At 65.8% G+C, this 57,671-nt stretch carries 41 protein-coding genes (2 of these 41 only partly in view); 29 read left to right on the top strand and 12 right to left on the bottom strand.

Going from position 1 to position 57,671, the window contains the following annotated elements; all coding sequences use genetic code 11:
• Positions 1-3,249: the 5' portion of a DNA polymerase III subunit alpha gene (gene dnaE, locus OU994_RS27920; RefSeq protein ID WP_281608555.1), read on the bottom strand. It extends 336 nt beyond the left edge of the window; 3,249 of the gene's 3,585 nt are visible here — the first part of the coding sequence; it begins with the start codon at positions 3,247-3,249; the stop codon falls past the left edge of the window.
• Positions 3,250-3,497: 248 nt separating this feature from the next.
• On the opposite strand from dnaE, the gene OU994_RS27925 reads away from it, so the two are divergent.
• The 10 genes from OU994_RS27925 (at position 3,498) to OU994_RS27970 (ending at position 12,850) form a co-directional block, all read left to right on the top strand.
• Complete coding sequence (locus tag OU994_RS27925; protein ID WP_281608556.1) at positions 3,498-4,070, top strand: PEP-CTERM sorting domain-containing protein; 573 nt, start codon at positions 3,498-3,500, stop codon at positions 4,068-4,070.
• A 389-nt stretch (positions 4,071-4,459) separates the two neighbouring features.
• Positions 4,460-5,077, top strand: a complete 618-nt coding sequence (locus tag OU994_RS27930) for a hypothetical protein (RefSeq protein ID WP_281608557.1) — start codon at positions 4,460-4,462, stop codon at positions 5,075-5,077.
• 132 nt (positions 5,078-5,209) lie between these two features.
• Positions 5,210-6,124 carry a sulfurtransferase gene (locus tag OU994_RS27935; protein WP_281608558.1) on the top strand — a complete coding sequence of 305 codons (915 nt, stop codon included), beginning with the start codon at positions 5,210-5,212 and terminating at the stop codon, positions 6,122-6,124.
• A 337-nt stretch (positions 6,125-6,461) separates the two neighbouring features.
• Entirely contained in the window at positions 6,462-8,072 is a 1,611-nt protein-coding gene (locus OU994_RS27940; RefSeq protein ID WP_281608559.1) for a hypothetical protein, read from the top strand.
• Between the two features lie 13 nt (positions 8,073-8,085).
• On the top strand, positions 8,086-8,502 hold the full coding sequence (locus OU994_RS27945; protein WP_281608560.1) for a GtrA family protein: 417 nt from the start codon (positions 8,086-8,088) through the stop codon (positions 8,500-8,502).
• Between the two features lies 1 nt (position 8,503).
• The gene (locus OU994_RS27950; protein ID WP_281608561.1) at positions 8,504-9,355 is read left to right on the top strand and encodes a glycosyltransferase family 2 protein; all 852 of its coding nucleotides are present in this window, start codon (positions 8,504-8,506) and stop codon (positions 9,353-9,355) included.
• Positions 9,352-10,242, top strand: coding sequence for a lysylphosphatidylglycerol synthase domain-containing protein (locus OU994_RS27955; protein WP_131144091.1), 891 nt, complete (start codon positions 9,352-9,354; stop codon positions 10,240-10,242). The genes OU994_RS27950 and OU994_RS27955 overlap by 4 nt, the downstream gene beginning before the upstream one ends.
• Position 10,243: 1 nt before the next feature.
• Positions 10,244-11,710, top strand: a complete 1,467-nt coding sequence (locus OU994_RS27960; RefSeq protein WP_281608562.1) for a hypothetical protein — start codon at positions 10,244-10,246, stop codon at positions 11,708-11,710.
• Entirely contained in the window at positions 11,700-12,098 is a 399-nt protein-coding gene (locus tag OU994_RS27965; RefSeq protein WP_281608563.1) for a capsular biosynthesis protein, read from the top strand. Before OU994_RS27960 ends, OU994_RS27965 begins: the two co-directional genes overlap by 11 nt.
• Before the next feature lie 11 nt (positions 12,099-12,109).
• Entirely contained in the window at positions 12,110-12,850 is a 741-nt protein-coding gene (locus tag OU994_RS27970) for a glycosyltransferase family 2 protein (protein WP_281608564.1), read from the top strand.
• A 94-nt stretch (positions 12,851-12,944) separates the two neighbouring features.
• On the opposite strand, the gene OU994_RS27975 is transcribed toward OU994_RS27970, so the two are convergent.
• The 6 genes from OU994_RS27975 to OU994_RS28000 form a co-directional block, all read right to left on the bottom strand.
• Entirely contained in the window at positions 12,945-14,306 is a 1,362-nt protein-coding gene (locus tag OU994_RS27975) for a TolC family outer membrane protein (protein ID WP_281608565.1), read from the bottom strand.
• Positions 14,307-14,311: 5 nt separating this feature from the next.
• On the bottom strand, positions 14,312-15,664 hold the full coding sequence (locus OU994_RS27980) for an HlyD family type I secretion periplasmic adaptor subunit (protein WP_131144088.1): 1,353 nt from the start codon (positions 15,662-15,664) through the stop codon (positions 14,312-14,314).
• 5 nt (positions 15,665-15,669) lie between these two features.
• Positions 15,670-17,421, bottom strand: coding sequence for a type I secretion system permease/ATPase (locus OU994_RS27985; RefSeq protein ID WP_281608566.1), 1,752 nt, complete (start codon positions 17,419-17,421; stop codon positions 15,670-15,672).
• Positions 17,422-17,776: 355 nt separating this feature from the next.
• Positions 17,777-18,574, bottom strand: coding sequence for a SapC family protein (locus OU994_RS27990; RefSeq protein WP_281608567.1), 798 nt, complete (start codon positions 18,572-18,574; stop codon positions 17,777-17,779).
• A gap of 99 nt (positions 18,575-18,673) precedes the next feature.
• Positions 18,674-22,576, bottom strand: a complete 3,903-nt coding sequence (locus OU994_RS27995; RefSeq protein ID WP_281608568.1) for a DUF4214 domain-containing protein — start codon at positions 22,574-22,576, stop codon at positions 18,674-18,676.
• Positions 22,577-23,015: 439 nt separating this feature from the next.
• Positions 23,016-24,392: a FecR family protein gene (locus OU994_RS28000; RefSeq protein ID WP_281608569.1), complete on the bottom strand. Its 1,377-nt coding sequence runs from the start codon at positions 24,390-24,392 to the stop codon at positions 23,016-23,018.
• A 225-nt stretch (positions 24,393-24,617) separates the two neighbouring features.
• Here OU994_RS28000 and OU994_RS28005 point away from each other — a divergent pair, with 225 nt between their 5' ends.
• The 12 genes from OU994_RS28005 to OU994_RS28060 all read left to right on the top strand — a co-directional run bounded on the left by OU994_RS28005 (position 24,618) and on the right by OU994_RS28060 (position 39,763).
• The gene (locus OU994_RS28005) at positions 24,618-26,444 is read left to right on the top strand and encodes a CHASE2 domain-containing protein (RefSeq protein ID WP_281608570.1); all 1,827 of its coding nucleotides are present in this window, start codon (positions 24,618-24,620) and stop codon (positions 26,442-26,444) included.
• Between the two features lie 26 nt (positions 26,445-26,470).
• Positions 26,471-27,727 carry a tetratricopeptide repeat protein gene (locus tag OU994_RS28010; RefSeq protein ID WP_281608571.1) on the top strand — a complete coding sequence of 419 codons (1,257 nt, stop codon included), beginning with the start codon at positions 26,471-26,473 and terminating at the stop codon, positions 27,725-27,727.
• A gap of 35 nt (positions 27,728-27,762) precedes the next feature.
• A complete protein-coding gene (locus tag OU994_RS28015) occupies positions 27,763-28,056 on the top strand; it encodes a VanZ family protein (protein ID WP_131144081.1) in 294 nt (97 codons plus the stop codon).
• A 23-nt stretch (positions 28,057-28,079) separates the two neighbouring features.
• Positions 28,080-28,844, top strand: a complete 765-nt coding sequence (locus OU994_RS28020) for a Crp/Fnr family transcriptional regulator (RefSeq protein WP_281608572.1) — start codon at positions 28,080-28,082, stop codon at positions 28,842-28,844.
• Between the two features lie 465 nt (positions 28,845-29,309).
• Positions 29,310-30,110, top strand: coding sequence for an ABC transporter permease (locus OU994_RS28025; protein WP_281608573.1), 801 nt, complete (start codon positions 29,310-29,312; stop codon positions 30,108-30,110).
• On the top strand, positions 30,110-31,330 hold the full coding sequence (locus OU994_RS28030) for an ABC transporter ATP-binding protein (RefSeq protein WP_281608574.1): 1,221 nt from the start codon (positions 30,110-30,112) through the stop codon (positions 31,328-31,330). The genes OU994_RS28025 and OU994_RS28030 overlap by 1 nt, the downstream gene beginning before the upstream one ends.
• Positions 31,327-32,808, top strand: coding sequence for a class I SAM-dependent methyltransferase (locus OU994_RS28035; RefSeq protein ID WP_281608575.1), 1,482 nt, complete (start codon positions 31,327-31,329; stop codon positions 32,806-32,808). Before OU994_RS28030 ends, OU994_RS28035 begins: the two co-directional genes overlap by 4 nt.
• Positions 32,809-34,557 carry a glycosyltransferase family 1 protein gene (locus OU994_RS28040; protein ID WP_281608576.1) on the top strand — a complete coding sequence of 583 codons (1,749 nt, stop codon included), beginning with the start codon at positions 32,809-32,811 and terminating at the stop codon, positions 34,555-34,557.
• A complete protein-coding gene (locus OU994_RS28045) occupies positions 34,494-36,602 on the top strand; it encodes a glycosyltransferase (protein WP_281608577.1) in 2,109 nt (702 codons plus the stop codon). The genes OU994_RS28040 and OU994_RS28045 overlap by 64 nt, the downstream gene beginning before the upstream one ends.
• A gap of 62 nt (positions 36,603-36,664) precedes the next feature.
• Entirely contained in the window at positions 36,665-38,389 is a 1,725-nt protein-coding gene (locus tag OU994_RS28050) for a DUF6311 domain-containing protein (RefSeq protein ID WP_281608578.1), read from the top strand.
• The gene (locus OU994_RS28055) at positions 38,386-39,360 is read left to right on the top strand and encodes a glycosyltransferase family 2 protein (protein WP_281608579.1); all 975 of its coding nucleotides are present in this window, start codon (positions 38,386-38,388) and stop codon (positions 39,358-39,360) included. The genes OU994_RS28050 and OU994_RS28055 overlap by 4 nt, the downstream gene beginning before the upstream one ends.
• Entirely contained in the window at positions 39,347-39,763 is a 417-nt protein-coding gene (locus OU994_RS28060) for a GtrA family protein (protein WP_165497565.1), read from the top strand. Before OU994_RS28055 ends, OU994_RS28060 begins: the two co-directional genes overlap by 14 nt.
• A 3-nt stretch (positions 39,764-39,766) precedes the next feature.
• Here OU994_RS28060 and OU994_RS28065 read toward each other — a convergent pair whose 3' ends face one another.
• The 3 genes from OU994_RS28065 to OU994_RS28075 form a co-directional block, all read right to left on the bottom strand.
• Positions 39,767-41,380 (bottom strand): glycosyltransferase 87 family protein, encoded by a 1,614-nt coding sequence (locus tag OU994_RS28065; RefSeq protein ID WP_281608580.1) that lies wholly within the window; start codon positions 41,378-41,380, stop codon positions 39,767-39,769.
• Positions 41,377-42,312 carry a glycosyltransferase family 2 protein gene (locus OU994_RS28070; protein WP_281608581.1) on the bottom strand — a complete coding sequence of 312 codons (936 nt, stop codon included), beginning with the start codon at positions 42,310-42,312 and terminating at the stop codon, positions 41,377-41,379. Before OU994_RS28070 ends, OU994_RS28065 begins: the two co-directional genes overlap by 4 nt.
• 101 nt (positions 42,313-42,413) lie before the next feature.
• Positions 42,414-43,913, bottom strand: a complete 1,500-nt coding sequence (locus tag OU994_RS28075) for a DEAD/DEAH box helicase (protein ID WP_281608582.1) — start codon at positions 43,911-43,913, stop codon at positions 42,414-42,416.
• Positions 43,914-44,169: 256 nt separating this feature from the next.
• Between OU994_RS28075 and OU994_RS28080 the strand changes: the two genes are divergently transcribed.
• Together OU994_RS28080 and OU994_RS28085 are read left to right on the top strand one after the other, a co-directional pair.
• Entirely contained in the window at positions 44,170-47,340 is a 3,171-nt protein-coding gene (locus OU994_RS28080; protein WP_281608583.1) for a ligand-binding sensor domain-containing diguanylate cyclase, read from the top strand.
• A 184-nt stretch (positions 47,341-47,524) separates the two neighbouring features.
• Positions 47,525-48,769: a glycosyl hydrolase gene (locus tag OU994_RS28085; protein ID WP_281608584.1), complete on the top strand. Its 1,245-nt coding sequence runs from the start codon at positions 47,525-47,527 to the stop codon at positions 48,767-48,769.
• 57 nt (positions 48,770-48,826) lie between these two features.
• On the opposite strand, the gene OU994_RS28090 is transcribed toward OU994_RS28085, so the two are convergent.
• On the bottom strand, positions 48,827-50,485 hold the full coding sequence (locus OU994_RS28090) for a methyl-accepting chemotaxis protein (RefSeq protein ID WP_281608585.1): 1,659 nt from the start codon (positions 50,483-50,485) through the stop codon (positions 48,827-48,829).
• A gap of 265 nt (positions 50,486-50,750) precedes the next feature.
• Between OU994_RS28090 and OU994_RS28095 the strand changes: the two genes are divergently transcribed.
• From OU994_RS28095 to OU994_RS28110, 4 genes are all read left to right on the top strand, one after another.
• Entirely contained in the window at positions 50,751-51,407 is a 657-nt protein-coding gene (locus OU994_RS28095; protein WP_281608586.1) for a PEP-CTERM sorting domain-containing protein, read from the top strand.
• Between the two features lie 289 nt (positions 51,408-51,696).
• Positions 51,697-52,224 carry a (2Fe-2S)-binding protein gene (locus OU994_RS28100; protein ID WP_281608587.1) on the top strand — a complete coding sequence of 176 codons (528 nt, stop codon included), beginning with the start codon at positions 51,697-51,699 and terminating at the stop codon, positions 52,222-52,224.
• Positions 52,221-53,279: a xanthine dehydrogenase family protein subunit M gene (locus tag OU994_RS28105; protein WP_281608588.1), complete on the top strand. Its 1,059-nt coding sequence runs from the start codon at positions 52,221-52,223 to the stop codon at positions 53,277-53,279. The genes OU994_RS28100 and OU994_RS28105 overlap by 4 nt, the downstream gene beginning before the upstream one ends.
• Positions 53,276-55,564: a xanthine dehydrogenase family protein molybdopterin-binding subunit gene (locus tag OU994_RS28110; RefSeq protein WP_281608589.1), complete on the top strand. Its 2,289-nt coding sequence runs from the start codon at positions 53,276-53,278 to the stop codon at positions 55,562-55,564. The genes OU994_RS28105 and OU994_RS28110 overlap by 4 nt, the downstream gene beginning before the upstream one ends.
• A gap of 239 nt (positions 55,565-55,803) precedes the next feature.
• Here OU994_RS28110 and lpxO read toward each other — a convergent pair whose 3' ends face one another.
• Positions 55,804-56,703 carry a lipid A hydroxylase LpxO gene (lpxO, locus tag OU994_RS28115; protein ID WP_131144063.1) on the bottom strand — a complete coding sequence of 300 codons (900 nt, stop codon included), beginning with the start codon at positions 56,701-56,703 and terminating at the stop codon, positions 55,804-55,806.
• A 236-nt stretch (positions 56,704-56,939) separates the two neighbouring features.
• On the opposite strand from lpxO, the gene OU994_RS28120 reads away from it, so the two are divergent.
• A protein-coding gene (locus OU994_RS28120; protein WP_281608590.1) for a PLP-dependent cysteine synthase family protein crosses the window boundary here: on the top strand, positions 56,940-57,671 show its 5' portion. The gene runs 198 nt beyond the window's last position; 732 of the gene's 930 nt are visible here — the first part of the coding sequence; its start codon is at positions 56,940-56,942; the stop codon falls past the right edge of the window.

Raw genomic sequence — 57,671 nt, forward strand, 5'->3', positions numbered from 1 at the left:
GTCTTCCTTGAAGGCCTTCTTGTTGGCCTCGAAGATCTCGTTGTACACGGTCACTTCCACCACGGCGCTCTTGTCGTCCAGGCTGACGATGAGGATCTTGCCGCGCTGCGTCATCTGCGTGCGGATGCCGGTGATCACGCCGCACATCATGCGCGGCTCGCGCGACGGCTCCAGTTCCGACAGCTTGGTGCGGGCGAAGCGCCGCGCTTCCTGCGCATACGAATCGAACATGTGGCCGGACAGGTAGAAGCCCAGCGCGATCTTTTCCTCGGCCAGCTTCTGGCGGTCGGTCCACGCGGTAGCCTGCACGTATTCGGGCGGAGCGACCAGGTCGCTGTCGTCGCCGCCGAACAGGCTCACCTGGTTGGCCGCCTTCAGTTCCTGCTCGGCGCATTCCATGGCGAAGCCCACCGACGCGAACAGCACCGAGCGATCGACGCCGAAGCAGTCGAACGCGCCCGAGCGGATCAGCGCCTCGATGGTACGGCGGTTGATCTGGCGCTTGTCGACCCGCTTGCAGAAGTCGAACAGGCTCTTGAACGGACCGTCGGCTTCGCGCGCGGCGATGATCGCCTCGATCGCGTTCTGGCCGGCGCCCTTCACGCCGCCCAGGCCATAGCGGATCGCCGTGACCTTCTTGCCGGTCACGGAACGCGGCTGGCCGTCCGGGCGGAAGCGGTACGCCGACAGGTTGATGTCCGGCGGCAGGATCGTCAGGCCGCACACCTCGATCGAATCCTCGACGAGGATCTTGACCTTTTCCGTGTCGTCCATCGTCAGCGACATGTTGGCCGCCATGAACGCGGCCGTGTGGTGCTGCTTCAGGTACGCGGTGTGATACGACAGCAGCGCATAGGCGGCGGCGTGCGACTTGTTGAAACCGTAGCCGGCGAACTTCTCCATCAGGTCGAAGATCTCGTCGGCCTTCTCGGTGGTCAGCCCGCGCTCGCCGGCCCCCTTGCGGAAGATCTCGCGGTGCTCGGCCATTTCCTCGGCCTTCTTCTTGCCCATCGCGCGGCGCAGCATGTCGGCGCCGCCCAGCGAGTAGCCGCCGATGATCTGCGCCATCTGCATCACCTGCTCCTGGTAGACCATGATGCCGTAGGTCTCGGACAGGATGCCCTCGGTGCGCGGGTCCGGGTAGTCGAACTTTTCGCCGTGCTTGCGCTTGCAGAAGTCGGGAATCAGGTCCATCGGGCCCGGACGGTACAGCGCCACCAGCGCGATGATGTCCTCGAAGCGGTCGGGGCGCGCATCCTTCAGCATGCCCTGCATGCCGCGCGACTCCAGCTGGAACACGGCCACCGTCTTCGCCTTGGTCAGCAGGTCGTAGGAACCGCGGTCGTCCAGCGGCAGCGATTCCAGGTTGAAATCCTTGTCGGCCGGGTCCAGTTCGCGGATGTAGTTCACCGCGCGGTCGAGGATCGTCAGCGTGGTCAGGCCCAGGAAGTCGAACTTCACCAGGCCCACGGCCTCCACGTCGTCCTTGTCGTACTGCGAGACCACGCCCGAGTCGCCGGATTGCGTGTACAGCGGGCAGAAATCGGTCAGCTTGCCGGGTGCGATCAGCACGCCGCCGGCGTGCATGCCGATGCCGCGGGTGATGCCTTCGACCTGCTGCGCCAGATCCAGCAGCTGCTTCACTTCTTCCTCGTTCTCGAGGCGTTCCTTGAGCAGCGGTTCTTCCTCGATGGCCTCGGCGATCGACACCGGCTTGCCCGGCTTGAACGGGATCAGCTTCGAGATGCCGTCGCAGAAGTTGTAGCCGAAGTCGAGCACGCGGCCGACGTCGCGGATCGCGCCTTTCGCCGCCATGGTGCCGAAGGTGGCGATCTGCGACACCGCGTCGCGGCCATACAGGTCCTTCACGTGCTGGATCACCAGCTCGCGCTTTTCCTGGCAAAAGTCGATGTCGAAGTCGGGCATCGATACCCGTTCCGGGTTCAGGAAACGTTCGAACAGCAGGTTGTACTTGAGCGGATCGAGGTCGGTGATCTTCAGCGCATAGGCCACCAGCGAGCCCGCGCCCGAGCCGCGGCCCGGGCCGATCGGCACGCCGTTGTTCTTGCCCCACTGGATGAACTCCGCAACGATCAGGAAGTAGCCCGGGAACTTCATGTTGATGATCGTGTTGTTCTCGAACGCCAGCCGCTCCTCGTAGCGGGGACGCATCTTCTCGCGGTATACGGGGTCGGGGAACAGCTGCACCAGGCGCTCTTCCAGGCCCTTCTTCGTTTCGGCGACCAGGAATTCATCGATCGTCATGCCCGGCGTGGGGAAGTTCGGCAGTTGCGGCTTGCCCAGCGTGAGCGTGACATTGCAGCGCTTGGCGATTTCCACCGAATTCTGCAAGGCGCCCGGCAGGTCCTCGAACAGGATCGCCATTTCTTCCTGCGTCATGAAGCGCATCTGCTCGTTGAACCGTTTCGGCCGCTTCGCGTTGGCGATCATCTCGCCTTCGGCGATACAGATACGGGCTTCGTGGGCGATGAACTCATGCTCGGACATGAACTGCACCGGGTGCGTGGCCACCACCGGCAGGCGCAGCCTGGCGGCCAGCGCCACCGACTGGCGCACCTGCGCTTCCTGGTTGGGCTGCCCGGCGCGCTGGATCTCGATATAGAAATGCCCCGGGAAGATGGCCGACCATTTCTCGGCGTGCCGTTCGGCCAGCTCCAGGTTGCCGTTGTCGATCGCGCAGCCGATGTCGCCGAACTGCGCGCCGGACAGTGCGATCAGGCCATCGGCGCCGCTTTCGCCGGGCATCACGTCATATGTCTGGTCTTTCAGCGCCGCCAGCCATTCGGTGCGCAGTTCGGCGCGGCCCTTGTACTGGTTGGTCAGCCACGCCATCGACAGCAGCTCGCACAGCTGCAGGTAGCCCACGCGGTTCTTCGCCAGCAGCAGCAGGCGGCATGGCTTGTCGCGGTTGTCGTCGTTGGTGATCCAGACATCGCAGCCGATCACCGGCTTGACGCCCTTGCCGCGCGCGGCCTTGTAGAACTTGACCATGCCGAACAGGTTCGACAGGTCGGTGACGGCCAGCGCCCCCTGCCTGTCCTTCGCCGCGGCCTTCACCAGGTCGTCGATGCGGACCAGGCCATCGACGATCGAGTATTCCGAGTGCACCCGCAGGTGGACGAAATCCGGGCCGGGTGGCGGTGCGGGCTCATCGGGCTGGATGACAGGTTGAATAACGGGCTGAAGAACGGGCTCGATGACGGACAGGTCTGGGACTTCGGTACTCATGGGATCGATTGGGCGGTGAGGCTTCGTGCGGCGAAGGCGCTATTTTACCGCCGTTGAGGTACTCGCGGCCAACGCGCCTGCTCAGCCAGCGCTGTCGGGAAACTTTACATTTTCCGGCCAGGTATTTGAGCCAGCTCAACGACAGCGTTGATTTTTCTCAAAATTATCGATCTGGCATCAACCTTGCTTAAGCTTGGTGACACTACGCAACTCAAGCCGCTATCCATTATTTACCTTCAGGAGCCATTGTGCGAACCTTCGTAAAAAACATCCTGCTGCAAGGCGCCCTGCTCCTGGGCGCGCAGGCCGCTGCCCACGCAGCACCGATCCTGCTGGTGTCGAACGGCGTGCTGATGGGCGCTCAAGCCGTCGAAGTAAACGGGGAACAGTATGACGTGCTGTTCTCGGACACCCGCCCGCAAGCCAGCAACCTGCTGTTCGACTCGTTCTCGGAAAGCTATGCCGCCTCCGACGCCCTCGACCGGCTGGTGTTCCAGGGCGTGTACGACATGTCGCCCGCCCTGACCAACGGCTGCGGCAACCCGCTCACCTGCTCGATCGTGACGGCGTTCGATGTCGGCCGCATCCTGCTCAGCGGTACGGCGTTCACCAACACGGCGACCCGCTACCTGGACGTGAGCGCCATCTACGCCGCGACGGGCAATAGCGCCAGCTCGTCGAAGATCACTTACGCGAACTGGTCGGTGCACCGGTTGCCGGACCAGCAACAGGCCATCCCCGAGCCGTCCACGCTGCTGCTGGCCGGCGCTGGCCTGGCGGCACTGGCCTGGCGGCGCAAGGCACGCCGCGCCATGGTTTAAGCACGGCGGTCACGGCACCGCCAGGGCTCGCCGCTACGCCCGTTCCCGCGCCGGCCCCGACATCACCGGAAATCAGGCACACCCACGTGCCTGATCTCGGGCATTTCCTCCGGGCGCGTATGCGGAAAAGGGAGGGAGCACCATGTTCTTCCGCCAGTCTCCACGCGCGCACCTGCCGTCACGTTCGACGGCACGCACCGCCACGCCCCCGATCGATCTCGCCGCCTGCGAATCCATGGCACCGCAGGGCCAGGAAATCGCAATTTGCAACAAGTAGCAATTTGCAACGCCACCGCATGGACGAGCGATGGCGTGCAACCATACAATCCTGGCGAGGCGTTCGACATTCCCCACCCATCACGTCTTTCACCCTCCAGGGCAAGCCTTTCATGCGCGTTTCCAGCAAGTTTTTCCTGTCTTCCCTTCTGGTCTCCTGCCTCGCCGCTTGTGGCGGCAGTGACAGCAGCGGGGGCCCCTCGCCCGTGCTCTCGGCAAAAGTCACGCCATATCTCGGCGAGTGGAGTGCCGCCTGCGAAGGACGCACGGTCGAAAGAATTTCAGTCACGCAGGATCCGGCTGGCGGCGACAGGGCGCTGATGTCGACCAGGACCGATTACTACGCGAACCCGGGCTGCACGGGCGCCATCATTGCCACCAAAAGTGTGAATGTGCCCGGCATGCAGGTGGAGATCACCGGCTCCACCAATGGCGGGGTGGTGTTCAGCGAGGGCGCCGCGGCGGTGCCGAGCGCTTATGATGCCGTGTCCGCCACCATGCCCGCCCACCGTATTACGGTCACAGGAACGGCCGTGACGTACGCGCTGGTGCATAACCAGTGGATGTGGCACATCGATTTCGGCGGCGATTCGGGAACCCTCGTTGTCGATCAGTACATTATTCCAGCCCAGCCACCCGAGAGCAGGGCGTTCATGATCAACGGCGGCAAGCTCTACATCATGTCGCCGGCGGGCAGCGTGCATACGGTGGATCGGGTCTATACCCGATAGCCGCCCGGTCCCGGGCAAGGCAGGCGGAATTTCGCGGAAATGCGCCGGTTTCCTCCGCATCGGGGAAGCGTGGAAATGCACGCCGATGGGCTTATAATGTCGGCTGTTCCGCTATTCCCACTCTGACTCCCTATGCAAGCTAGCACTCTCGGCGCCCCCGTCCAGGCCGGCGCCGTACCGTCACATGCGGCAGTAACTGCCGCCGCATCCTTCGTCAACATCGCCGCCTACAAGTTCATCACGCTGGAGAATCTCGAGGAGCTTCGGCCGCAATACCAGGAAATCACGCAGCGCCTCGGCCTGAAGGGCACGATCCTGCTGACGCCGGAAGGCATCAACATGTTCCTGTCCGGCACCCGGGAAAACATCGACGGCTACCTGGCCTGGGTGCGCGCCGATCCGCGCCTGGCCGACCTGGAAGTGAAGGAAAGCCTGTCGGCCGAGCAGTCGCACAAGCGCATGCTGGTGAAGATCAAGGCCGAGATCATCACGATGCGCATGCCGCTGATCAAGCCGGAAGAAGGCCGCGCGCCGTTCGTGGACGCGAAAACCCTGAAGCGCTGGCTGGACCAGGGCCATGACGACCAGGGCAAGCCGGTGGTGATGGTCGACACCCGCAACGATTTCGAGGTGGACGTGGGCACGTTCGACAATACCGTCGACTACCGCATCCGCAAATTCACCGAATTCCCGCAAGTGATCGAGGAACACAAGGCCGACTTCGACGGCAAGACCGTGGTCACGTTCTGCACCGGCGGCATCCGCTGCGAAAAGGCGGCGATCCACATGCAGAATATCGGCTACGACAATGTGTACCAGCTCGAAGGCGGCATCCTGAAGTATTTCGAGGAAGTGGGCGGCGCCCATTACACGGGCGACTGCTTCGTGTTCGACTACCGTACCGCGCTCAATCCCAGGCTGGAGCCCACGGAAACCGTGCAATGCTTCGCCTGCCGCGCCATCGTCACCCCGCGCCAGCAACTGGCGCCGGAATATGTGTACGGCGTTTCTTGCCCACATTGCCACGGCAAGGCGCAGGACCAGTGAATGTATCAGTGAAGCGTGCCGCTCAAGCGTGCCAGTGAAGCACGCCGGGCGCTGCGCCTGATTATGGCGTAGCGCCTGCGGCAATATCCTTGAACGGGAAACAGCGCGGCTCTCGATAATAGTCATGGCATATTTGCCACCTTATCCCGTTCTAATATATTCCCCTCGACAATACCGCTGATGTCGGCCCGTGGAATTACCGTTCAGTGGAATTACCATTTAGTGTGTGGCCTTGATGAAATAACAGTTACCAGGCTTGGCATGTCGCGGAGAAATTGTTAATTTCAAAATACTGCCGTAGAGTTTATACTTGCAGTTTTCCCAAGCTGCAAAACCGATGAAACTGGATAAACTCTGGCTTGTTGCCGCCGTGGTGCTGCTGGGCCTGGCGGCAAGCCTGCTGCGGTTCAAGACCATCCTGAGCGGCGATTCGCTCTTCATGGAACAGCTGGTGGTCGACCTGGTGCAGGATGGCGGCCGCTGGATCGACTGGAAATTCCCGGTCGCCCCCGCCTTCGTGCCGGACATGCTGCTGTATTTCGCCATGTATCCGGCCCTGCCCGATGCGGCAACGCGCATCTTCGCCGTTTCCGTTGCCCAGGCTGCGATCCTCACCGGTACCGTGCTGTGGTTCGCCCGGCAGATCTACCCGGCGCTGAGCCGGCGTGCGGCTGCCGTGATGGTGCTGGGCATGGCATTCCTCACGCTGACAGCGGCCCGCTCGTCGATGTGGCTGTACTTCTACAGTACCAACAACCACCTGCCGGCCGTGCTGTTCGGCCTGGCTGGGCTGGCCATGGCGATGCGCTATGTCGGCGATGGATCGCGGCGGGTCGCGCTCGCGATCGTGGCGATCACCATTGCCGGCTGCATTTCCACCAGCCTGTTCTACCTCACCGTGGTCATGCCCGCCTTGCTGCTGCTGGCCTGCTCGTGGCTGATGCTGCGCGGGGCTGCCATGGCCCGGGCACGCCGCCGGGTGCTGCTGCTGGCCGGCTGCATCGCCATCGGGCTGATCGCCGCCGACCTGCTGCTGAAAGTGCTGGTGCACTACAAGCCGCTGGGCGGCATCGACAATATCGCCCCCGGCCCGGCGGGCCGCGCGATGACGCTGTTCGTCGCCGCCACGCTCGCCGCCTTCGATCTGGCCAACCCGTACACGTTCAGCCTCGCCGTGCTGCTGGCGGCGGCACTGCTGTTCTTGCTGTTCCACTTCGCACGCAGCGTCACGGCCGATGCCACCGGGCTGCGCGCCGGTTTCCAGGACAGCCCGCGCATCGCCGTCACGGGCGCGATGCTGGGCGCTTCCCTGCTGCTCACCTTGCTGGGCGCCCTGCTGGCCGGCCGCTTCGGCGACGAGTACGCCTACCGCTATTTCACCTTCCCGCTGCTGCTGGCGGCGGTGCTGGCGATCGTGCTGCTCGACCGGGGCGTGCCGCGCTTCGTCTGGGATGCGGTGCTGCTGGCGGGTGGCGCGCTGGTCCTGGCCGGCTGCCTGAACACCGCGCGCACCGCCGCGCCCATCGCCACCACCAACCCGATCGCCGATTGCCTGATGGATGTGGAACGGCAGAACTTCACGCTGCGCGGCGGCATCTCGGACTACTGGACCGGCCCGCAGGTGCGGCAGTTCATGCCGAAGAAGCTGCACATCCTCGACACCTACAACGACCTGGTACCGCACTTCTGGGTGACCACGATCGGTCCCCTGCTGCGGCCCGAGCGTTATCCGCAGATCAAGTACAATTTCGCGTTGCTGCGGCCCCGTGGCGATACCTCGGGCTTCAACTACACGGCCGAGACGACCGGCAAGAACCTGCCACAGCCGAGCCGCGTGCATGTCTGCCAGACCGGCAATGAAGTGTGGCTCTACGATGGCAACGAGCTCGACGACGCGGTGCGCAAGGTCGCGGCACGCTACATGCAGGAAAAGGGAATACACCGATGAGCCGACACGCGCGATGAACCAGTTCCTGCGTTTCCTGGTGCTGTCCGGCCTCGGCTGGCTGTGCGACTTCGCCACTTTTGCCCTGCTGTCGCAGGGTTTCGGGATGTCGCCGTTCGCGGCCAATGTCGTGTCGTCGTACGTGGGCGTCACGTTCGTCTGGTTCACCTCGCTGAAGACGGTGTTCTACCGCAGCGGGTCGCGCCAGGCCCTGGCCATGTACTGGACCTACCAGCTGGTGTCGATCATGGCTTACTCGCAATTGCTCCAGGCGGTGGCGGGCGCGCTGGCCGGCGTGCTGGCAACGACCGACCTGCCCGTGGCGCTGCGCAGCGCCGGCGGCCTCGCCGCCAAGATCCTGGTCACCCCCCTGAACCTGATAAGCAACTTCCTTTTCATGAAATTCCTGACGCGCTCGATGCGCCCGCGATGATATGGCCGACCAGCGAATCCTCGTTTTCATTCCCGCCTACCGCTGCGCCAGCCAGGTCACGCGCGTACTGGACCAGTTCGACGACAGCGTACGGCGCTGGGTCGATACCGTGATCGTCGTCGACAACCGTTCGCCGGACAATACCCTCGACGCGGCCATCGGGCACGCCCGCGCGCGGCTGCCGTCGCTGCGCTTCATCGGCTGGCGCAACGACGACAACTACGGCCTGGGCGGTTCGCACAAGGCCGCCTTCCGCTACGCCATCGAGCAGGGCTTCGATTACCTGGTGGTGCTGCATGGCGACGACCAGGCCGATATCCGCGACCTGGTGCCCGAGCTGGAACGGGGCAGCCACCGCGAAGTCGATTGCCTGATGGGCGCGCGCTTCATGCCGGGCAGCCGGCTGATCGGCTATTCCTTCGTGCGCACGCTGGGCAACCGCGTCTACAACCTGCTGTTCTCGGCGGTGGCCGGGCGCCGCATCTACGACCTGGGTTCGGGGCTGAACATGTACCGGCTCGCGGCCTTCCAGGATTTCTATTACAAGACCTACCCGGACGACCTCACCTTCAACTACGTGATGCTGCTGGGCAGTTACCATGCGGGCCAGCGGGTGCGCTTCTTCCCGATCAGCTGGCGCGAGGAAGACCAGGTATCGAACGTGCGGCTGTTCCGCCAGGCGTTCAAGGTCCTGTCGCTGCTGGGCGGCTTCATGGTGCGCCGCGGCGCGTTCCTGCGTGAACCGCTGCGGGCCAGGCCGTTCGAGCGCTACAGCGGCCAGATCGTGTACCAGCAAGAGGCTCGGCAAGAAGCAACGCACGATCCGGCGCAGCAGGATTCAGCGCGGCAATGACACGCGCGGTGCGCATCTACCTGGCGCTGCTGGCCACGCTGGTGGCCGGCTGGCTCCTGCTGCGCGCCGATGCGCTGTCGGAAGCCGTGGCCCGCACCGAGCTGGCGGTGCTGACGGCGGTGACCGCGCTGTACATGGCTTCGCACCTGTTCCGCATGCTGCGGCTGGCCCTGCTGTCGCTGGAAGAACGCGACCAGGCCTTCGAGCTGGCGGCGGCGCACGCGCTGACGGCCTTCCCCAGCAGCTTCCTGCCGTTCAAGGCGGGCGAGCTGCTGCGCCTGGCCGCGCTGGCCTTCGTATACCGCCGCAAGCGCAAGGCGCTGGCGCTGTGGGCGGCCGAACGCTTCGGCGACATCGCCGTGCTCAGCACCGTCATCCTCGGCATGTACCTGTTCGATGTGAACGTGCCCGACACCATGCGCACGGTCTTCGTGCTGTTCCTGGTGGTCGGACTGGCCGCGCTGTTCGTGCTGTTCGCGGTGGCCAAGACCTTCGTCTACCTGAACCGCCACCTGGTGCTGGTCAGCCACAGCCGCCACGGCTTGCAGCTGCTGCGCATCAGCCACGCGGTACGGCAGATGGAAATGGATATCTACCGCTGCCTGGATGGCCGCATCACCGCCTTCCTGCTGCTGTCCGCGCTGATCTGGCTGCTGGAGATCGGTGCCCTGGCCCTGTTCATCCGCGTCATCGATGGGATGAACAATGGTGTCGCCTCGGGCGACGAAGCGTTCGGTGCCATCTTCGCCTCCGGCCTGCTGGCTTCCCTGCCGGGCAAGGACTTGAGCGAATTCGGCCTGTACCAGTCGCTGGCGCTGGTGTTGCTGACCGTGATCTTCGCGGGTGCCGTGATCCTCGCCAGCCGCCTGAAATCGATGAAAGGCTGACATGCCCTCCCCTTCCCCGAACTTGCTGTTGATCCTCGACGACCGCGAACTGACCGATGGCGAACTGCTTTCGCTGGTCGGGTGCCGCCACTACGGCGACATCATCGTGCGCCGCCAGCCGCTGGCGGATCACTTCCGTGCAGCCCTGCCCGCGTGGGCGCGCCACGCGCTGGTGCACCTGCGCGACGACGGCGACCTGCCCGCCCTGCGCGCCCGGCTGGAAGCCAGCGACGACGAATGCGCCGTGTGCGTGATCGCCGGCCGGGCCGGCTTTCCCGACCCGGACCGCCTGGCCATGCTGGTCGAACGGCTGCCCTATGCGGAAGAGGATTTCACCGACCGGCCCTACAAGCCGCTGCTGCTGTTCCTGCGCCACGCGCACCAGCTGCTGGAATACTGGCCGGCGTTCGCGGCCGGCCCGGTGCATGGCTGGGAACAGGGCTGGCGCGACGCGCAACGCGTGCAATCGCTGCAGCCGCTGGACATCTCGACCATGCGCGGCTTCCTGTCGCTGACCACCGGCGCAACGGCCGCGCGCCACTTCAACCAGGTCGATATCGACACGTATTTCTATACCAAGAGCTCGACCGACCAGGCCAAGATGAAGGCCGAGTACCTGTTCCATTCGCTGGTGCCGGAAGAGATGCGGCCCTGGCTGATCCAGCCCTTCGGCTACGAGGAAGGCAACGGCCGCGCCTCGTACCGGATGATGCGCTACTACCTGGCCGACGTGGCCCTGCAATGGGTACACGATGCCTTTGACGCGGAAAGCTTCCAGGCCTTCGTGGAACGTCTGCTGTTCTTCATCGCCAGCCGGCCGCGCCAGCCCTGTTCCGCCGCCGAGTCGGCGCAGGCCGCGCGCAGCCTGTTCGTCGACAAGGTGGAACAGCGCGCCAGGCAATTCCTCGCCATGCCGGAAGGCCGCCGCATCGATGCGCTGGCCGCCGCGGGCACGCCGGAGCTGGCGCTGGAACGCCAGCTGGAACGCTACCTGCGGCTGTATCGCAAACACGAGCGCCAGTTCCAGTGCGACCACATGGCCATCGGCCACGGCGACCCGTGCTTCTCCAACGTGCTGTACGACCAGCAGCGCTACCTGATGAAGCTGATCGACCCGAAGGGCGCGCTCAGCGCCGGCGAATTATGGACCCACCCGATGTATGACCTGTGCAAGATCTCGCACAGCGTGCTGGGCGACTATGATTTCATCAACAACAGCCAGTACCGGGTCGGCTTCACGGACGACAACGCGCTGCGCCTTCACCTCAACCTGGGCGGCCAGGCCGCGCTGAAGCCGCTCTTCACCCGCCACCTGCGCACGCAGGGCTACGACCCGCGCATCGTGCGGCTGGGCGAGGCGTCGCTGTTCCTGTCCATGCTGCCGCTGCATATCGATGTACCGAATAAAGTGCTGGCCTTCCTGCTGAAGGCGCACGCGATCCTGAACGAGGTGGAACATGACGACTGAAATTTCCCACGATGACGCGATGCTGGTGGTCGACATCGACGGCACCCTTTGCGACATCAAGACGGCCGATCAATCCTATGCGGACCTGGTGCCGCGGGCCGACATGCTGGCCAAGCTGCGCGAATACCAGCAACGGGGCTACCGCATCATGCTGTACACGTCGCGCAACATGAAGACGCACAACCACAATCTGGGCCTGATCAACAAGCACACCGCCCCCGTGCTGCTCGACTGGCTGGCCCGCTGGGACGTGCCGTACGACGAAATCCTGTTCGGCAAGCCCTGGCCGCGCAGCAAGGGCTTCTACATCGACGACCGGGCCGTCCGTCCCGATGAATTCCTGCGCCTGTCCGAGCAGGAAATCCACCAGTTGCTGGGACACGAGTGAGGCCGGTACCGATGCAGAACATTGTCATCACGATGGCGGGCCGCGGCTCGCGCTTCTACGACGCCGGCTACACGGTGCCGAAATACGAGATCATGGCGCACGGGCGCAGCCTGTTCGACTGGTCGATGCTGTCGCTCCAGCAGTTCCTGGAACAGCCGGCGCGGCTGATCTTCGTCTGCCTGAAGGAGAACGATTCGGGCGCCTACGTGCGCGAACGCTGCGCGGCCCTGGGCCTGGCGGACGTGCATGTGCTGGAACTCGACGCGGTGACGGATGGCCAGGCCACCAGCGCCTGGCTGTCGCGCGACCTGTGGCAGGCCGACGCGCCGCTGCTGATCTACAACATCGACACCTATGTGGAACCGCGCGCGCTGGCGCCGGCCGATATCCGCCCGGGATCGGATGGCTGGGTACCCTGCTTCCAGGTGCCGGGCGATCACTGGAGTTTCGTGCGGCTCGGCGAGGATGGCTGGGCAACCGACCTGGCCGAGAAGGAGCGCATCGCGGACTTCGCCTCGATCGGCCTGTACTGGTTCGCCCGCGCGGCCGACTATGCCAGCGCCTACGAGCGCTTCTTCGCCGATCCCGCCAACCTGGTGCGGGGCGAACGCTATGTCGCGCCCCTCTACAAGCAGTTGCTGCGCGACGGCGGGCGCATTTCGATCGCCGACCTCGATCCGGCAACGGTGCATGTGCTGGGCACGCCGGCGGAGTTGCAGGCGTTCCTGGAGTGGGCGCCGGAAGGGCTGTAAGCGGGCAATTCGAGGCGGGTACTGTCCGCCTTTCGAAAAAAAATGCCGGCATTGCGCCGGCATTTTATTTTCAGATCGGGTATTCCCGGCGAGCTTACTGCTGCCGCCGGAAGAACCCCGCCACCTGCTCGATATCGGACCGGCTCAGCACGCCCGCGGCATTGCGCAGGCGCAGCGTGGCCAGCAGGTAGGTGTAGCGCGCCTGGGCCAGGTCGCGCTGGGTGGTGGTCAGCTGCTGCTGCGCGGTCAGCAGGTCGAGGTTGATGCGTTCGCCGCCCTTGATGCTTTGCGTGGTGGCGTTGAGCAGCGCCTGGCTCGAGCTGACGGCATTGTTCAGCGCTTCGATGCGCGTAACGCTGCTGACGACCTGGCTGTGCGCCTTGCGCAGCTCCACCAGCACCTTGTCGGTGCGCACTTCGAGGTCGGCCTTGGCCCGTTCGAAGCCCGCCACCGCCTGGCGGCCCTGCGCGGACACGGCGCCGCCGGAATACAGCGGCACGGTCAGCTGCACGCCGACCGCCTTGTTGTTGGTGTCCTGGTTCAGCGTGTTGATGGTTTCCGAATCGGCCTTGCTGTAGGAAGCCACCAGGTCGAGGCGCGGCAGGTGGCCGGCGCGCGCCTTGTTGATTTCCTGGCGCGACACCTCGGTGGCCAGCTTGCCGGCCTTGACGTCGGCATTGTTCTGCAAGGCGATCGCCTTCCAGTCCTCGTAGGTGGCGGGGCTCAGCGGCAGGAAGCGGAAGTCCGCGTTCAGCTCATCGAGGTTGCCCACCTCCGTGCCGACGATCTCTTCCAGCGTATTGCGCATGATCGTGACCTGGTCTTCGGCCTCCAGCACGGCGGCCTGCGCCACGTCCAGGCGCGCCTGGGTTTCCAGCATGTCGGTGCGGGTACCCTGGCCGGCCTGGAACATGCGGCGGTTGACGGTGCTCTGTTCGGCATACATGTCGCGCTGGGCCTTGGCCAGGCGCAGCTGGTCGCGCGCCAGCAGCGCATCGAAATACGCGCCGGCCACGCGGATCGCTACCTCGCCGGTGCGCACGTCGAAGATCGCCTCGCTCATCTCCGACTGTGCCCTGCCCTGCTTGTAGCGGGCCAGGCCATCCATGTTGATCAGCGGCTGGCGCAGCGAGATCGAATGGGACTTGCTGAGGTAGCGCGGGTTGTCGGTGGTTTCGCGCCCGTTCGGCTGGCGGGTCGTGCGGTCCAGCAGGTTGCGGTTCACCGACGAGTTGGCGGACACCGACGGCAGCAGGGCCGAACGGCCCAGCACGCGGTTTTCCTTGCCGGACTCGTTCTCGTAGAAGGCCACCCGGTAAGTGGGATCGTTGCGCAGCGCGGCATCGTAGGCATCCTGGAACGACAGCGCCTGGGCGCCGCCGGCACAGGCCAGCAGCGCGGCGCCGGCCAGCAGTTTCAGGTTCAGTTTCAGCTTCAAATCAAGGATTCGGCTCACGCTCATCATTCCTCGCTCATCGACAACTTGGCACGGTCCGTCAGCGGCTTGAGCAGGTAGCTCATCATCGAGCGCTCGCCCGTCTTCACGAACAGGTCCACCGGCATGCCCGGCTGGACCACCAGCTTTTTCTCGGCGATCAGCTTCTGGCCTTCCGGCGTGACCTTGGCGCGCACCTTGTAGTACGGCTGGCCGGTATGTTCATCGACGGTGCGGTCGGCCGACACGTTGATCACTTCGCCAGGGAGATGCGGCGTCTTGGTGGTGTTGAACGCGGAGAAGATCAGCTCCACCGGCAGGCCGGCATGCACCTTGTCGACCAGGTTGACCGGCAGTTGCCCTTCCACCACCATGGCGTCGCCGCTCGGCACGATATCCATCATGCGGAAGCCCGAGGCCACCACGCCGCCTTCGGTGAACACGGCGAGGTTGACGACGATGCCGCTGACCGGCGCCTTCACCTCGACATTGCGCAGCTCGTAGTCGTTGGCCGCCAGGCGGGCGCCCTGCGCATCGGCTTCGCGCTGGATGTTCGACAGTTCGGTGCGCACTTCCTTCTGGTAGTCCTGGCGGCGCTGGATGGCGCGCAGGCGGTATTCCATGATCTGGCTCTGGTAGCGGCCGATGTTGCCGTCGTCTTCGGAAATCTGGCCGCCGACCTGGATGTACATGCGCTCCAGTTCCAGCAGGCGATTGCGCGCCACGAAGCCTTCCTTGGCCAGGTCGCGCATGCCCACCAGCTGTTCCTGGATCGACGCGAGCTGGGCTTTCTTGCTCTTGCGTGCTTCCTGCAGGCCGTTGACCTGCGCCTGCAGGCCGCGGATGGTTTCCTCGATGGCGCTCAGCTCACTGTTCAGGCTGCCCTGGCGGGAAGTGAACAGCTGCCGCTGCACTTCCATGTTCGTCGCGGCGCGCAGGTCGCTGGCGTTGTCGAGCAGGTCTTTCGGGTAGGTGATGGACTTGGCGCCGTCGCGCTCGGCGAGCAGGCGCGCCTCGGCGGCGCGCGCCGCGTAGTACTGCGTACGCGTGGTTTCGGCCTGGGACTTGACCTGCACTTCGTTCATGCGCACCAGCACCTGGCCTTCCTTGACCACGTCGCCATCCTTGACGAGGATTTCCTGCACGACGCCGCCGGTCAGGTGCTGCACCGCCTTGCGGTTCGATTCCTTGGCCACGTAGCCGGACATCGGCACGCCCCGGTCCAGGGGCGCGAAAATCGCCCACAGCAAAAAGCCGCCGAAGCCGATCAGCACGACCAGCCAGCCGATCCGGCTGAACGAGCGCGCGTCGGTATCCACCTCGAGCGGAGTCACATCATGAGCGACGACGTCGCTCGCGTTCTTGGTAATGAGTTTCATGCTGTTCAAACGGTAGAGGTTGTCGGTTGCGCCGGGGCCGCCGCCAGGCGGTTCTGCGCCGCCTGCTTCTGGTTCGCCTCGTTCAGCGAGGCGATGACCTGGCTGGTCGGGCCGAACGACTGGGCCATGCCGTCGCGCAGCAGCAGCAGCTTGTTCGTCACGCTCAGCACGCTGGTGCGGTGGGTGACCAGCACGATGGTCTTGCCGTGCTGCCGCAGGTCGTTGATGGCCGTCACCAGGGCCGCTTCGCCCACGTCGTCCAGGTTCGAGTTGGGTTCGTCGAGCACGATCAGCGACGGGTCGCCATACATCGCACGTGCCAGGCCCAGCCGCTGGCGCTGCCCGCCGGACAAACCGGCGCCGGCTTCGCCCAGCACGGTATCGTAGCCTTTCGGCAGGTGCAGGATCATGTCGTGGACGCCGGCGCGCTTGGCCGCCTCCACCACCTTGGCCGGGTCGACTTCGCCGAAGCGGGCGATATTGTCGCTGACGGTGCCGCCGAACAGTTCCACGTCCTGCGGCAGGTAGCCGATATGCGGGCCCAGTTCGCCCTTGTTCCAGGTATAGATGTCGGCGCCATCGAGGCGCACCTTGCCCATGGCGGCCGGCCACACGCCCACCAGCAGGCGCGCCAGGGTCGACTTGCCGGAGCCGCTGGCGCCGATGATGCCCACCACGTCGCCGGCCATGATGGCGAACGACAGGTTCTTGATCACGGCAACCTGCGAACCCGGCGGCGCGGCGGTGACCGCTTCGACCGTCACGCTGCCTGCCGGCTTGGGCAGCGGCATGCCGGCCGGGCGTTCCGGATTGTCTTCCAGCAGCTTCAACAGGCGGGTGTATGCGCTGCGGGTGCTGCTCCAGCTCTTCCACACGCCGATCACCTGCTGCACCGGCGCCAGTGCACGGCCCACCAGGATCGACGCGGCGATCATCATGCCGGGCGTGATGTGGTTTTCCAGCACGAGCAGCGCGCCCATGCCGAGGATCAGCGACTGCAGCGACGACTGGAAGAACTTGGTGATCGAGCCGATGACGCCGGCCTTCTGGCTGGCATCGGCCTGCAGCATCAGGAACTTGCCATGCAGCTTGAACCAGCGGTCCATCAGGCTCGGCAACATGCCCATCGATTCGATGACTTCGGCATTGCGCAGGTTGTTCGAGGCCAGGTTGTTGGCGGCGATCGACGTGGTGCCGGCTTCTTCCAGCGGCTTGCGCGTGACGCGTTCGTTCACATAGGCCAGCGTGATCAGGATGGCGGTACCGCACAGCGCGAACAAGCCCAGCTGCCAGTCGAACAGGAAGATCACGATCAGGTAGATGGGGAACCACGGCGCATCGAAGAAGGCAAACAGCGCATTACCGGTGAGGAACTGCCGCAGCGTGGTCAGGTCCATCAGGGCCTGGGAGGGATTGCCGCCCGAGCGGCGCAGGTTCTGTTCGAACGAGGCCGTGTAGACACGCTTGTTCAGCGTCATGTCGAACTTGGCGCCCACGCGGATCAGCACGAAGCTGCGCACGATTTCCAGGCCGGCCACCAGTGCGAAGGCACCCAGCATCAGCAGGGTCAGCATCAGCAGCGTAACTTCGTTGCGGCTCGACAGCACGCGGTCGTAGACCTGCAACATGTAGATGGACGGGACCAGCATCAGCAGGTTGCTGATGGCGCTGAAGGTGCCGACGGTGAAGAAGGTGGACTTGAATTGCGCAAGGACCCGTTCGATCTCGTTCTTGGCACTGGGTAGTTTGATTTTCATTGGCGTGGGGACGATGCGACGAAAGACTGGCTTGTAAGCGACAAGCAATATTGCCGCGGTTTTACAGATCGCACATTATCGCTTAAAACATGTAAAAAATGTGACCTGGATCACAAATTTTCACGGATATCGTCGCCGCCGACATGCAAGTCGTTGTTTGTCGGTAAGGAAGAAGGGCATCGGAACCGGACTTACGGGTGTCGCTGCCGACAGTACCGCGAAGGCGGTTCGGGTGGGCTGCACGATGTGGGCTGCACGATGCGGGCTGCACGATGCGGGCTGCACGATGCGGGCTGCACGATGCGGGCAGCCCAGGTCACGCGCGGCCATGCTGCGGCTGCGCGCGAAAGGCGGGTCACCGCAGGCCGGCAAAGCTGATCGTATCACCCATTTGCGCCGCGGCCTGCTCCGCAGGGGCCTGCGCGGCCGCCGGCTTGCGATCGTTCGACTGCATCAGGGGACCATCCTGCAAGTTGACCATCGACAATAAGTGGGCATACACCAGTCGCATTGCACCCGATTTCACCAGTTCCTGCAAGGTTTCAGGTGCACATTCCGCCAGTTTTTGCGTGTCGACCATGCGCAGGCCTTCCAGCGCGAACGGCTTGCCGTTCTTGGGCTGGCCCTTCAGCGAGCGCTCGACCAGCAGGCCGGCGGCATCGATCTGCTGGACCAGCTTTTCCGTGGCAACCGTGTCGCGCTGCAGCGTCATCAGCAGTTTCTGCACGCCTTGCAGCAGCTCGGTAGGTTCGCCGGCCGGATTGAACAGCGGCGCCCCTGCCAGCCCGGCCAGGTGCGGTGCCGCGCTGTCGAACATCACGGTAAAGGCCCGTTCGCCACCCTCGCCTCCCGGCGTGGCACTGTCGGACAGCATGAACGGATAGCGGCGCACATGGACGGGGATGTAGCGCGCGGTCCACACGCCGTCGGGTGTCACGTAGGCGTTCATATCCTGCCGCACGCCGAGCAGGGCCATCGGCAAGGCGTTGGCGGACCGGCTGAACACGATCGGATAATCGCGGGCGACCTGCGCCACTTCGCCGGCCATGATGGGGCACACCATCAGGCCGGCGGCGAAATGATAGGGCTGGTCCGGCGCCAGGCGCAGCGCGCGGTGCTGGATACGGTCCAGTGCTTTGAGTTCCTTGAACATGGTCGCTCCTTGAGGTTGTTGTCCTGCAAATGAAAAAAGGCTGCGCCCGGGGGCACAGCCTTTGCAGGGAACCGGAGTTCCCTGGTTTTACGCTACAACTTAAGCGAAGCGGAAGTTCTCGTTCGACAGATCGGCTGGAGCCACGCCGTTCAGGATGATCTCGAAGTCCAGGTTGTCGTTCGAGGTCACCACGGTGTTGCCGGCGCCGTCATCAGCGATGTTCAGATCGGCCAGGCCGTCCACGCCCAGACCCGACAGGTCCAGGATCGACAGGGTCTGCAGATCGGTCACGCCGAAGGCGTCGAAGCCGGTGATGATCCAGTCTTCGGTGTCGGCAACTGCGTCGACCGTGAACTTGAACGTCGTGATGTGGCTGTCGGTACCAGCGGTCGTTTCGGTGAAGTCCAGACCGTAGCCGTTGACCGTCACGATGGTGTTGCGGTCCACGCTGTCAGCCAGGGCCACGTCGATGACGTCCAGGGCTGCCGTTACGCGGCCAACGAAACCACCGAAGTTGATGTCGCTCAGCACGTTGGTCACGGTACCCACGTCCACGCTGTCAACACCGCCGGCATCGCCTGCTGCGCCTTGATCGCCACCGCCGGTGACAACCAGGGAACGAGCGTACACGGAGTCGGCTTCGTACGCGCCATCTTCACGCTGACGGCCGTCCTGGTCCAGCAGGTCGAAGTCGAAGGTGTAGGCTTCGTCGAACGTACCGGCGCTGCCCAGGTCCAGCGAGATCGTGCGGTAGTTCTGCACGCGGATTTCGGCGGCGCCGAACGCGGTGTCCACGTCGGTGTCGACAGCGGTATCCAGGTCACGGAACTGCAGGTTCAGGCTGTTGGCCGACGATTCGCCTTCAGCGGAGAACGTCAGGTTGTCGCCAGCAACGTCGCCCTGCACGTCGGTGTTGATGCGGATCGGCTCTTGGCCGTTCAGCTCGATCAGTTCCAGATCGCCGGTCGTGCTTTCGATGTCGTACAGCGTGACACCGGAAACATTGGTTGCGTCGAACTCGCCGTCAGCCGTCACGAAACGAACCGTTTCGAAGGCGCTGATGCCGGTGTTTTCGCTGGTGTCCAGACCGCCGCCGGTGAAGGTCACGCGGTCAGCCGTGCCAGCCGTGCCGGTCAGGGTCACGGTTTCGCCGCCGGTCAGGTCAACTGCGGTCACCAGGCCGGAAGCCAGCGACAGGTCCAGGTCGCCGGTCAGGGCAGCACCCGTCACCACCAGGTCACCGATGCTGTTGACGTTCGACGCGTCGAAGTTCGCTGCGTCGGTGATGGCCAGCGTCAGGTTCTGCGTGCCGGTCAGGTTGAACGTGTTGACCAGTTTCGCATCGACGTCGCCGATGAAGTTGGCCGTATCACGGGCACCGTTCGACACGATGTTCAGCGTGCGGACAGCGCTCAGGTTGTTGGCGGCAGCTGCATCGACCAGCAGGCGGTTGACCGTCAGTTCACCGGTCGAACGTGCGGTGTTCGACAGGGTCACGGTCAGTGCAGCACCTTCTGCGCCCAGCACGTGCACTTCGCCGAAGGCTTGGTCAGCGTTGCTCTGCAGAGCTTGACGGGTCTGGTTCTTGCCCGAGATTTCCACAGCGGCAGCCGTTTCCAGATCGGTGAAGACCGTGTTGACCACGCCTTCGGTAGCAACGACAGCGCGCGTCACGCCGACCATGCTGGTGAAGTCATGTTCGGTGTTCGCCGTGGCTTCGACTTCGTACGTGGCGAAGTTGGTGAAGCCTTCGAAGGTGTTCTGAGCGTTGGTACCATGGCTGCGTGCAACAGCGATGGTGTTGCTGCCCGTGCCGCCGTCAACGACGACGTTGCTTGCCGTTTCCACGGAGATGTTCAGGCGGTCGTCGCCGGCGCCCAGCTTGGCATCCAGTGCGAAGTCGGAATCTTCCGACAGGGCATCATCCACAACGATCGTGTAGTTGTCGGCGCCAGCACCACCTTCGTAGGTGAACTGCACTTCGCCCGAAGCAGCGGCCAGGTAACGGTCGACGCTTTCGCCGGTCAGGACCACGCCGATGTTCAGCTTGCCTTCGAAGCCCTTGTTCAGCACTTGACGCACGTCGGTCAGGCCGGCGACAACGCGCTCGTCCAGACGGTCCGTGTCGCTACCGACAGCCAGGTTGCCCTTGGCGCCGATGCTGGTCAGGTTGACGGTTTCCAGGTGACGGTCGCCGGCGCCGAAATCTTCGCGCGATTCAGCGGCGGTCAGCCAGCTGCTGCGGTCGACGGACACGTTGAAGGTTGCCACGCCGCCATCAGCCATCGAGCCGATATCCAGCGAGCCACCCTGGGCGGTACGGCCCACGGCATCCAGCACCACGTCGGTTTCGATCGGCAGGTCGGTTTGCACTGCTGCGCCGACTTGCTGGTTCCATGCCAGGTTACCGCCCGAAGGAACAATGTTGTCCACCCAGGTGTAGCCCACGGCTTCGAACGAGCGGCCTTGCGCGTCGGTCATCGTGATGGTGTTGTTGGCGTTCACTGCAGCGGTCACGCCAGCCAGAGCGGCGTTGGCGGTCAGGGCTGCTTCCAGAGCGGCTTCGAACTCAACGTAGGTCTTGGCGGTGCCGATGGCTTCCGACGTCACGGTGAACTGCACGCCACCCAGCTTGAAGACCACGCCGTTGACCGGGAAGTTGGCCAGTTGAGCGGTCGGGTTGGCGTTGTCCACCAGGGTCAGCGTCAGGGTCGAATCGCCGGCGCTGCTGCGGCCGTCGGCCAGTTGTGCCGGGTCGAAGTACACGTTCAGGCCAGCGGCCGGGTCGGTCTGGCGCATGCCGAAGGTCAGTTCTTCCGGCAGTTGGCGCACGTCTTCGATCTGCAGGCCGGTACGGCTGTTGTCGGACCAGTACTGGGTCACGCCAGCCATCAGTTCAGCGTCGATGTTGGAGCCGTTCACGCCGCCTTCGGTGAAGTACTGCGAACGGAAGTTCACGACTTCAACGCCATTGGTGATCGCGGAGATTGCCGGAGCCTGGCCAACGCCACCGTCCGTACCTTGCGGGTTGGTCAGCACTGCGTTCAGCGTGTCCACGCCTGCGCCGCCCTGGATCGAGTCGCCGGTTTCCAGCGTGTTGACCAGTTCACCGTTCTGGTTCTGCACGACCGGTGCCGAGAACACGTTGTCTTGTGCGTTGCCGGAGACCTTGTCGATGCCGTCGGTCAGCGTGAACGACGTGTTGCCGCCGTCGGTGCCTTCAACCAGCTGTTCCAGCACGGTGTTGATCTGGGTCTGGGTGTTGGCCGGGGTCGACGCGCCGGTCACCGATGCCATCAGGTCACGGGCAGCTTCGATCGCTGCGGCGCCCTGGTAGGCTTCGAATTCGTCGGCGGTGTCGATCGAGGTGGTGAAGGCGCCAGCGACAGCGACTTTGGCTTTGATCAGAGCGGCGTCAGCCTTGCCCTGGTCGGTGGTGTTGCTTGCGGTTGCGTCAGCGATGGCCAGCGATGCGTCAGCGCGGCTCAGGCCGCCGCCTTCGATTGCGTTGACCCAGAACTTCAGGCCGTCCGTGTCAGGAGCACGGTTCAGCAGGTTTTCATAGATTGCGCGAACGAACGACAGGGTCGAGCCCGTGCCGTACAGGTCGGCCGACTCTTGCGAGCCGCTGAAGGTGTTGACCAGGGCTTTGATACCTGCGTTGTCACGTGCCGCAACGTTCAGTTCTGCCAGCGTGGTCGGCGCGCCCAGGGCTTCCAGTTGCTTGGAGAAGTTGTCCAGGCCGATCGGGTCAGCAGGACGGCCGAAGTACGATACGTAGAGGGTTTGTACGAGCGGGTAGTAATCGGCAACAGCCATGATTCTTCCTTTTAAAGGTAAACAAAATTTAACCAGGTTTCCTGCGTTCTGAACCGGGACTTGCCCGGGGCCATCAGCGGAACTTGGAGTATATTGCCACAACCTCACCCCGGCGTTGTGACGGCCATCACAAAGTTCGAGCTTTTCACAATATTTCTCGATGAAGGTCGAGACTTTGATCAAACTTTTGTTTGCGCATTCGCATCACCACGCTTGAATAAGGAGGCGCGCGAGATTATATGCGAGTTGTTGAATCGTGTTGGGTTTGTGTTACAAAGATTAAATAATTCAACCATGGTGGCTGTGCATTATTAGCGTGACAGCAACACCGGCACGGTACGCGGAGCGTCTGGCGGGGGTTTTCCAATGCCTGCCGCAGTGCGTCGCCTGGCCATCGCTCCTGTCGCCGTGATTTCGCGGCCATGGCGTGGCACATCAGGCTGCATCGTCCAGTACATGGCCAGCTGGCTCACGCCTGTGCCCGCAGCGCGCAGCGCCGCCCTATCGCTGCAAGCCATTGCTCGGGAAGCCTGTGATTCAATTCCTGCGCGCAAAAAAAATGCCCCGCTTGGCGGGGCATTCAGGTTGGCTGCGCGCCGTCCGGCAAGGACCGGCGATGGCGTCAGCGCTTCTTGTTCCAGGTCGTGATGCCTTGCGCACGAACGTGGGCATCATCCGGCGTCTTGAACGAATAAACCGCCTCGTTGGCATTGGTACCGCCAAGCACTCCGCGCACCGTCATGCCCGGCGACATGAATGAATTGACCATCGTGCCCGTCTTGGTAATGTCGCCATACGAAGAAAGGTTCGCTTGCCCCTGGGCATTTACAACGGAAATCGCCGTTGTATATGTCCTTTTTGAGAAATCGATATTCAAGCTGCCATTCTCGACCTTCGCAGGCTGGAACGTGCCGCCTTTCGCGGCCAGCACGGCTTCGCTGCCCGTCAGCGCGAATCCCGCCGTGCCCTCGCGCGGCAGCACGAAGGCCGAATTGTCCGGCCGGGCAATCAGGTATGGGCCCAGCAGCACCTGCACTTTCGTGCCCTCCGCATTGATCCTGGCCACCTGCTCGCGCGAGATGCCATTGCCGGCCGCCGGCTGCCAGCGCCCCCACATCACTTCCGATTTCACCTGCGGAGCCGGCTCGGGTTCGACGACCACGAAGGGAGGATTGATGGGGAAGCTGGGCGGGACGGTGATCACTTCGTCGCCATCCGGGTCAGGCGTATTGTTGGTCGACTTCATGTCCGTGATGGGCCTGACGTTGACCGGTTCCAGGTTGATCACTTCCAGCACGGCGGGATTCACCTTGGCCTGGTTGATGGCGACCTTGCCGACAGGTTCGTCGTTACGCGGCGGCGTGCTCAATTCCGGTGCAACGGCTCCTCCCTGCAGCAATTGCGGCACGGACTGGCCGCGCTGGATCTGCAGCATGGTATCGGCGCGGCCGCCGAACAGTTCGCGGCTGGTCACGCCTTCGCAGGGCCCGCCGCCTTCCGGGCCGCAAGTACCGCTGAAGCCGCTCATCACCACGCCGCCGGACACCACCGATACCCAGGACGTCTGCTGGTTGGTATAGACGATGAAATCGGTACCGCGTACACCGATGGCGGCCACCGGCGTATTGAGGCGAAAATTGTTACGGGCCCGCTTGACCCCCTTGCCCGAAATGCTGCGCGCCACGCCCTGCAGCAATTCCAGCTTGACGCGGGTATTGGCCGGATTGGCTTCGTCGATCTGGTAAGCCACCACGCGCGCCTTGCTGTTGGGGCGCAGGATCAGGAAACCCTCGTCGACGGTCTTCACATAGACATAGCCATCGGCGCCGGTGCTGATCTCGTCGCCTTCTTCCACCGCCTGCTCCACGGTGACGGCCTTGTCGGCCAGCTGCGCCGCGCCGGTGACAAAGACGACCTTGCCCGCCTGGGCGCCGAACGCCAGCGCAGGCAACAGCGAGATGCTCGACAGGCCGGCAGTTAACAATAATGCTCGTAACATAGATTTCTCCTCAAGCCGCATTTTCCGCCAGCGGGAGGTAGAATGAGTGTGATATGCATCACATGGTAATACGCTGTTACAAAGTATCCAACTGCCGTGCACCATCCCGGACCGGCCCATGGCCGGCGGGCCAATTTAGTGCATCCAAGAATATTTTGCGATATGATGCCCCACTTTCAATCTCCCCCCAGCGCTCCTGGCGCCCACGCCCGTCAGTGATTTTTGATGAACCAGCATCCGGCGCTGCGCGCACTCTTCTCTTCCGCGACTCTGCTGGGTATTGGCATCCCGGCGTGTGCCGTCCTCCTGACGGTACTGCTGCAGGGAGCGGGCAGCGCGTCGCCGGCCAGCGTTGCCGATGAACTGCTGCGCGACCGCATAGTCCAGTTGCGCGCCAGCGACAGCCCCGAGCAGCGCATGGTGGTGGTCGATATCGACGAAGAGACGCTGGAACGCCATCCCTGGCCGTGGCAGCGCACCCGCATGGCGGAACTGGTCGAACGCCTGTTCGAGCTGGGCGCCAGCGGCGTGGCGCTCGACATCGTGATGCTCAAGCCGGGCGACGCCGAGGGGGACCTGCGCATGGCCATGCTGGCGCAGCACGCACCGCTCGTACTGGCCCAGCTGTTCGACTACAACGCCGCGCGCGAACCACTGCGCTCCGGCGTGCTGGCCGACGGGCGTCCCGGCCCCCGCGTTCCGGGCGCGATCGCGGCCACCGGCTACCTGGCCAACCATGCCGGCCTGGCCGGTGCCCGCCATGCCGGCAACATCGGCGTCACGCCCGATCCCGACGGCGTGCTGCGCCGCGTGCCGATGACCGCCTGGTTCGAAGGGCGCAATTACCCCAGCCTGGCCCTGGCGCTGATGCACTGCTGCGGCGGCGGCGCCCCGGCCACGGAGCCGCTGATGCGGGTGCCGTTCACCCGCACGCCCCAGGCTTACCACCGGGTGGTGGCGGACGACCTGCTGCAGGGCCGCATCGACGAAGCCACGGTGCGCGGCAAGCTGGTCCTGGTCGGCTCCTCGGCCCTGTCCGTGGGCGACCGGATCGCCACGCCGATGGGCGCCTCGTTCGCCGGCCTGCTGGTCCACGCCTCCATCCTCACCGGCCTGCTCGACCGCCGCGATGGCCTGGCGCCAGCCACCTGGCCGGGCGCCGTGATCGCCACCCTGTTCTGCATTGCCGTGGCCATGGCCGGCGCCTATACCTTCCCGCGCCTGGCCGCCGCCTACAATGTGCTGCTGCTGGCGGCGATGGCCGTGCTGTGGCTGGCATTGGCGTATGCGATCGTGCCGCACGACCCGGACTTCGCGCCGGCGGCACCGCTGTTCTCGATCCTGTTCCTGCTGGCCGTCTCGGTGCCGTTCCACTGGCAGCTGGCGCAGCAGAACTCGCGGCGCCTGCTGGGCACCTTGCGCCAGTACGTGGCAACCTCGGTGGTGACGGAGCTGCTCCGCAGCAATCTCAAGGATCCGCTGGCGCCGCGCCAATGCGAAGTGACCACGCTGATCGCCGACATGGAAGGCTATACCAGCCAGGTGGAAAGCCTGCCGGTCGAGGAAGCGGCGCGCCTGACCAGCGATTTCCTCGATTGCCTGACCCGCCCGGTCATCGGCCACCACGGCACGCTGGACAAGTACACCGGGGACGGCCTGGTGGCATTCTGGGGCGCGCCACTGCCCAACGCGGCGCATGCCGACCTGGCACTCGATGCGGCGCGCGACATCCTGCGCGAAGTGGCGCGGCTGTCCCAGGCCCGCATGAAGCAGGGCCATCCGCCGCTGCGGGTCCGCATCGGCATCGAAAGCGGCCCGGCCATGGCGGGCGACTATGGCAGTTCGCTGCGCAGCATCTACACGGCGGTGGGCGACAGCGTGAATACCGCGGCGCGCCTGGAGCAGGCCGCCCGCGACTGGCCGCATGACGTGATCATCGGCGAAGGCACCGTCCAGCGGGCCCGGCGCCACCGTTTCCTGTCGCTGGGCGAAACGCGCTTGCGCGGCAAGGAAAAGGCCGTGCAGCTGTATACCCTGGAGCCGGCCGCATGAGGTTGTACAAACGGTTGCATAAACAGGTGCAAAAACGGTTGCGCAGGAACGGACCGGTCCGGCGCCTGCTGGCGGGCATCGTCCTGCTTCTGCTCGCGGCGGGTAGCGCACATGCCGGCGACGGTGCGACCGACGAGATCGAGGCCCGCTACCTGCGCGCCGTGGAACTGATGACCCAGGGGCGCCACGAAGAGGCCGCCAAGGCATTCGAGGAACTGATCAAGCTGGAACCGCTGCACGCGGGGGCCTGGCTGGAACTGGCCATCAACCACTGCACGATGGGGCGCACGGCCGACGCGGAACGGCTGTTCCGCGAGATCGAGGTGCGCTTCATGCCATCGCCCGGCATCCTGGAAATCATCGAGAACCACCGCCGCACCGGCTGCAAGCCGTGGGAAGCGCGCAGCTACCGCAACCTGTCGCTCAGCGCGGGATACGATGACAACGTCAACCAGGGTGCCAGCAACCCGATCCTGGTGATCGGCAGCGGGGAGGACCAGGAAGAAAAGCCGCTGACCGACGAGTTCCTGCCCAAGCCCGACAGTTTCGTGCAGGGCACCTTCGGCTATTCCCGCGAACTCGACCGGAGCGGCGCCGTGGCGTTCGCCCATGTGCGCTTCCGCCACCATCGCGATGTCAGCGAGCAGAACACGATGGGCTTGCTGCTAGGCGTGGACAAGGGCTTCCGCATCGGCAGCTGGAATGGCGACGCCACGCTCAGCACCAGCTTCCTCAGCCTGGGCGGCTCGCTGTACCAGCGCCAGTTCCAGGTACAGGGGCGGGTGATACCGCCGCTGCGCCTGCCCTGGCAGACCGAATTCACGCTGACGGGCTCGTTCGGCCGCACCCAGTATGTGACGCGCCGCAATTTCGACGCCAACACGGGCGAACTGGGCGCGCAGCTGGCCTACCGCGGCAAGGCCAACGTGGTGCAGCTGGCCGCCGGCGGCTTGATCGAGCACGGCCGGGCGGACCGGCTCGGCGGCGACCGGCATGGCTGGTATGGCAGCCTGCAATGGCAATACCAGCACAACGACCGGTTCGGCACCGAAGCGGGGCTGACCCGGCAGGACTGGAACAGCGCCCGGGTGTATGCGCCGGACCTGATCGACATCGCGCGCCGGCAGAGCACCCGCCAGGCGCGGCTCGCGCTGGTGTACCGGCTGGACGCCAGGCAGAGCGCGGTGCTGGAGTACCGCCACGTCGACAACAAGGAGAACATCACATTGTTCCAATATGATAGCAATGCCCTGCAACTCTACTGGCGCTGGAACGGATTCTGACGGTGCGCTGGGAGTTAGTGCTTTTCTTGCTTGGCATGATTGCCATTCCACTGGGTTGCCTGTTGCCGTTCGCGTGGCTGCGGGCCTTGCCCAACGATAAACTGTTGCACTTCACGGCATTCGGCAGCATGGCCCTGCTGGGCGGGCGCCTGGTCTCGACGCCGCTGCACATCATCCTGGTACTGCTGGCGGTGCTGGCGGCCAGCTGGGTGATCGAAGTGTTGCAGAACCTGGTGCCGGGGCGGCGTTTCTGCTGGCGCGACATGGCCGCCAACCTGGGCGGCGTGCTGTGCGCCGGGGCCTGCCTTGCGCTGTTGCCGCACGGCTGACCAGATTCTTTATAGTGATTGCCATGAACGAACCAAAGAAAAAACGCATCGTCGAACGGACCAACAAGCCGGACGATCCCGCCGCCGCGGATGAGCCGGATGCCAATGGCCAGTTCAACCTGCAGATCCACCTGCGCCAGATCCCGCTGCTGAAGGACTTGAACGACGAGGAAATGGCGCGCGTGCGCGCCGACCTGCGCATTCGCCAGTACGCACGGCGCGACGTGGTGCTGCAAAAGGGCGGCGTGGGCGATACCTTGCTGTTCCTGCTGTCGGGCCAGTTGCAGGTCATCGACATTACCGAGGATGGCCGCGCGATCGGGCTGCGGCTGCTGTCGCCCGGCGAATTCTTCGGGGAGATCGCCGTCATCAACGGTTCCGTACGCTCGGCGTCCGTGGTGGCCCTGACGCCCGTGCTGGTAGCCCTGCTGCCGCGCAATACCGCGCTGCACCTGTTCTCCCACTCCCCTTCCGTGGCGATGCAGATGCTCAAGTTCCTGGCCGAGAAAGTGCAGCGCGATTCGCAGTTCCGCGCCCTGCTCAGCATCCACAACACGGCCAAGCGGATTTATTCGTTCATCGATCTCATCAAGGAAAAGGAAGGCGACGACGTCGAGGTGGTGAAGAACATGCCGACCCACCAGGACATCGCCAACATGATCAACACGAGCCGCGAAACCGTCACGCGCACCCTGCTGACGCTGGTCCAGCAGGGCATCATCAAGAAGGGTACGCACCGGCTGATCATCGTCAAGCCGGACGCGCTGAAGCAGCTCGCGCAGACATAGGGCGGCAGGGGTTCGGCGGCATGATGTCGCAAGTGGCGGCAGCGTCAGAGGGGTCTGTCCCCGGCAGTCGTTTGCCTTGAGCTTCGCCGACAGCGTTAAGCAAGGGGACTGACCCCGGTTCTTGCTGGCGACGTGGCAACGCATGCAGAAAACCGGGGTCAGTCCCCTCGGCCTATGCCGACAACTGAGCTCAAAGCCAACAACTGGCGGGGACAGGAAGGAGTCATCCTTTGCAAAGGATGACCGCTCCGCAGGCGAGGAGCAGGCTCCTCGAAACCCCTGCTGCGCCCCCTGCAGCTCAAGCGCTCTTTCAACATCAAACATCGCGCTTTTAGGCTGCCCATTGTTACCAATGGCAACACTTGCGCGTTATCAAATAGCCAGCGTGCCATGCTATACTTCCGCTTTTTTTCGGCACGGAATGAACGATTTTCCCACCACGATGACCCTTCCTGCAGGCAGTGCATGAAGCTGCCTGCCATGTTGAACGGGCTGTGGGCATACCGCGGCTTCATCCTCGGAAGCGTGAAGCGGGAATTCCAGGCCAAGTACCGCAATTCGCTGCTCGGCGCGGCCTGGACCGTCCTCAATCCGCTGGCCATGATCGTGGTGTACACGGTCATCTTTTCCAATGTGATGGGCAGCCGCCTGCCGGGCAATCCCGGCGGCTTCGCGTACAGCATCTACCTGTGCGCCGGCATCCTGACCTGGGGCCTGTTCGCCGAGATCACCAGCCGCGGGCAGACCGTGTTCCTGGAAAACGCCAACCTGATCAAGAAGCTCAGCTTCCCGCGCATGTGCCTTCCCGTGATCGTGGTGCTGAATGCCCTGGTCAACTTCGCCATCGTGTTCGGGCTGTTCACGCTGTTCCTGGCCGTCACCGGCAACTTCCCGGGCACCATCTACCTCGCCCTGCTGCCCGTGCTGCTGGTGCAGATCCTGTTCGCCGTCGGGCTGGGCATGGTGCTGGGCGTGCTCAACGTGTTCTTCCGCGACGTCGGCCAGTTCTTCACGATCCTGCTGCAATTCTGGTTCTGGTTCACGCCCATCGTGTACGTGGCCACGGCCCTGCCGGCGGGCATCCAGGACCTGATGGCCTACAACCCGCTGGCCGCGCTGGCCGGCGCCTATCACGCAATCCTGGTACATGCCGAGATGCCCGACTGGCGCTCGCTGCTGCCCGTGACCCTGCTGGGCCTCGGCAGCTGCGTGCTGGGCATGCGCATGTTCCGCAAGCGCTCCGGCGAAATGGTGGATGAACTCTGATGGGCAGCATCGTCGTCAGCCAGCTCGGCAAGGCCTATAAACAGTACCCCACCCGCTGGACCCGGCTGTGGGAATGGCTGCTGCCATTCCGCGGCCCCCGGCACAAGCTCAAGTGGGTGATCCGCGACATCAGCTTCCAGCTCGCCCCCGGCGAGGCGGTAGGCATCATCGGCATCAACGGCGCCGGCAAGAGCACGCTGCTCAAGCTGATCACCGGCACCACGCTGCCCACCCACGGCAGCGTTTCGATCACCGGCAGCGTGGCGGCGCTGCTGGAACTGGGCATGGGCTTCCATCCCGATTTCACGGGCCGCCAGAACGCCTACATGGCCGGCCAGCTGCTGGGCATGACCGTGCCCGAGATCAGCGCCCGCATGGCCGAGATCGAAGCGTTCGCCGACATCGGCGACTACATCGACCAGCCGGTGCGGGTGTACTCGTCCGGCATGCAGATGCGCCTGGCCTTCAGCGTGGCCACGGTGCGCCGTCCGGACGTGCTCATCGTCGACGAAGCACTGTCGGTGGGCGACGCGTTCTTCCAGCACAAGAGCTTCGAGCGCATCCGCGAATTCCGCCGCCAGGGCACCACGCTGCTGATCGTCAGCCATGACCGCCAGGCGATCCAGTCGATCTGCGACCGCGCGATCCTGCTCGACAGCGGCCGCCTGGCGCAGGAAGGCACGCCGGAACAGGTGATGGACTACTACAACGCGCTGCTGTCCGAACGGGGCTCGGCCCATGTCGAGCAGGTGGTCACCGAAGCGGGCCGCGTGGCCACCAGCTCCGGCACGGGCGAAGCCACCGTGACCAGCATCGTGCTGGAAAACGCCAGCGGCGACGTGCTGGACACGGTCAATGTCGGCACGCCCGTCACGCTGGCCGTGCGGGTGCGCGTGCTGCGCCCGGTGGCGCGGCTGGTGCTGGGCTACATGATCAAGGACCGGCTCGGCCAGGCCATGTACGGCACCAATACGCAGTTGATGGACATGCCGCTGGCAGATCTCGACGCCGGCGCGGAGATCGGCTTCCGCTTCAGTTTTCCCCTCAACCTGGGCCCGGGAAGCTATTCGGTGACGACGGCGCTGACCAGCACCGAAACGCACCTGGCCGACAACTATGAGTGGCGCGACCTGGCCCTCCTGTTTACCGTGATGAACCTGAACCGCAAGGAATTCGTCGGCTCCAGCTGGATCGAGCCGCAGGTGGAGATCGTGCGATGAGCGACCTGTTCTACCGGGCGTTCGAAGACCGCTACCGCGGCAGCCGCGAAGTGATCACCGGGCGCCTGCGCGCCTACCTGCCCTTCCTGGAACCGCTGGCCGCGCTGCCCACCCGCGCGGCGCTGGACCTCGGCTGCGGCCGCGGCGAATGGCTGGAACTGACCGGCACGCTCGGCTTCGACGCGCGCGGCATCGACCTCGACGACGGCATGCTCAGCGCCTGCCGCGAACGCGGCCTGAATGTCGCCACCGGCGATGCGCTGGCGGTGCTGCGCGCCTGCCCGGACGACAGCGTGGCCCTGGTGTCCGCCTTCCACCTGGTCGAGCACCTGCCATGGGACATGGTGCGCGACATGCTGCGCGAAGCCTTGCGCGTGCTGGTGCCCGGCGGCCTGCTGATCCTGGAAACGCCGAACCCGGAAAACCTGTCGGTGGGCGCCAGCAGCTTCTATCTCGATCCGTCGCACCTGCATCCGATCCCGCCCGCACTGCTCGATTTCGCCACCGGCTTCAGCGGCTTCGCACGCACCAGCGTGGTCCGGCTGCAGGAAAACGACCGCGCCCGCAACGGCGGACGGCCGCGCCTGATCGATGTCCTGGAAGGCACCAGTTCGGACTACGCGGTGGTGGCCCAGAAAGATGCGCCGGCCGACGTCATGGCGCGGCTCGATGCGCCGTTCGGCCAGGCCTATGGCGTCACGCTGGGCACGCTGGCCGAGCGCTACGACGATGAACTGGAACGCGCCCACCAGCTCGATCGCCAGGACACGCTGGCCCGTGCCGACCAGATGGTGCAGGCCGTGCGCGCGGAACTCGGCGCATCGCGCGAAGCGGAGCACCAGGCCCGCGCCGAACTGGAATCGGCACTGCGCAAGGAGCTGGTGGCACACACCGAACAGGCGCTGGCCCACCCGCTGCACAAGCTGGCCGACCTGGACTGGCGCCTGATCGAGCTGGAACGGCGCACCGCCGAAGCGGAACAGCGCGCCGGCGCAGCCGAGCAGCGCATCGTGGCGCTGGTCTCGAGCAGCTCGTGGCGCGTCACGGCGCCGCTGCGCTGGACCAGCGGCCAGGTGATCCGGGCCCGCTCGGCGGTGCGCGAAGGGCGCCTCGTGCCCGGCCTGAAGCGGCGCGCGCTGCCGTTCGTGATCGCGGCGATCCGCGGCGTGCTGCAGCGTCCGCGCGTCAAGCATGCGGCGCGCCGGGTGCTGCGCCACTTCCCGTCGCTGCAGGCGCGGCTGTACGGCATCCTGTCGCGCAGCAATACGGTCGCGGCGCAGCAGGACGCGCCGCTCATGCCGCAGCAGCCGGGCGCACTGTCGCCGCGCGCGCAGCGCATCTATGAACAACTGCAGCTGGAGGTCCAGCAGCAGGCGCACAGGAACGCGCAACCGGTTATGCAACCGGGTTCGCAAGAGAACACGCAAGCCGGTACGCAAAACCAGGCGCCGCAGAATCCGCCAGCAAGGAAGCATTGAATGCGCATCGTGATCGACATGCAGGGAGCCCAGTCGGAAAGCCGCTTTCGCGGCGTCGGGCGGTATTCGCTGGCGCTGGCGCTGGGCATCGCCCGCAACGCCGGCCAGCACGAGATCTGGCTGGCCATGAACGGTGCGCTGGCCGACTCCATCGAGGAGTTGCGCCAGGCATTCAGGGGCCTGGTCCCCGCCGAGCGGATATGCGTGTTCGATATCGCCACGCCGAGCGCGGAACTGGGTGGCGCCAATGGCGCCCGGGCCCGCGCCAATGAACTGATCCGCGAACAGGCGCTCGCCGCGCTGGCGCCCGACGCCGTGCTGGTCACCAGCCTGTTCGAGGGTTTCGTGGACGATGCCGTCACCTCGGTCGGCACCTTTGCCGGCGCCGCCAACACCGCGGTGGTGCTGTACGACCTGATCCCGATGCTCAATCCGGCCGCCTACCTGGCCGGCCCCGGCCAGCGCGCCTACTACGAACGCAAGATCGCCTCGCTCGAACGTGCCGGGCTGCTGCTGTCGATCTCGGATTACTCGCGCCAGGAAGGCATCGACACGCTGGACCTGGATCCGGCCAGGGTCGTGTCGATTTCCACGGCGGTGGACCAGGAACTGTTCCATCCGGGCTCGCCCGATCCGCAGGCGCTGGCCGCGCTCCACGCCCGGCTGGGCATCGACCGGGCGTTCCTGATGTATGCGCCGGGCGGTTTCGACGCGCGCAAGAACATCGATGGCCTGATCACCGCCTTCAGCCAGCTGCCGGCGCCGTTGCGCGCGGCACACCAGCTGGTCATCGCCAGCAAGCTGGGGCAGAACGACCGCGACGACCTGGTGGCCCATGCGCGCCGCGCCGGCCTCGCCGCGGGCGAACTGATCCTGACCGGCTACCTCAGCGACAGCGAGTTGATCGACCTGTACCGCAGTACCGCGCTGTTCGTGTTCCCGTCGCGCCACGAGGGCTTCGGCCTGCCGGCGCTGGAGGCGATGGCCTGCGGCGCGCCCGTGATCGGCGCCGACAACACCAGCATCCCCGAAGTGATCGGCAGCGAAGCGGGCCTGTTCGCCACCGCGTCGACCGAGGCGATGTGCGCCAAGATCGCCGAAGTGCTGGGCGATCCGGCGGCGCGCGAACGGCTGCGCGCGCACGGCGCCGTGCAGGCGGCCAGTTTTTCCTGGGACCGCACGGCGCAGCGCGCATTGCGGGCGCTGGAGCAGCATTTCGGCCAGCCCGCCGCGGTGCCGGACGAGGATGAACCGGTACGCACCGGCGCCCGGCCGCGCCTGGCGCATGTGTGCCCCCTGCCGCCGGAACGCACCGGCATCGCCGACTATGCCGTGATGCTGCTGCCGGACCTGATGCGCTGGTACGACATCGACCTGGTCATCGACCAGCCGGAAGTGGTACTGCCCGAGGAACTGGCGGCGCTGCCGCGCCGCACGCCGGCCTGGTTCGCCGAGCATGCGCGCGAGTACGACCAGATCCTGTACCAGTTCGGCAACAGCCCGTTCCACAGCTTCATGCTGCCGCTGCTGGCGCGCCATCCGGGCGTGGTGGTGATGCACGACTTCTTCATGAGCGGCATGCTGTCGCACGAACAGCTGAGCGGCGCCGCGCCGGGCATCTGGAACGCCGCCCTGCTGCATTCGCACGGCTACGCGGCCCTGCTGGCCAGCCAGGACCGGAAGGCGTGGAAGCCGCCAAGGACCGCTACCCCAGCAACCTGGCGATCCTGCAGGGCGCCACCCGCGTGATCGCCCACTCGCGCCACGCGCTCGGCATGGCGCACGAATGGTATGGCCCGGAAGCAGGCCGAAACTGGAGCGTGGCGCCGCTGCTGCGCGCGGTGCCGCGCAATCCCGACCGCGCCGCCGCCCGCGCCGCCCTCGGCATTGCCGAGGACACCATCCTGTACTGCAGTTTCGGCTTCATCGCCCCCACCAAGCTGTCGATGGAACTGGTGCAGGCGTGGATGGCCTCGTCCCTGCACGGCGACGCCCGCTGCGAACTGGTGCTGGTCGGCGCCAACCACGGCGGCGACTATGGCCTGCGCCTCTCCGAAGCCATCAAGGCTTCCGGCGCGGGCAAGCGCATCCGCATTGCCGGCTGGAGCGACGACGCCACCTACCACCGCTACCTGGCTGCGGCCGATGTCAGCGTGCAGCTGCGCAGCGTGTCGCGCGGCGAGACCTCCGGCGCGGTCCTCGACAGCATGAGCTACAGCCTGCCCGTCATCATCAACGGCAACGGCGCCATGGCCGAACTGCCGGACGAGGTGGTGTGGAAGGTGCCGGATGCCTTCACCATCCCGGAACTGAGCCGTGCGCTGGAAGCCCTGCGCGCCGATGCCGGCCTGCGCCGCGACCTGGGCCAGCGCGCGCTCGAACGCATCCTCACCGTACACAGCCCGCGCCATTGCGCCGCCGAATACACGCGCGCCATGGACCTGGCCGCGCGCGAACGCGGCGGCAGCCAGCGTGCCTTGCTGGGCGCCCTGGCGGCGCTGCCGGAATTGCCGGCCGATGAGGCATCGCTGCAGCAGCTGGCCTGGATCATCGCGCGCAACCCGGACAAGCTGGCCCCGCGCCAGCTGCTGGTGGACGTCAGCGCGATCGCCCGCCACGACCTGAAGACGGGCATCGAACGGGTGGTGCGCACCCAGCTGCTGGAACTGCTCAAGCTGCACATTCCGGGCTGGCGCGTGGAACCGGTGTACATGACGGACGAAGGCGGCCAGTGGCACCTGCGCTATGCGCGCAACTATGCGTTCAGCCTGCTGGGCATCGCCGGCCAGAGCGCCGACCCGGTGGCCGACGTGGTGGGCGGCGACATCTACTACAGCGCCGACTTCTCGCCGGCGACCGTGCAGCAGGCGGCGGCCGCCGGGGTCTACCGGCGCTGGCGCCGCAGCGGCGTCTCGGTCAATTTCGTGCTGTACGACCTGCTGCCGGTATTGCGGCCGGAATTCTTCCCGCCGTTCGCCGGCCTGCCCCATGCCGCCTGGCTGGAAAACATCGCCGACGAAGCCGACCGCCTGCTGCCCATCTCCGAAGCCGTGGCCCAGGAGATGCTTGCCTGGCTGGCGGAGCATCGCCCGGCGGCGCGCCGCGAACTGCGCATCCGCACGCTGCACCTGGGCGCCGACATCAGCAGCGCGCCGCCCGAGCGCCAGCCGCAGGTATTCCCGGAGCTGGAACGGATCGCCGCCCGCCCGTGCGCACTGATGGTCAGCACGAGCGAGACCCCCAAGGGCCCCCTGCAGGCCCTCGCGGCATTCGAGCAGCTGTGGCGCGACGGCGTCGACGCCCACCTCGTCATCGTCGGCAAGGAAGGCTGGGTGCCGCTCGCGGCGGCCGACCGCCGCACCATTCCCGAGATCGTGCGGCGCCTGTCCGGCCATCCCGAACTGGGCAAGCGCCTGTTCTGGCTGCAGGGCATCGACGACGAGCAGCTGCAGCAGGTCTACCTGGCCAGCACCTGCCTGCTGTATCCCAGCGAAGCGGAAGGCTTCGGCCTGCCGCTGATCGAGGCGGCCCGCTACGGCCTGCCGATCATCGTGCGGGACTTGCCGGTGTTCCGCGAAGTGGCCGGCACGCATGCGTATTATTTCAGCGGACTGGAAGGCGCCGACCTGGCCGGGGCGATCCGGCAGTGGCTGGCGCTGCAGCGCGCCGGCCAGGCCCCCGCATCGGCCGGCATGCCGTGGCTGACATGGCAGCACAATGCCGCCGAACTGGTCGAGATCCTCAACGGCCGGCGTGACGAACACCTGTGGGCGCCCGGCTCCGCGGCCAACTGACGCGGTCCCATGCACCACTTTACTGATATCGTTTCCGGCACCGCCGTCATGGAGTCAACGCTATGAGCGCATTGCGCGCACTGATCGGCCGGGTCGTTCCGGCCCCGCCCACCGCCGCCCGGTCGGTCCACCCGACCGATCCCGCGCAGCCCTGGTGGCGCCGTTCCGATGGCGCCGCCGGCCTGGCCTGGGCCGCGCTGATCACGCTGGGCTATGCGTGCTGGCTGTTCTCGGCAACGTTCCTGCGCGGCCACGGCGCCTTCTGGCTGCAGGAAAGCGCCGACCTGACCCAGTACATCGCCGGCTACAACGCCTTCGTGCGCGAGCCCTGGCACTGGCCGATCCTGCGCATCACGTCGCTGAACGCGCCGGAAGGCACGCTGGCCACGTTCCTCGATGCCGTGCCCCTGTATGCGGTGCTGCTGAAACTGGTCCAGCACGGTCCCGATACGCCGATGCGCAACCCGTACGGCATCTGGATCGCGCTGTGCTTCACCCTGCAGGGCGTGGGCGCCTGGTGGATCTGCCGCGAAGCACGCGTGCGCAGCTGGGTGACGCTGTCGGTGCTGGCCATCCTGCTGGCCAGCTTCCCCGCGCTGACGATCCGCATCAATCACCTGAGCCTGATGGCGCAGTGGCTGCTGCTGTTCGGTATCGCCATCTACCTGCGCAGCGGGCGGCTGGGCCGCCTGTCGGCCGGCGCGTGGCTGGCCATGATCCCGATGGCGTTCTACATCAACATCTACCTGTGCGCCATGCTGTCGGCCATTTTCCTGGCCGATGTGCTGCGCCACCTGAATCGCGCCAATGCCGCCCGCATGGCGGTCGTGGTAGTCGCCGTCTACGGCTTGCTGGCACTGTCGCTGGGCATGACCATGCTTCCGCTGGCAAAGGGCGGCAACACCGAATGGGGCTTCGGCTACTATTCGATGAACATCATGGCGCCGTTCACGGGCGGCTCGGTGCTGGCGATTCCCACCAGCCTGCCGCATGACGGCCAGGGTGAAGGCTACAACTACCTGGGGCTCGGCGTGCTCGTGGCGGCCGGCCTCGCATGGCGCATGCGCAGGCAGCGCGATCCCGGCCTGGCACGGCGCCATCGCGCCCTGCTGGTGCTGCTGGCCATGCTGGCGGTCTATGCGGTCTCCAATACGGCTTACTTCGGCAAGGTGCATGTATACGACTTCAGCGTGCTGAACCTGCTCGGCCCACTGAAGGACATGTTCCGTTCATCCGGCCGCTTCTTCTGGCCAGTGGGCTATGCGATCGTGGTGTTCGGCGTGCTGACCATGCACCGCTACCTGGACCGCCGCCATGCCATCGCGGCACTGCTGCTGCTGGGCGTGATCCAGATGGTGGACTTGCGCGAGCATCACAAGCGGGTGCGGGCGTCGGTGTCCAATGTTCCTGGCCCCGCCATCGATGCCGCCCGCTGGGATGCCTTCCTTGGCGCTGGCGTCAAGGACCTGCTCTACTATCCGCCGTTCCGCTGTGCCACGAAGTCCACGCCGGGCCATTCCCTGCTGCCGACCATGCTGTACGCGGTGCGGCACCATTACACCCTGTCGACCGGGTATATCTCGCGTGCCCACAAGCCGTGCGATAACTATGCGCAGGAAATCGCCGCCCGGCTCACGCCGCACACGGCGATCGTGTTCGAGACCGCGGCATTCGAGCCGGGCGAGATCGAGCGGATCCTGGCGGCCGTGCCGCCAACCCGCTGCACCACGATCGACTTCGCCTACCTGTGCCGTCCACAGCCACAATCGAGTGAGATGAAACGATGAAGAAACGCGTTACGCTCGTCGCGCCGTTCTACAACGAGTCCGGCAACGTGCTGGAATTCTTCCAGCGCGTGCGGCAGATTGCCGACACCATGCCCCAGTACGAGTTCGAAGTGGTCGCCGTCAACGATGGCAGCCGCGATGCGACCTGGTCCGAACTGCTGCAGGCGCAAGCCTTGCACAGCGGTGTGCACCTGGTCGACCTGTCGCGTAATTTCGGCAAGGAAGCGGCGCTCACGGCCGGCCTGGACCGCGCCACCGGCGATGCGGTCGTGCCGATCGATTCCGACTTGCAGCATCCGCCGGAACTGCTGCCCGACATGCTGGCGCACTGGGAAAAAGGCGCGGAAGTCGTGCTGGCGCGCCGTGTCGACCGCCAGGGCGACGGCCTGCTGCAAAAGCTGTCCGCCGTGTCGTTCTATCACTTCCACAACAAGATCTCGCAGGTCAAGGTGCCGCTGAACGTGGGCGACTTCCGCCTGATGGACCGCCGCGTGGTCGACGCGCTGCGCCAGCTGCCGGAAAACCACCGCTTCATGAAAGGGCTGTTCGCCTGGGTGGGTTTCCGCACGGTGACCATCCCCTACCAGCCCAACGAACGGGTGGCCGGCGTCTCCAGCTTCAACCTGTGGAAGCTGTGGAACCTGGCACTGGAGGGCATCACCAGTTTCAGCACCGTACCGCTGAAAATCTGGAGCTATGTGGGACTCGTCGTATCGTTGCTGGCCCTGATCTATGCCTCGGTCATCGTCGTCAAGACGCTGGTGTTCGGCATCGACACGCCAGGCTACGCTTCGCTGATGGCCGGCGTGATGTTCATCGGCGGCGTGCAGCTGATCGGCATCGGCGTGCTGGGTGAATATGTCGGCCGCATCTACCATGAGGTGAAGCGCCGCCCGGTCTACCTGGTGCGCGAAGAGCACACCACCGGGAGCGCGGCAGGCGTGGCGGAGGACCGTGTTGAACGCGCTTAGGCTGGACGCGCTCAAGGCGCTGCTGGCGCGGCACAGCGCCTTGCTGGCCTTCGGGATCATTGGCGTGCTCAACACGCTGCTCCACTCCGGCGCGGTGATCGCGCTCGTCGAAACGGGCCTGGCCAACCCGGTGGCCGCCAACGCCGCCGGATTCGCGCTCGCCAATACGTTTTCCTACTTCGCCAACTGCAGGCTCACATTCCGCCAGAGCCCCAGCTGGGAACGCTATCGCAAGTTCGTTGCCGTCTCGATGCTGAGCCTGGTATTGACGCTGCTGCTGTCCGGCCTGGCCGAATGGATGAAGTGGCATTACCTGGCCGGCCTCGGCATGGTGCTGCTGTGCGGGCCGGTGCTGACCTACGTGCTGCACAAGACGTTTACGTTCCGCGGCAGCGCGGGCTGAGTGTCAGCGCGGCTGCACGCCGCAAAACCGGTAGGACAGCACCGCCCGCCCCGCACTCACCCGATAGGGACGGCAGTCGCCAGCCAGCGCCAGCCCGTAGCGTTGCAGCGTGGCCGCGGCACGCTGCAGGTCGGGTTCGCCGCGCAGTGCCGGCAGCATCACGTAAGCCGGACCGGGGCGCGACGCGCGTATCGCGGCGGCCCGCCGCAGCCACCCGGGCGATTCCGGAAAGCCCGCCCCCAGCGACACGAACGCCACTTCGGGCGGGAAGAACGGCACCAGCCAGCCGGCTGGCGCTTCCACGATATACACGATGCTGCGCGCCGGCGCCGGCAGCGCGGGCACCTCGACCGACAGGGGCTTGACCCCGATGGCATGGCCCCAGTTCCCCACCGTGACGAAGGAACAGGCGCACAGGCCGACGCACCACGCCGCCAGCACGCGCCGGCCCGGCAGCAGCGCAGCGAGCACCAGCCAGCACAGCACCGGCGCCAGCAGTTCCAGCGGCGCCAGGTAGCGGTAGATGCTGAACAGGTTCATCCACAGCAGGTAGGCCACCGCGCCGAAGACCATCAGCAGCCGGGCTTCGCGGGGAATGGCGGCCAGGCGCCGCCGGCCGGCCGCCAGCGCCACCAGCAGGGCGATGCCCGCCGTGTACAGTACGGGCCAGGCCAGGTGCCGCAGCGGCAGCTCGCACACGCGCCGCGGGTCGAGCGTGAAGAGGAACGGCCACGCCAGTTTTCCCATCAGGGTGCGCGGCCGCCAGCCGGTATCGCCGACACCGATGGGTGGCGCCAGCGCGCTGCCGAACACGTCGTTAAACTGCGGGAACAAGGGATTGCCGAATTCGCGCCACATGGTCCAGTACCAGTGCCCGGCAGACAGCGCGATGCCGGCCAGTACCGCCACGCCGAACAGGAAGGCGGCCCGCAACCGGCGCGCCGGCGGACCATCCAGCACCAGCAGGGCCACGCACAGTGCCAGCGCGTACACGGCGTTGGTCGGTTTCAGGCCGGTTCCGGCGCCCATCACGAGGCCGGCCAGCAGTACCTGGCTGGTCGCCGGGGCGAAAAACGGCGCGGACAAGGATGCACGGGAAGGTGCGCGCAACGGTGCACCCAAAACAAGCAGCAGCGCGCCCAGCACGAACAGTGCCGTCAGGTTGTCGCCCATCGTGTTGCCCAGGCCGGACAGGAAGCCCGGCCCGGCGCAGCCGGCGGCGGCCAGCCAGAACGGCAGGTGCGCGCCGCCGCCGTCCGGCAGCAGGCGCCGGACCAGCACCAGCAGCAGGGGAAAATTCAGGCCGTGCAGGGCGCCCATCAGGAAACTGCACAGCCAGCCCGGCAGATACGTGAAGGCCAGGTAATACGGCACGTCGATGGCGGGGTTGAAATAGCTTTGCCATTGCCCCGGTGCCTGGTCGATGCCGAGCCTGCCGGTCAGCCATGCGTAGGGATTGTAGAGGTGGTAATTCTGCAAGTCCCAGTTCAGGTCCTGCCCGGCCAGCATCGACAGCAGGCCGCACAGCAGCGGCACCAGCCAGGGCGACCCTGCCACCAGGGCATGCCAGGCAGCCGTGCCGGGCAGCGTACGGCCTTCCCCCTGCCCGGCCGTCATGGCGCCGGCGGTGGCACGGCCAGGTAGGCGAAGCGCTTTTGCTCGATGCGTCCCTTGGTGACCGTATCGAGCACGAGGCCGCTGGACAACAGCACGAACGACAGCAAGCCGAGGCCGGTGCACAGCAGCGCCGTGGGCAGCCGGTGCACCATGCCCGTTTCCAGCCAGGTCATGAAGAGCGGCTCGGCCAGGAACAGTGCGAGCAGCAGCGTTGCCAGGGCGCCGATGCCGAAGAAATGCAGCGGCCGCTCGTTCTTGAACAGCCGGACGATCATGAACAGGATGCGGGCCCCGTCGCGGTAGGTATGCAGCTTGCTGAGCGAGCCTTCCGGACGCGACTTGTACACCGTGGGCAATTCGCCGACCGGCATGCGCAATTGCAGCGCATGCACGGTCAACTCGGTCTCCGTTTCAAAGCCGGAAGAATGCGCGGCGAACGACTTGACGTAACGGCGCGAAAACACGCGATAGCCGGACAGCATGTCGGAGAACCGGTCACCGAACAGGGCCGCCACGAAACTGGTCAGCAGCCGGTTGCCGAAGCGGTGGCCGGCGCGGTAGGCATCCTGTTCGTCCGAACAGCGTTTGCCGACCACCATGTCGAGCCCCTCTTCCAGCAGCTTGCGCACCATCAGCGGCGCCGCGCTTGCGTCGTAGGTGGCATCGCCATCGACCATCACATACAGGTCGGCATCGACATCGGCGAACATGCGGCGGATGACATTGCCCTTGCCCTGCAGCGCCACGGAGCGCACCGTGGCGCCGGCCGCCCCGGCGATGCGGGCGGTATCGTCCGTGGAATTGTTATCGAATACGTAGATGGTCGCCCCCGGCAGGCAGGCCTGGAAATCACGGACGATGGCAACGATGGTCGCCGCTTCGTTGAAGCAGGGGACGAGCACCGCGATGCGCCGGTTGGCAAGGTCGAACACTGGCGTGCTCCAGGCGAGGCGTGGCAAGAAAGGAAGATTGCCGGATTATACCGGTGCCGCGAACGGCCCAGGCAACGGGACCGTTGCCTGGGCCGCGCGATTCATTCCTTGCGCAGGCCGCCGAGCAGCGCGGCCAGCCGGGGCTTCGGTTTCGACGGCGCGGATGACGAAGGCGTGGTGGTGGTCGAGGCGGTGTTGGGGCGGCTCGGCTCGTACGGCTTCAGGAACCACGGGTCGACCTTGTCGCGGCGCGGGCCGGACGGGCGCGGACCGCGGTCGGCGCCGGGGCGGCCATTGCCGGCATAGCCGCCGTTGGCGGAACCGGCATAGCCGCTGCCCTGCGGGCGTTCGCCTTCGGCGGTGCGGCGCGGCGGCCGGCGGTCGCTGCCGCTACGCTCTTCGCTGGCACGGGCGCCGGGGCGGAAGCCTTCCAGCTCGCCGCGCTTGATATTCTGCTTGATCAGCTTCTCGATATCGGCCAGCAGGCGCTCGTCCTTGTCCGAATAGATCGAGATCGCATCGCCCGAGGCGCCGGCGCGGCCGGTGCGGCCAATGCGGTGCACGTAGTCTTCCGCGTTGTACGGCAGGTCGTAGTTGATCACGCACGGCAGGTCGGAGATGTCGAGGCCGCGCGCCGCCACGTCGGTGGCCACCAGCACGTCCACTTCACCGCGCTTGAACGCTTCCAGCGCGGCCATGCGTTCCTGCTGCGTCTTGTCGCCGTGGATCGCGGAAGCCTTCATGCCTTCCTGTTCCAGGCCGCGCGCCAGGCGCGAGGCGCCGATCTTCGTATTCGAGAAGACGATCACCTGCTTCAGCTCGCGCTGGCGCAGGATATGGGCGACGGCGTCGCGCTTGTTTTCCTCGGTGACCTTGTAGACCACCTGGGTCACCTTGTCGGCCGTGGCATTGCTGCGCGCGACTTCGATGGTGACCGGGTTGCTCAGGAAGGTCGCCGCCAGCTTCTTGATCTCGGCCGAGAAGGTGGCCGAGAACATCAGGTTCTGGCGCTGCTTGGGCAGCAGGTTGATGATGCGCTGCAGGTCCGGCAGGAAGCCCATGTCGAGCATGCGGTCCGCTTCATCCATCACCAGCATCTGCACCTGCGACAGCGAGATGTTCTTCTGTTCCACGTGGTCCAGCAGGCGGCCCGGCGTGGCGATCACGATCTCGACGCCGCCGCGCATGATCGCGGCCTGCGGCTTGATGTCGACGCCGCCGTACACCACGGTCGAACGCAGCGGCGTGTGCTTGCAATAATTCGCGACATTCTCCGCCACCTGCACGGCCAGCTCGCGGGTCGGCGCGAGGATCAGCGCGCGCACCGGGTGGCGCGCCGGGCTCATGCTCGCGTTGGCGTGCGCCAGCAGCAGCTGGATGATGGGCAGCGAAAAGCCGGCGGTTTTACCGGTACCGGTCTGGGCCGCTCCCATCACGTCGCGTCCCTGCAACACCACCGGGATCGCCTGCGCCTGGATCGGCGTCGGGTGTTCGTAGCCCTGTTCGGTGAGGGCGCGCTGGATGTCGGGAGAGAGGCCGAAGTCGGAGAAACGCACCTGGGCGGGCGCCTCAGGCTGGGCGGTTGTTTCGATGTCAGACATAAATGATTGGTCGTACGACCATGCTTTCCGATAAATAACTACTGCTGTAACCGGGACTGCCAACCCCGCTGAGGCCGGGAGGCCAACCGCGCTGAGGCTGAACGGCCAACCACGCCAAGGCTGGAATACCAACCCCGTCAAGGGTGGAATGGCCAACCTCGAATAATACCTGTTTCAAGCGGGATACGCACAGATTAGCCGTACAGGGCGGCATTTTATTGCATAAAGGGAAAACGATTGCTGGCATAATCGCCGGATGCGCGCTCATCTCTTCTTCCTGGCGCGGCCGCTGCGGGCCGCCGCAATGACAGCATTCACGGTACTCCTGGTGCTGGCTTCCCTGCCCCCGGCCGCGGCGCTGGCCGACACCGGCGCCCCGCCGACCTTGCGCTTCAAGAAGCTGGGGCCGCTCGGCAACGACGAACCGTCGATGCTGTCGCTGCTGCAGGATCGCCAGGGCTTCATGTGGATCGGCACCCATGTGAATGGCCTGTACCGCTACAACGGCTACCAGGCGGTGCGCTACCAGAACCGGGCAGGCGACCCGAAAAGCCTGCCGCACGACCGGGTCTCCACGCTCCACGAAGACCGCCAGGGCCGAATCTGGGCCGGCACGCAGAACGGCCTGGCGCTGTTCAACCCGGCCAGCAACGATTTCACCGTGTACGTGGCGCCACAGGGGCCAAAGGGCGCAAGCTCGGCGAACCGGGGCATCATCAAGCAGATCATTTCGGACGGCAAGGACGGCATGTGGCTGGCCAGCTGGGGCGGCCTGCAGCACTTCGATCCGGCCACCGGCAAGTTCACGGTCCACCAGCACGACGCGCAGCGCCCGGGCAGCCTGGCCAGCAACGACGTCAACGCCCTGGCGCGCGATGCGAAAGGCGGTTTGTGGGTGGCCACCTGGCCGGGCGGGCTCGATTACCTGCCGCCCGGCGGCAGCGAATTCGTGCACCACCACGTCGACCCGGCCGGGCAGACCGATCCGCGCACCAACATCGTGCGCGCGCTGCAGTTCGATGGCGACGGCGCGCTGTGGATCGGCACCGAGAGCGGTGTCCTGCGCTGGGATGGCAAGAGCGACTGGAGCACGCGCCAGCACGTGCCCGCACCGAACAGCCGCGTGACCAGCTTCTATATCGACCGCACCGGCACGCTGTGGGCAACCACGCTGTCCGCCGGCCTGCTGCGCTGGAACGTGGCGGCCGGCACGTTCACCCAATACCGCCACACGCCGAACGACCAGTATTCACTGCCGGGCGACAGCACGCGGGCGATGCTGCAGGACCGTGGCGGCATGCTGTGGGTGGCCACCTTTACCGACGGCATCGGCCTCGTCAACCTGAACAGCACAGGATTCACCCGCTATGTGCCGCAGCAATTCGATCCCGGCGCGGGCGGGGCCGGCTTCGCCACCGGTATTGCCCCCATCAACACATCCAATAACGCGGCCAATACCGCCGTGCTGACGGTGGCGCGCGCGCCGGGCGGCAAGCTCTGGCTGGGCGGCAACGTCGGCATCAGCCTGTTCGACCCGGCCGCCAACGCCGTGGTGCGGCGCCATACCTCCGATCCGCGCCAGCCGGGCTCGCTGTCGCAAAACATCGTCTACAGCCTGTACCAGGAAGCCGACGGTCCCCTGTGGGTCGGCACGTCGAATGGCCTGAACCGCCTGGACAATCCGGCCGGCCCTTTCAAGACCATCCACTTCGGCAACCCGGCCAGCGATTACATCAATGCCATCGCGCCGGGACGCGGCGGCATCCTGTGGCTCGCCACCGGCAACAGCCTGATCCGCTATGAACCGGCCACCGGCCAGCACCGCATGTTCCAGAACGATCCGGCCGACCCGGCCAGCCGCGCCGTCAACGGTACCTCGTCGGTGCTGGAAGACCGCGCCGGCCGGGTATGGATGGGCTCGGAGTGGAATGGCGGCGGCCTCGACCTGCTCGACCCGAAGACCGGCAAGTTCCGCCATTTCACCCACCGCGGCGGCAGCCCCGCCGGCCTGGCCGACGACAACGTCTCCTCGCTGCACGAGGATTCGCTGGGCCGTATCTGGATCGGCACCGCGAAAGGCTTGCAGCAGGTGGTGCAGTCGGGCGAGAACATCACGTTCCGCTCGTATGCCGAAGCGACCCGCGGCGCCAAGATCCTGTCGATCCGCAGCGACCTGGACGACCAGCTGTGGGTCAGCACGATCATCGGCCTGTTCCGCGTCGATCCGGCCACCGCGAAGTCCACGCTGTACACGGCGGCCGACGGCATGACCGACGGCTTCACCGTCAACTCGTCGACGCCCGGGCCGGACGGCATCCTGTACTTCGGCGGCGTGCATGGCCTGACGGCGGTCTCGCCGCGCGAGGTGCGCAGCCAGTCCGTGCCGCCGCAGCTGGCGATCACCGACATCAAGGTCTACAACCGCTCGCTGGCCGAGCCGGGCCCGCACGCGGGCGTGACACTGGACGGCACGGTGACCACGCCGCGTGTGCTGACACTGTCGTCGCGCGCGCCGGCCTTCTCGATCGAGTTCGCCGCCCTTCACTACACGGAACCGGCGCTGAACCGCTACGCGTACCAGCTGGAAGGGTTCGACCGCGACTGGATCGAGACGGACGCCACGCGCCGCGCCGCCACCTACACCAATCTCGATCCGGGGCGCTACGTATTCCGCGTGAAGGCGGCCAACCACCGCGGCCAGTGGAGCCCCGAGCCGGTCACGCTGGCGGTGACGATCACGCCGCCGTTCTGGGAAACCTGGTGGTTCCGCGCGCTGGCCGTGCTGCTGGTGCTGGCACTGCTGTGGGCCGTCTGGCACTGGCGCGTACGCCAGCTCAAGGGCGTCAACCGCTTGCTGGAAGACCTGGTGCGGGCGCGCACCGCCGCGCTGGAGGAATCGCACCTGAAGCTGGCGGCGCAGGCGACCACGGACGGGCTGACCGGCCTGTCGAACCCGCGCGATTTCGGCGCCCGGCTCGATGCCGAATGGCGCCGGGCCGCCCGCACCGGCCAGGTGCTGTCGCTGGCCCTGGTCAATCCGGACTGGCTGCGGGAATACAACCACGAATACGGCCACGCCGCAGGCGACGACGTGCTGCGCGCCGTGGCCGGCGTGCTGAAGCGCCACGGCCGGCGCACCACCGATTTCGTGGCGCGCCACAGCGGCGGCGAGTTCGCCCTGCTGTGGGCCGCGGGCGATGGCGCCGCCGCGCTGAAGGAAGCGCAGGCGATCTGCGCCGAGGTGGCTGCGCTCGATATCCCGCACGGCAAGTCCCCGCTGGGCAAGCTGACCGTCAGTATCGGCGTCGCGGCGATGCAGCCGACGTCCGAGGCCTCGGCCGAACTGGTGCGGCGCGCCGACGAGGCAGTGCTGCGCGCCAAGGAGCAGGGGCGGAACGGCGTGGTGGCATCGGGCGCCGACGCTTGAGGCCAACTTCGCAGCGCCTTCACTAAACAGGACGAAACACGGCCCCCTGCCGGGCACCGCCATTGCCGCGCCCCCTGCGCGCCGCTACAGTGCGGCACCGGTGCCCTCCAGGTGGGCGCCCGCCACCACAGGATCACACACCATGTTTCGTACCGCGCGCCCGCGTTTATGGATGCTTCACGCCATGTCGGCCCTGGCCGGATGGGCCGGTTTTGCCGGCGCCACCCCGGCGGCAACCGCCGCCCCCGAGACCTGCACCGTGAACGGCAAGGCCTGGGCCCTGTGCGCGCGCGGCGACGGCTGGGGCTTCGAACAGGGCGCCTACTGCATCGCGCGCAGCTTTTGCCCGGCCAGCCGCGACAGCCTGCCGGCCGGCTCCGGCCGCCCCACCCCGGTGGACGCGCAGGCCGACCGGACCACCCGCGAAACCTACGCCTGGCTGCGCGGCACCTGGGGCCGCGCCATCATCGCCGGACAATCCGACCTGACGTGGAAGGATGCGATCGACATGGCCGAACGGGTCCATGCCGACACCGGCAGGTATCCGGCGCTGATGGGCTACGATTTCATGAACTACGGGATGACCGGCCGCGTGGACGGCCAGCGCCAGACCGAGGAAGCGATCGACTGGGCCAGGCGGGGCGGCCTGGTGACCTTCACCTGGCACTGGCGCGACCCTTCCCTGCTGCGCACGGCATCGGCCGACCGGGCCAACTTCTATGCACGCGAGCCCGACGCGGGCAAGAACACTTCCTTCACGATCCCTGTCGCGCAGGGGACGCTGGACAGGAACAGCCCGGCCCTGCGCCAGATCGACGACGGCATCGACCTGGTCGCCGCGGAATTGAAGAAACTGGCCGGCGCCGGCGTGACCGTGCTGTGGCGGCCGTTGCATGAAGCCTCGGGCAATGACGGGGATGGCTGGTTCTGGTGGGGCCGGCAGCGCACCGACGGGGTGCCGCAGGCCTATGCGAACATCCTGCTGTGGCGGCACATGTACGACCGGCTGGTCAACGTGCATGGCTTGCACAACCTGATCTGGGTCTGGAACGGCCAGGACCCGGCCTGGTATCCGGGCGACGACGTGGTCGACATCATCAGCTGGGACATCTACGACGATACCGACAACAAGACCTACGGGTCGCAGGCGCGGACTTACCTGAAGGCCCGCAAGACCACGGCCGACAACAAACCGGTGGCGCTCAGCGAAAACAGCTACATTCCCGATCCGGACAAGATCGCCGCCGACGGGGCGTGGTGGCTGTGGTTCATGACATGGAACGACCGGGACACCCCGGCCGGCGTGACCGCCAGGGAGAATTTCTGGACCGGCGAGTACTACAACACCAACGCGCACAAGCGCAAGGTGTACCACGATCCCCGCGTGATCACGCTGGAGCGGTTGCCACGGTTCGGCGCGCCACGGTGACCGGTACGTCTGCACGCTGATACACGGCGTACCCGCACGTCCGCCACGCCGATACCGCTAATACGCCTCCCAGGCATCCTTGCTTGCCGCGCGCGGCAGCATGGGCCGTGCGGCCGCGGCGCGCGCCGGCGTCACCACCGCCTGCGCGGCAACCCCGGCCATCGCATCGGCGTTGACGCGGAACGTGGCGACCAGTTCGGCCAGCCGCGCGGCCTGCTGCTGCATCGCCTCGGCCGCCGCCGCCGACTCCTCGACCAGCGCGGCATTCTGCTGCGTGGCCTGGTCCATCTGCACCACCGCCTCGTTGACCTGCTCGATGCCGGCGCTCTGTTCGTTGCTGGCGGCGGTGATCTCGCTGACGATCTCCGACACGCGCGCGATGCTGGTGACGATCTCGCGCATCGTGTTGCCGGCTTCGTCGACCAGGCGCGAGCCGGCATCGACCCTGGCGACCGAATCGCCGATCAGCTGCTTGATGTCCTTCGCGGCGGCGGCCGAGCGGTGCGCCAGGCTGCGCACTTCGGAAGCGACGACGGCGAAGCCCCTGCCCTGCTCGCCGGCGCGGGCCGCTTCCACGGCGGCGTTCAGCGCCAGGATATTGGTCTGGAAGGCGATGCTGTCGATGGTGCCGATGATCTCGACGATCCGCTGCGACGCCGCGTTGATGGAGGCCATCGTGCCGACCACTTCGCCCACCACCTGCCCGCCGCGCACGGCGATGCCGGAAGCCGATTGCGCCAGCCCGTTGGCCTGCCGCGCATTGTCGGCGTTCTGGCGCACGGTCGACGTCAGCTGTTCCATCGACGACGCCGTTTCTTCCAGCGAGCTGGCCTGCTGCTCGGTGCGCGATGACAGGTCCTGGTTGCCTGCCGCGATCTGGCCGGACGCGGTGGAGATGGTCTCCGTGCCGGCACGCACTTGCGCCACCAGGCTTTGCAGGCTGGCCATCATGTCCTTCAAAGCCATCATCAATTCACCCGTCTCGTCGCGCGAACGCACCACGATCTGCCGCGTGAGATCGCCGCCGGCCACCGTGCGCGCCACGTCGACCGCCTCGCGCAGCGGCTTCGCGACGATGCCGGCCACCCACAGCGCCAGTGCGATGCCGGCCGTGACGGCGCCGGCCAGCAGGGCGATCGTCCAGCCGCGGGTGCTCTGGTACAGCTGGGTGGCCGCCGCGCTGGCCCGGTCGCCGCCCGCCACGTTCAGCTGCACGAGCTTGTCCAGCGTGCCATTGATGTCTCGCAGCAGGCGCGACGCGGCACCGTTGGCGATCGCCCGCGCCTCGTCGACGCGCCCGGCGCGGCCGAGCGCCATCAGGTTGCCATGCTCGGTGAGGAAGGATTGCCAATTGCCCCGGAAACTGTCGAACAGCGCCCGTTCCTCGGGACTGGAGATCAGCTTTTCATAGCTGGCCACGTTCGCGCGCGCAGCCGCCAGCACCGTCTCCATCTGCTGGGCGATACGGCTCTTTTCCTGCGCATCGTCAGTGAGCAGGAAAGCCAGTTCCTGGCGCCGCAGGTCGCCCACGTCGGTACGCACCTGCATCACCGCGCGCACGCTGGGCAGCCAGTTTTCCGCCAGGTCATCGGAAGCTTTGTTAATGCTCGACATCGACTGCAGGCAGGCGATACCGAGCAGCAGCATCAGCAATTGCACCACCGCGAAGGCAAGCAGCAGCTTGCGGGCGATCTTCAGGTCACGAAACCATTGCATGGCCGACTCCTTCCACTGGATGAAGACAGGCGCAGGTCCGGCGGGCCGGCACCGCGTGGCTTCCAGCATGCCACGCATGCGAAGTCCGGGGAGCCACGCTGTATGGCGTGCCCGGATTACCACATTTCGATAATTTCTTGGCAAGAACTCGTAATGCTTTGTTGAAATTCGGCAAGACTATCGGTACGCTGCGACGCATGGCCCAAGACGCGCCACCTTCTCACATCTGCTCCCTGCCCCGACAGATCCCCTCTTCAAGGAATCTATGAATCATTCGACGATGACGAAAGCGCTGCTGCTGTGCGCCCTGGCGGCTGGCACGGTTGCACACGCTGCCAACGACAGCAAGCAGGTGGTCAAGGGACCGAAGATCGGCAAGGCCAGCGTGGACGATGTCAAGCTGGACAAGTTCGACGCCGACAAACTGGCCTTCTCCACCATCAATCCGATGCAGTACGGCGGCAATACGGCCGGCTTCGCGAACGTGTTCGGCACGAACGACTGGGAAGTGCTGGGCACGCAGGAAGCCAGGACCAGGCTGGTCGATTCCTCGGACCTGTTCGACTTCACGTTCACGGGCGCGGGCGGCACCAGCGGTACCTGGACGATCACCAATACCGGCAGCAGGAACGCCGTGCTCGACCTGACGGTGGCGATCCACGCTTCCAAGGCCAGCACCGCCTTCCTGTTCGATGACCAGGCCGTGGCGGCCGGCCAGACGCTGAACGGTACCTGGCAGATCGAATGGCTGAATGGCGGCGGCCAGGTTCCCGGCTTCTCCAACGTGGTGTTCTTCGGGCGCGACGTGGCGGCCCCGGTACCTGAGCCGCATGTGTTGCCGATGACCGTGGCTGGCCTGGCCGTGCTGGGCACCGCTGCATGGCGCCGCCGGGGCAAAGGGAACGCCGGCAACGTTGCATGAATGTGACATTTCCCAGGCGAATAGCGTATTTCTTTCTTGAAATTCTGCAAAAGCTTGTTTAATATCATTAACAGATTTCAACGCTCCAGCTCCGCTGGAGTCCCGGAATAACATCAAGAACACCTCGTTGTACCCTCGGCCCGCAGTGCAAACTGCGGGCTTTTTCTTTGGCGCTGTCCAGCGCCGTTCCTCCTTCAGGTAACCACCATCTGTGTGTGCGCGCACGCAAGGCGGCCGGTGTGCGCGCTACCTTTTCGTTTGTCATGAACCTACTGGAAAGGGCCTTGCCATGGGAGCTCCCCCGCGCTGTCCGCTGACGATCACCGTCAACGGGCAACAGCACACGATGAACATTGAAGCCTGGGTCACCCTGCTCGACTTGCTGCGCGACCGGATGGGGTTGACGGGCACCAAGAAAGGCTGCGACCACGGCCAGTGCGGCGCCTGCACGGTGCTCGTCGACGGCCGCCGCATCAATGCCTGCCTGACGCTGGCCGTGATGAACGATGGCCGCGAGGTCACCACGATCGAAGGCCTGGCCGATGGCGACGCCCTGCATCCGATGCAGCAGGCTTTCATCGAGCACGATGCCTTCCAGTGCGGCTACTGCACGCCCGGCCAGATCTGTTCCGCGGTGGGCCTGGTCAACGAAGGCCGGGCGAGCTGTTCGGCCGAGGTGCGCGAGCTGATGAGCGGGAACATCTGCCGCTGCGGCGCCTATCCGCAGATCCTGCGCGCCGTGTCCCAGGTGGCCGGCGTGCCGCCGGACAGCGAGAATGCCGAAGGCCCCGTCATCATCGGGACGGTGCCGGCATGAATCCGTTCGCCTACGACCGCCCCGCCACAGTGGAAGGCGCGCTGCAGGCCATCGCCGCCAATGCCGCCACCAACACGGGCGCCGCCAATCAACACGAGAGCCGTTTCGTGGCCGGCGGCACCAACCTGCTCGACCTGATGAAGGAAGGCGTGACGATCGCGCCGCACCTGGTCGACATCAACCGCCTGCCGCTGGACGCCATCGAGGAAAGCCCGGACGGCGGCCTGCTGCTGGGTGCCCTGGCCCGCAACGCCGATACCGCCTACCACCCGCTGGTCGAGCAGCGCTACCCGCTGCTGTCGGCCGCCATCCTGGCGGGCGCCTCCCCGCAATTGCGCAACATGGCCAGCAATGCCGGCAACCTGCTGCAGCGCACGCGCTGCTGGTATTTCTACGACGTGGCCACGCCCTGCAACAAGCGCACGCCCGGCAGCGGCTGCTCCGCCAACGGCGGCATCACGCGCCAGCACGCCATCCTGGGCGCCAGCGAGCACTGCATCGCCACCCACCCATCCGACATGTGCGTGGCGCTGGCCGCACTGGAAGCGGTGGTGCACGTGCATTCGGTGCGCGGCAAGCGCGAGATCCCGTTCGCCGATTTCCACCGGCTGCCCGGCGACCGGCCGGACATCGACACCACGCTGGCTCCCGACGAGCTGATCACCGGGATTGCGCTGCCGGATGCCGCGCAGTTCGTGCGCCACTCGGCCTACCTGAAGCTGCGCGAGCGGCTCTCGTATGCGTTCGCGCTGGTATCGGTGGCCGCGGCGCTGGACATCGGTGAAGACGGCACCATCGCCGAGGCGCGTATCGCACTGGGCGGCGTGGCCCACAAGCCATGGCGCCTGCCCGAAGCGGAGCAGCTGCTGGCCGGCGCCGCGCCGGGCGAGGAAGCCTTCGGCCGCGTCGCCGATGCGCTGCTGCACGGCGCCGTGGGCCGCGGCGCCAACGACTTCAAGATTCCGCTGGCCCGCAACGCCATCGTGCGCGCCCTGCACGTGGCCAGCCAGGGAACGGTAACGAACCAGGGCATGCGGAAAGGGGAAGATCGATGACGGACCTGATCGAAGCATTGCAGGCACCCGTGGCGGACCGCGGCACCGGCCCGGTGCGCACCGGCACGCCGGTATCGCGGGTGGATGGCCGCGCCAAGGTGACGGGCCAGGCGAAATACGCGGCCGAACACGCGGCGCCGGACCTGGCGTACGGCGTGGTGGTCAGCTCGCCGGCCGCCAAGGGCACCATCGTGTCGATCGACACGCGCGCCGCGCTGGCGGTCGAGGGCGTGGTCGAGGTGCTGACCCACCTGAACCGCCCGAAGATCCGCTCCTTCGATATCGCCTACAAGGACATGACGGCGCCGGCCGGCTCGCCCTTCCGCCCGCTGTACGACAACCATGTGATGTACAGCGGCCAGCCGCTGGCGCTGGTGGTGGCGGAAACGTTCGAGGCGGCCCGCTATGCGGCATCGCTGGTGACGTTCGAAATCGACGAGGAACCGCATGGCACCAAGCTGTCGGCCAACCTGGATCGCGCCTACAAACCGAAGCCGCTGAAGGCCGGCTACGAGCCGCCGCCGGACGAGAAAGGCGATACCGACGCGGCCTTCGATGCCGCCCCCGTGAAGATCGACGCGGAGTTCTACAGCGGCGTGGAACACCACAATCCGATGGAGCTGTTCGCCTCCACCGTGATCCGCGGCGACGACGGCCACCTCATCATCCATGACAAGACGCAGAGTTCGCAGAACAGCCGCTGGTACGTGTCGCACGTGTTCGGCCTGCCGAAAAACAAGGTCACCGTGCGCAATACCTACGTGGGCGGCGCGTTCGGTTCCGGCCTGCGGCCGCAGTACCAGCTCACGCTGGCCGTGATGGCGGCGCTGCACCTGAAGCGCTCGGTGCGGGTGGTGCTGACGCGCCAGCAGATGTTCACCTTCGGCCACCGGCCCGAAACCGTGCAGCGCGTGAAGCTGGCGGCCGAGCGCGATGGCACGCTGCGCGCCATCTGGCACCAGGCCATCGCGGAAACCTCGCCGATCGAGGACTACGTGGAGGTGGTGGTCAACTGGTCGGGCCTGCTGTACGCCTGCGACAACATCAAGCTCGACTACAAGCTGGTGAAGCTCGACCAGTACACGCCGATCGACATGCGCGCCCCGGGCGCGGCGCACGGCGTGCATGCGCTCGAAGTGGCGATGGACGAACTGGCCTATGCGCTGAAGATGGATCCGCTGGCGCTGCGCCTGAAGAACTACGCCGATCGCGTGCCGATCGAGGACAAGCCCTACTCCAGCAAGGAGCTGCGCGCCTGCTACGAGCTGGGCGCCCGGCGCTTCGGCTGGGACCGGCGGCCGCTGGAACCGCGCTCACGCAAGGAAGGCACCGAGTGGGTCGGCTGGGGCATGGCGACCGGCGTGTGGGATGCGATGCAGATGTTCGCCCGCGCCAGCGCGGTGCTGCATGCCGACGGCAAGCTGGTGGTGTCCAGCGCCGCCACCGACATCGGTACCGGCACCTATACCGTGATGGCGATGATCGCCGCCGAGGCCATGGGCCTGCCGCTGGAAGACGTGACGTTCCAGCTGGGCGACTCCACGCTGCCGGTGGCGCCGATCGAGGGTGGCTCGTCGCACGTGACCACGGTGGGTTCCGCGGTGGCCGGGGTGTGCGAAAAGCTGCAGAAGACCCTGTTCAAGCATGCGCAAAAGCAGCGCGGCTCGCCGTTCGCCGATGTGAAGTTCAAGGCCGTGGAATTCGCCGGCGGCATGCTGCGCCTGAAGGAGCGGCACGAGACGGCGGTGCCGCTGACGGCCCTGATGAACGACAGCGGCCTGGTCCGGCTGGAAGAAAAATACCTGATGCTGCCGAACATGCTCAAGCAGCGCAAGTTCCGCCGCCTGGTGCACTCCGCCGTGTTCGTGGAAGTGCGCGTCGACGAGCAGACCGGCATGGTGCGCGTGACGCGCGTGACGAGCGCCATCGCCGCCGGCCGCATCATGAACACGAAGACGGCGACCAGCCAGATCACCGGCGGCATCGTGTGGGGCATCAGCCAGGCGCTGCACGAGGAGTCGTACGCCGACCACCGGCTGGGCCGCTTCATGAACCACAACTACGCGGAATACCACGTGCCGGTGAATGCCGACATCCATGCGATGGACGTGATCTTCGTGGAAGAGGACGACCGGATCGTCAGCCGGCTGGGCGCCAAGGGCGTGGGCGAGATCGGCCTCGTCGGCGTGGCCGCCGCGGTCAGCAACGCCATCTGGCACGCCACCGGCAAGCGGCTGCGCAGTACGCCGATGACGCCGGACAAGGTGCTGGGCGGGGGACCCTGATCCGCGGCGGGTGAACTACAGGGGTCTGTCCCCGCCAGTCAGTGCCGCATTTCACAGTCGTCCGCGTCGACCAAGGGGACCCCGGTTTTTGCCAGCGTCATCGCAACTCAGCCAAAAAACCGGGGTTACATTGAAAGCGCATGCATTCACCCCAACAGCGAAGGGCTGGGGTCAGACCCGCCGGGTCTGACCCCGGGGTCTGCATTTGGGGTTCTGCTTGAGCCCCAAACCCGCCAACCTCAAATGTAATAAATCAGCGCGCCCAGCCCGACTATCAGCGCCACCTTGGTGAGCTTGTACGCCGTCTTGTTCCACGCCTTGTAGCGGCGGCGGTAGATGCCGGCGTAATGGGAAACGCGGAACAGCTTCGACACCATGCCCACCTGGTCGCCCGTCTCGTTCGGCGACGCGGCGGCCGTCATCATCGTGCGGCCCAGGAAGCGGTTGACGGCCTGTGCCCAGCGGAAGCGCATCGGGCGTTCCACGTCGCAGAACAGGATGATGCGGTCGCTCTCGCTGCCGTTGATGGCCCAGTGGATGTAGGTTTCGTCGAACATCACGCCCTGGCCGTCGCGCCAGCTGTGGCGCACGCCGTCGACGTCGATGAAGCAGCGGTCGTCGTTCGGCGTGGCCAGGCCCAGGTGGTAGCGCAGCGAACCGGCGAACGGGTCGCGGTGCGGGTTGAGCTTGCCGCCCGGCGGCAGTTCCGCGAACATGGCCGCCTTCACCGACGGGATGCCCTGCAGCAGCGCATGCGTCTTCGGGCACAGCTCGGCCGCCGACGGGTGGCTGGCGTTGTACCACTTCAGGTAGAAGCGCTTCCAGCCCGCCTTGAAGAAGGAGTTGAAGCCGGCATCGTCATTCTTTTCCGACGCCTTGATCTTTTGCAGGCGGATCAGGTTCTCCGCCTCTTCCCGGATCACCTGCCAGTTCTCCTGCAGCGGCGCCAGTTCCTTGAAGTCCGCCACGGGCAGGTACGGCGTGGACGGAACGCGCGAAAAGAAGTGCATGAAGATGTTGATGGGTGCCATGAACGACGAGTGGTCGAACAGCTGGCGGCCGATCGGCAGGCGCACCTTGCCGCGGAAGTGGATGTGCAGCACGGACAGGACGTAGAAACCAACCAGGGCCCATTTCATTGCGCTTACCTCGAGTATTGCCGAAACCGGCCATTTTAACGCAGCTTTCCCGGCCGGGTTCGCCACCGGGTTTGCGGCTGGATTGCGGCTGGATTGCGGCGGATTGCGCCCGGCCCCCCGCCATCGCGGCGTTATGCGTGGCGGGTACTTGCATATCTGTTTTTCGCCCAGGCGCGCGCTGCCGGCAAGGCATCGATGTTAAAATTTCTCATAGGAAAAAATTGCAGGGTGCAAGCATGTCGGTTTCCGAACGTACGTCGCAGGTCCACGGTTCCGTCCTCGATGCCATCGGCAACACGCCGGTGGTGCGCCTGGAACGGCTGTTCCATGGCCATGACATCGTGGCCAAGCTCGAGTTCATGAACCCGGGCGGCAGCATCAAGGACAGGATGGTGCGCTACATGCTGCGCTACCTGCCGGCCGGCGTGGAACACGTGGTGGAAAGCTCGTCCGGCAATACCGGCGCAGCGCTGGCGATGGCGGCCGCGGTGCGCGGGCTGCGCTGCGATGTCACGCTGCCGGACCGCACCAGCAGGGAAAAGATGCGCCGCATCGAAGCCTACGGCGCCGAGGTGCACATGTGCGCGTCGGACGTGCCCGAGGCGCACGAAGCCAGCTACCACAGCATGGCCGAACGCATCGCCGCCGAGCATGGCGCCTTCCACCTCGACCAGTACCGCTCGGCCCTGAACCGGCAAGCCCACTACACCGACACGGCGCCCGAACTGTGGTTCCAGCTCGATGGGCGGATCGACTGCTTCGTGTGCGGCATCGGCTCGGGCGGCACCATTTCCGGCATCGGCCGCTTCCTGAAGGAACGCGACCGGCGCATCACGGTGATCGGCGTCGAACCGCTGCACTCGTCGTACCGGGCGGCGGTGACGGGCGCGGTGGCCGACGGCGAATTCGGCTCCGTCATCGAGGGCGTGGGCAAGCGCGCGCCATCCGGCACGTTCGACGCGGACGTG

Origin of the sequence: Pseudoduganella sp. SL102, assembly GCF_027856995.1 — a bacterium.
Taxonomy (GTDB): Bacteria; Pseudomonadota; Gammaproteobacteria; order Burkholderiales; family Burkholderiaceae_D; genus Rugamonas; species Rugamonas albidiflava.

Coding starts and splice junctions, on each gene's coding strand:
- OU994_RS27930 (WP_281608557.1), top strand. CDS start 4,460: ATGCGCGTTTCCAGCAAGTTTTTCCTGTCTTCCCTTCTGGTCTCCTGC.
- OU994_RS27935 (WP_281608558.1), top strand. CDS start 5,210: ATGCAAGCTAGCACTCTCGGCGCCCCCGTCCAGGCCGGCGCCGTACCG.
- OU994_RS27940 (WP_281608559.1), top strand. CDS start 6,462: ATGAAACTGGATAAACTCTGGCTTGTTGCCGCCGTGGTGCTGCTGGGC.
- OU994_RS27945 (WP_281608560.1), top strand. CDS start 8,086: ATGAACCAGTTCCTGCGTTTCCTGGTGCTGTCCGGCCTCGGCTGGCTG.
- OU994_RS27950 (WP_281608561.1), top strand. CDS start 8,504: ATGGCCGACCAGCGAATCCTCGTTTTCATTCCCGCCTACCGCTGCGCC.
- OU994_RS27955 (WP_131144091.1), top strand. CDS start 9,352: ATGACACGCGCGGTGCGCATCTACCTGGCGCTGCTGGCCACGCTGGTG.
- OU994_RS27960 (WP_281608562.1), top strand. CDS start 10,244: ATGCCCTCCCCTTCCCCGAACTTGCTGTTGATCCTCGACGACCGCGAA.
- OU994_RS27965 (WP_281608563.1), top strand. CDS start 11,700: ATGACGACTGAAATTTCCCACGATGACGCGATGCTGGTGGTCGACATC.
- OU994_RS27970 (WP_281608564.1), top strand. CDS start 12,110: ATGCAGAACATTGTCATCACGATGGCGGGCCGCGGCTCGCGCTTCTAC.
- OU994_RS27980 (WP_131144088.1), bottom strand. CDS start 15,664: ATGAAACTCATTACCAAGAACGCGAGCGACGTCGTCGCTCATGATGTG.
- OU994_RS27985 (WP_281608566.1), bottom strand. CDS start 17,421: ATGAAAATCAAACTACCCAGTGCCAAGAACGAGATCGAACGGGTCCTT.
- OU994_RS27990 (WP_281608567.1), bottom strand. CDS start 18,574: ATGTTCAAGGAACTCAAAGCACTGGACCGTATCCAGCACCGCGCGCTG.
- OU994_RS28000 (WP_281608569.1), bottom strand. CDS start 24,392: ATGTTACGAGCATTATTGTTAACTGCCGGCCTGTCGAGCATCTCGCTG.
- OU994_RS28005 (WP_281608570.1), top strand. CDS start 24,618: ATGAACCAGCATCCGGCGCTGCGCGCACTCTTCTCTTCCGCGACTCTG.
- OU994_RS28015 (WP_131144081.1), top strand. CDS start 27,763: ATGATTGCCATTCCACTGGGTTGCCTGTTGCCGTTCGCGTGGCTGCGG.
- OU994_RS28020 (WP_281608572.1), top strand. CDS start 28,080: ATGAACGAACCAAAGAAAAAACGCATCGTCGAACGGACCAACAAGCCG.
- OU994_RS28025 (WP_281608573.1), top strand. CDS start 29,310: ATGAAGCTGCCTGCCATGTTGAACGGGCTGTGGGCATACCGCGGCTTC.
- OU994_RS28030 (WP_281608574.1), top strand. CDS start 30,110: ATGGGCAGCATCGTCGTCAGCCAGCTCGGCAAGGCCTATAAACAGTAC.
- OU994_RS28035 (WP_281608575.1), top strand. CDS start 31,327: ATGAGCGACCTGTTCTACCGGGCGTTCGAAGACCGCTACCGCGGCAGC.
- OU994_RS28040 (WP_281608576.1), top strand. CDS start 32,809: ATGCGCATCGTGATCGACATGCAGGGAGCCCAGTCGGAAAGCCGCTTT.
- OU994_RS28050 (WP_281608578.1), top strand. CDS start 36,665: ATGAGCGCATTGCGCGCACTGATCGGCCGGGTCGTTCCGGCCCCGCCC.
- OU994_RS28055 (WP_281608579.1), top strand. CDS start 38,386: ATGAAGAAACGCGTTACGCTCGTCGCGCCGTTCTACAACGAGTCCGGC.
- OU994_RS28065 (WP_281608580.1), bottom strand. CDS start 41,380: ATGACGGCCGGGCAGGGGGAAGGCCGTACGCTGCCCGGCACGGCTGCC.
- OU994_RS28075 (WP_281608582.1), bottom strand. CDS start 43,913: ATGTCTGACATCGAAACAACCGCCCAGCCTGAGGCGCCCGCCCAGGTG.
- OU994_RS28080 (WP_281608583.1), top strand. CDS start 44,170: ATGCGCGCTCATCTCTTCTTCCTGGCGCGGCCGCTGCGGGCCGCCGCA.
- OU994_RS28085 (WP_281608584.1), top strand. CDS start 47,525: ATGTCGGCCCTGGCCGGATGGGCCGGTTTTGCCGGCGCCACCCCGGCG.
- OU994_RS28090 (WP_281608585.1), bottom strand. CDS start 50,485: ATGCAATGGTTTCGTGACCTGAAGATCGCCCGCAAGCTGCTGCTTGCC.
- OU994_RS28095 (WP_281608586.1), top strand. CDS start 50,751: ATGAATCATTCGACGATGACGAAAGCGCTGCTGCTGTGCGCCCTGGCG.
- OU994_RS28100 (WP_281608587.1), top strand. CDS start 51,697: ATGGGAGCTCCCCCGCGCTGTCCGCTGACGATCACCGTCAACGGGCAA.
- OU994_RS28105 (WP_281608588.1), top strand. CDS start 52,221: ATGAATCCGTTCGCCTACGACCGCCCCGCCACAGTGGAAGGCGCGCTG.
- OU994_RS28110 (WP_281608589.1), top strand. CDS start 53,276: ATGACGGACCTGATCGAAGCATTGCAGGCACCCGTGGCGGACCGCGGC.
- lpxO (WP_131144063.1), bottom strand. CDS start 56,703: ATGAAATGGGCCCTGGTTGGTTTCTACGTCCTGTCCGTGCTGCACATC.